Genomic DNA, 55,217 nt, shown 5'->3' on the forward strand with positions numbered 1-55,217 from the left:
CCCCTCGACATCGAACCCGCCAGGATACAGATCCGGCGGGTTTTTTCGTGCCCGCGGAGGAGGGAGCGTTGCGCAGGATCCGCGTCATCGGCATCGGCACCGGCAATCCGGAGCATCTCACCCTGCAGGCGGTGCGCGCCCTGGAGACGGTCGAGGCCGTCTTCGTCCTCGACAAGGGCGCCGAGAAGGCCGACCTCGTTCGGCTCCGTCGCGAGATCTGCGAGCGTTTCGTGCCGAAGCCCTACCGCTTCGTCGAGGCGCAGGATCCGGAGCGCGACCGCGCTCCGTCCGACTACGCCGCCGCGGTCGAGGCGTGGCACACCGCGCGCGCCGCGCTCTACGAGGCTCTGATCGAGCGTGAGCTGGAGGAGGGGGCCTGCGGCGCCTTCCTGGTCTGGGGCGACCCCTCCCTCTACGATTCGACCCTGCGCATCCTGGAGCGCGTCGCCGCCCGCGGGCGGCTCGCCTTCGCCTACGACGTGATCCCCGGGATCACGAGCGTGCAGGCGCTCGCGGCGGGGCACCGGATCGCCCTCAACCGGATCGGCGGGCCGGTCCACATCACGACCGGGCGAGCGCTCGCGCGGGGGTTGCCGCCAGGGACCGGCAGCACCGTGGTGATGCTCGACGGCGACCCGCGCTTCGACCACCTCGACCCCGATCTGACGATCTACTGGGGGGCGTATCTCGGCAGCCCGGAGGAGATCCTCCTCGCCGGAAGGCTCGGTGAGGTGGGGTCGGAGATCCGGCGCCTGCGCGCGGAGGCGAGGGCGCGCCACGGCTGGATCATGGACACCTACCTGCTGCGCGGGCCCGACGCCGCGTAGCGCCCGCGGCGCATCCGCCACGGACGCGGGCGCGCGCCCGCGCTATACGCCCGCCCATGCTGCAGCTTCGGGACTACCAGCGCGCGAGCCTTGACGCCCTCGACGCGCACTGGCGTGGGGGAGGGCGGGAGGGCCTCATCGTCCTGCCGACGGGTGCAGGCAAGGCCTTCGTCATCGCGGCCCTGGTGCGGGAGACACTGGCGGGCGCGCCCGCGACCCGGATCGCGATCGTCACGCACAGCCGCGAACTGATCGCCCAGAACCACCAGGAACTCCTCGCGCACTGGCCCGAGGCGCCGGCGGGCATCGACTCGGCCGGGCTCGGGCGGCGGGAATCCGGCGCCCCAGTGCTGTTCTGCGGCATCCAGTCCGTCTGGAACCGGGCCGAGGCGATCGGCCCGCGCGACCTCGTCGTGGTGGACGAGGCGCACCTCATCCCCCGCTCGGCCGAGACCCGCTACGGCCGTTTCCTCTCGCATCTGCGCGCCCTGCGGCCGGAACTCCGGGTGGTCGGCCTCACCGCCACGCCCTACCGGCTCGATTCCGGCCGCCTCGACGAGGGGGAGGAGCGGATCTTCGAGCGCATCGTCTACGAGGCGAATGTCGGCGACCTCATCCAGCGCGGCCATCTCAGCCCCCTCGTCTCGAAGGCGACGCTGACCGCCCTCGACGTCTCGGGGCTCCCGAAGCGCGGCGGCGACTACGTTCCGAGCGCCCTCGAGGCCGCGGTCAACCGGGACTGGATCACCCGGGCCGCGGTCGAGGAGATGGTGGGCTACGGGGAGCGGCGGCGCGCCTGGCTCGCCTTCTGCGTGAGCCTCGCCCACGCGGCGGCCGTGCGGGACGCGGTGCGTGACCACGGAATCACCTGCGAGACGGTCTCGGGCGAGACGGGAAAGCGGGAGCGCGACCGGATCGTGCGGGCGTTCCGCGAGGGGCGGATCCGCTGCCTGACCTCGGTCGGCGTGCTGGCGACGGGCTTCAACGTGCCGGCCGTCGACCTCGTGGCGCTGCTGCGCCCGACACAGAGCACCGGACTGTACGTGCAGCAGGTGGGCCGCGCGCTGCGGCGCGCGCCGGCCAAGGCCGACGCGCTGATCCTCGACTATGCCGGGCTCGTGCGCATGCACGGGCCGGTCGACATCGTCACCGCCCGCACAGCGGCGGCGGTACGGGGGCGGGAAGGGGAGGTGCGCGCCAAGCCCTGCCCCGGCTGCGGCGCCCTGATCGCGCTCAACGCCAGCACCTGCGAGGGTTGCTGGGTCGAGGCGGAGGCGGAGCCCGAGCCGGCCCACGAGGCGGCGGCCGACGACGAGCGTCCGATCCTGTCGCGGGCGGTCTCTGCCTGGATGCCGGTCGAGGGCTGGAGCCTCGACGCCCGGCCGGGTCCCGCCGGCACGGAGAGCCTCAGGCTGTGCCTGCGGCTTGCGGAGGGCGGCCGGCACGAGATCGGGCTCGGCCTGGAGGCGAGCGGCTACCGGCGCGAGAAGGCGGTGCGCTGGTGGCGCGGCCTCGGCGGCGGGCGCGACGCGCCGCTCAGCGTCGCGGAAGCCCTCCGACGGGCGGATGAGATCACCTGCCCCGCCGTGATCCGGATCCGCGCGACCGGGCGCCTCGCAGAGAGCGTCGAGCTGCGCTTCGCCGATGGGCGCAGCTTCGCGGATCTCCGCCGGATCGAGGATGTGGCGGCCTGAGCGGGGCAGGGGGCGCGTACCCCGTCAGGTCCCCTCACCCGGCCGGAAGAACAGGCCTGCCTTCAAGCTGTCGCCGATGCGGTGCGCCCGCTCGACGAGGGCGGCCGCGATCTCCGGCTCGAACATCTCGCCGGCCGTCACCTCGAACAGGCCGAGCCAGCGCGCGAAATGGGCGGGCTCGAGGCTGCCGAGGGCAAGGTGCTTGCCGAACGGATTTCCCTTGTAGCGGCCGGTCCGGAGCAGGACCGAGGACCAGAAATCCTGGATCCCCGCGAGATGGGCCGGCCAGCCCGCGTCGGGGATCGCCCGGGCGAAGACGGGTCCGATCAGATCGTCGCGCCGCACCTTCGCGTAGAAGGCCGCGAGGAAGGCCGCGAGGCTCGCCTCGGTGAGGCTGCCGGCAACTCCGTCGGTCGTCGGATCATGGCCCACGCTTCACCATCCTGCTCGTTGCCGCTCCGGGGAGGGGGCCTGCGCGCCCTCCCCGGCACCGGCACATTCCGCCCTGCGGCGTTTCGCCGGGCCGGCCGCGCCGGCTCGGGCCGCGGTCCCGTACTCCGCAGCGGGCCCTGCGGGGACAACGCCGGGCAAGCCCTTGAGACACCTGCGATCCCTCTGCCAGCCCGCCGCACCGGGCCGATGCGGCGATCTCTTGTCGAGAGGACTGAGCGTCGCAGGAGGCTATAAAATCAGCCTCATCAGCATCGGAACCCATTCAGACAGAATTTGTTATCGGATCAGCGACGTGACAGCGTCGTTCTGCAAAATGGAGATGCGTAATGGCGAACAATCATCAGCAGAACAACGACCGAAACACGCAGAACAACCCGAACAATGGCAGCAAGAATACAGGGACGCCGCATCAGGGAACCGTCCAACACTCGGATGACGGTCGTCTGAAGGAGAACCGCGACAAGGGCGTGCACCGCGGCGACAAGGAGTGACGCGGCGGCCCTGACGGGCTGCCGCCGGACCGGAAGGGCCGCCCGCGGGCGGTCCTTCTTCGGTCGCGTTCGGGCTCATCGACCTGCTCGGGCCGGGGCAGGGCGGTGACGTCCCCTCGCCCGATGGCGATCGGATCCGGGTGGCTGTCCGATCTGCGGATTGCCGGAACCGTGTCCTGGCGGAGCTGCTCAGGCCCGGCGAACCTGTCCTCGGTAGGGGCATCCGCAAGTTCAAGTTCCATAATATATCTTATGCGAATGCGTTTGGGCGGCCTGTGGGAGGGGTCTCCAGTCCATTCCTGATGGCCTGCCGACGCCCGGTCAGCGCACCGAGACCCTCACCTCGGATTCGAAACCGGTGCCGTCCGGGTTGATCAGGAAGATCCGGTAGGTGTCGAGGCCCTCGAACCCCTCCTCCGCCTCGTAGACCATCTTCAGGCCCGGCACGCGCTTGGCGTTGCAGGCGGCGAGCGGCGAGCCGGCCGCGTAGCGCGGGAAGGAATCGGTCTGCGCGAAGCTGACCTTGCCGTGCTTCGGCGGCGCGAGTACCCGCACCACGATCGGACCCTGCGAGCTGCAATCCGGGAAGAGCGCGGCGAAGAAGCCGATGCTGCGCGCTTCGCCGGTGGGCACCACCCGCATCAGCGGCAGGACCGGCGGGGCGGGCTGAGGGGCCTGCGGCGCGGGCGGAGGCATCTGCGGCGCAGCCTGAGGCGACGGCGGAGAGGCCGCTGCCGGCGGCGCGGCGCCGGGCTCGGGCTCAGCCCGGGCAGGGCGGTGAGAGGCCGATCCGATGAGGGCGGCGAGCAGGACGACGATCGCGAGGCGCATGGAACGGTTCCGGCGGAGGCGGGCTCGCCCCCTGTATCCGCTGTCGGGCAGCGGCTCGGCAAGCGGGCAGGCGCCGCCCCTCAACCCGTCGTCTCGCGGGACGGGCGGGAGGACGCGCGCCCGGACCCTCGGCCGTCCGCCGTCCCCTCGCCCGCCGGATCCGCCCCGAGCCACCTGCCCTCGTCCCGCAGGAACCGGCCGTAGCGGAGCGCCAGGGTCGGCAGGATCAGGAGGTTGAGGAGCGTCGAGGTGACGAGGCCACCGAGGATCACGATCGCCATCGGGCCCTCGATCTCGCGGCCCGGCTCGCCGGCCCCGAGCGCCAGCGGCAGCAGGCCGAGGCCCGTGACGAGGGAGGTCATCAGGATCGGGACGAGCCGGTCGGCCGCGCCCTCCACCGCCGTGCGCGCGTCCCAGGGATGCGACTCGACGCTCACCAGATGCTCGTAGTGCGAGATCATCATGATGGTGTTGCGCAGCGAGATGCCGAACAGGGTCACGAACCCGACGATGGAGCCGAGCGAGAGCACGCTTCCGGTGAGCGCCACCGCGAAGACCCCCCCGACGAAGGCGAAGGGCAGGTTCACGAGCACGAGGACGAGGTTGCGCAGCGAGCCCGTGATCACGGCGAGCAGCAGCACGATGCCGAGACCGGCGAGCCCCGAATAGGCGAGGAGGTCGCGCCGGGCCCGCGCCTGCGCCTCGGCCGAGCCCGCGAAGGAGATGTAGACGCCCTGGGGCAGGCGGACCTCGCGGGCGATCTTGCGTTGCGCGGCGGCGACGAAGGAGGCGATGTCGCGCCCGACCACGTTCGCCGTGACCGCCTGGACGCGCTGGGCGCCCTGGTGCTGCACCTGGTAGCGGCCGGAGGTCTCGTAGATGTCGGCGACCTGGGACAGGCGGATGTAGCTGCCGCCGGGCGTGCGCAGGGGCATGTCGCCGACCGCGGTGAGACGTGCCCGCACCCCGGCATCCAGGATGACGATGACGTTGAAGACGGCGTTGCCCTCGTAGGACTGGCCGACGATGTCGCCCTGGTAGGCGGTGCGCACCGCCTCCAGCACCTCGATCGCGTCGAGGCCCCAGTGGCGCAGGTCGTTCGGGCGCAGGGAGACGTTGATCTGGGGCAGGCCGGCGGGCGAGGCCTGCTGGATGTCGCTCGCGCCCCGCACCTCGGCGAGCTCCTTGGCCACCTCGCGGGCGGCGGCCTCGATCCGGTCGAGGTCGTTGCCGATCACGTTGACGACGACGGGCGCGGTGAACCCGGAGACCGTCTCCTCGATGCGCTCGGTCAGGAAGGTCTTGAGCGAGAAGGCGGCGCCGGGAAAGCCCGCCATCATGGACCGGATCCGCGCCTCGACCGCCTTCTGGGCGGCCCCGTCGAGACCCGCGTCGAGGTCGATGTGGATCTCGCTGTAGTGGGTGCCCGCCGTATCCTGCCCCGCCTCGGCGCGGCCGATCTGCGAGGCCACGGCCCGAACGCCGGAGATCGCGCGCAGCTCGCCCGTGATCTGGACGCCGAGGCGCTGCGATTCCTGCAGCGAGGTGCCGGGCGCGGCCGCCATGTGCAGGATGAGGTGACCTTCCTTGAGGTCGGGCAGGAAGGCGCCGCCGAAGAAGGGAGCGATCGCCGCGCCCACGAGCGTCAGCGCGAGGCCCGCCGCGATGATGAGGCGGGGGAAGCGGTTGATGCGGGTGAGGAGCCCCGAATAGGCCGCGCGCGACCAGCGCATCACCGGCGGGTCGCGGGCGTCGGCCTCGCGCCGGCCCGTCAGCAGCAGCATGGCGAGTGCCGGCGTCACCGTGAGGGCGACGCCGAGGGAGGCCAGCACGGCGAGGATGTAGGCGAGGCTGAGCGGACCGAACAGGCGGCCCGCCACGCCCGAGAGGGCGAGCACCGGCAGGAAGACGAGGAGCACCGCGAAGGTGGCGTAGGCCACCGCCGTGCGCACCTCCAGGATCGCGTCGAGGACCACCCTCCCCTCGGTCCGGGGGCCGCCGACGCGCCGGTTCTCGCGCAGGCGGCGCACCACGTTCTCGACGCCGATCACCGCGTCGTCGACCACCTCGCCGATGGCGATGGCGAGCCCTCCGAGCGTCATCGTGTTGAGGCTCTCGCCGAAGGCGCCGAGCGCCAGCACCGCCACCACCAGCGAGAGCGGGATGGCGAGCCCGCTGATCACGCAGGTGCGCCAGTCGTAGAGGAAGACGAACAGCACCACGATGACGAGAAGGCCGCCGAGGGCGAGGGCCTGCAGCACGTTGGCGTTGGCGACCGCGATGAAGTTCGCCGGCCGGAACAGGTCGGGCCTGAGCTGCACGCCCTCGCGCTCCAGGGCCGGGCGCAGGTCGTCGAGGGCCGCCTCGACGCGGGCCGTGACCTCGCGGGTGTTGGCCCCGTACTGCGCGCCGACCATCAGCAGAACGCCGGGCTTGCCGTCGATCAAGGCCGCGCTGATCGGCGGCTCGGGAGCGGCGACGACGTTCGCCACGTCGCCCAGCACCACGCTCGCGCCGCCCTCGTTGATGAGGACGGTGCGTGCCACCTCCTCCGGGGTCAGCGCCTGACCCTCGGTCTGGAGCACGATGCGCTGGTTGGCCGTGTCGACGAAGCCCGCGCCGCGCACGCCCGTCGCCTTGCGGGCCGCCGCCAGCACGTCGTTGATGCCGACGCGGAAGCGGATCAGGTCGGTCGGGCGCACTTGGACCTGGAGCGAGCGCACGCCGCCGCCGTAGACCGAGACCTGGGCGATGCCCGGCACCGCGAGGAGCCGCAGCCGCACGGTCCAGTCGGCGAGGGTGCGCAGGTCGAGGCTCGAGCGCCGCTCGGTGGTGAGGCCGACGAGGAGCACGGTGCTGGTCGAGGAGGTCAGCGCCGTCATGGCCGGTGGCATCACACCCTGCGGCAGGCGGCCGGTCAGCGCGGTCAGGCGCTCCGAGACGAGCTGGCGCGCGCGGTAGATGTCGCTGCCCCGCCCGAAGGTGACGGTGATGACGGAGAGCCCCTGGATCGATGAGGAACGCAGGGCCTCGATCCCCGGCAGGCCGTTGACCGAGACCTCGATCGGCTGGGTCACCAGCACCTCGACCTGCTCCGGGTTGAGGCCCGGCGCCTCGGTCTGGATCACCACGGAGGGCGGCGCGAATTCGGGGAATACGTCGTACCGGGCCTCGGTGAGGCTCAGCGCGCCGAAAGCCAGGACGGCGAGCGCCAGCGCCAGCACGACTCCGCGGAAGCGGACGGCGAAGGCGACCAGGGCCGCCTGGGGGCCGGACGGGAGCGGGCCCACCTCAGTCGTCGTCCACGCCGCCCGAGACCTGGAGCAGGCTCTTCATCTCCTCAGAGAGGAGGGCCTGGGCGCCCCGCAGGACGATCTCGGTCTCGCCCGTCAGGTCCTCGACCACGTAGGCATCGTCCGCCATCGGCGGGTCGGACTTGATGGGGTGGCGCACGAAGGCGTTCTCGTCGAGGCCCCGATAAACCCAGGTGCCGCCCTGCCAGTGAACCACCGCGTCCTCCGGCACCAGCACCCCGGTCACGGAGCGCTCGGCGGGCACGAAAGCGAGCGTGCTCATGCCGGGCAGGAGGCCGCTGTCGCCGGCCACGATGAAGTAGAAGCTCTGGCCCTGGACGCGCTGGTCGGTACGGGTGGCGGGTGAGACGAAGCGCAGAGCCACCCGGCTCGATTGCGGCGGTACCTCCGCGAAGGCGGCGCCGGGCAGGCCCTTCAGGGTCTCGCCCGGGGGCAGGGTGACCTGCATCAGGAACTCTTCCCGCTCGATCAGGCGCGTGACGAGGGGCGAGCGCTCCACGATGGCCTTGCCGATCACCGGGCCCCATTCCTGATGGGCGGTGGCGGCGAGCGTCCGAAGCTGCGACTCCGCCGCCATCAGGGCGGCCTCGTCGGTCTGGAGCGTGCCGCCGGTGGTCTCCACCTGCACCGGGGTCGCGTAGGGGCCGAGGTTCTTCGCCCGCCGGAAGGCGCTGCGCGAGACCTCAGCCCTGGCCTGCGCGGTCTGGAGCTGCGCCCTGGCCGTCGCGTAGGAATTCGTGAGCTCCGTCACCCGGGCGAGGTCGAGGACGCTGCCGTAGGCCTGCAGTTCCTGGCGGTGGGACTTGGCCGAGACCCGCGCGGTCTCGAGACCGAGGCGGCCGCGCTCCTCGTGCTTGATCCGCACCACCGTGCGCCCGTCCTCGATGGCGGTGCGGGCCGCGGGTAGGTGAGGGCGCTCGGACGGTGCCGGCGCCACGCGTGCGCGCCACAGGGCGAGGAGGGGCTCGGTCCGCTCGCGCAGCTGCGCCGCGCCGGGCGCGCCGGTCTCCGTGAAGGCGAGGGTGCCGAGGGCGAGGCCGAGGACGACCAATCCGATGAGCAGAGTCGGGCGCCGCCGTCGCTGGTCCAAAGCCGCCTCCCCTCCCCGCGCCTCGCAAGCCGCTTCTTCGCCGCTTCGGCCTTGCCGGTTCTGCCTGCAATTCGTTGCCGAATCTACCCGAAACTTGGCGTGAAGCCGGTTGTGCCAGTTCTCCGTCCCCAGCGGACCAAGGCGCGGTCGCGCCGGCCTCAGCCCGCCAGCGGCATGTCGATGGGGAAGCGGGCCCCCTTCCCGTCTTGCGGCACCGTGATCGAGCCGCCGAGTTGGCGGGCGAGATCCGCCACCACCCGCATGCCGAGGCTGCGTGCGTGCCGGCCGATGTCGAAATGCGCGGGCAAGCCGACGCCGTCGTCGACGACGTCGAGGACGAGGCGGTTCTCCAGGCGCTCGGCCCTGACCGGATCTCGCCGCCCGCGTCCGGGTAGGCGTACTTGATGGCGTGGGTGACGAGCTCGTTGACGAGGAGGCCGAACGGGATCGCCCGGTCGGCGGGCACGTGGACCGGGTCGGCCCGGTAGACCAGGGAGGGGCGCGGCGCCCCGCTCCGCAGGTTCGCGCAGAGCGTCTCGAGGAAGAGCGCGAGGTCCACCTCGCCGGGCTCGGAATGGCGCCAGAGCTGATCGTGCACGCCCGCGATCGCCTCGACGCGGGTGCGGGCGTCGATCAACGCGTTGCGCACGTCCTCGCTCTCCGAGCCCTTGGCCTGGAGGGCGAGCAGGCTCGCCACGATGGTGAGGCTGTTCTTGACCCGGTGGCTCACCTCCCGCGCCAGCAGGTCCTGCCGGGCGAGCTCCGCCTTGAGGAGCCCCTCCGTGCGCTGGCGCTCGATGGCGCCGCCGAGGAGGTTTGCGAAGCCCTGCATGAAGGCGATGTCCGCCTCCTCGAACATACCCTCGCGGCTGTCGTCCACCTCCAGCACGCCGAAGGCGCCGTCCCGGTTCTCGATGATCACGGTGATCGCCCGGCGGATGCCGTGCTCGGCCATGAGCTGGGGCGTGCGGAAGCGGGTCTCGTTCTCGAGATGGTTCGAGATGACGGGCCGGCCCGTCTTCAGGGCGAAGCCCGCGGGCGAGGCGCGGTCGGCGCCGATGCGCGCCTTGCCGATCACATCAGGCCCCCAGCCGACGCCCGCCCGCACGAGCAGCCTCCCCGCGCGGGGCCTCGACCCCGAACGCCGACAGGATGGCCTGCTGGTGCAGGCGGATCGCCGGGCCCGAGCGGCCGGCTTCGGCAGGATCCGGAGCGCTCTCGGTGGCGGGCGGCAAGGCGGGCCTCGGGAACGGTTCGTCTCGGGCGCACGGTCGGTGCGCGGCGGTGGCATGCGGGGCGGAGGCGACGGGCGAGACCCTTGCGCGACCCGCACGGCAGGATGAGGGCAGCGGGGCCGTCCGCCGCCTACGGGCGCGCCATTCCTTCACAGACCCGTGAACGGTCCGGCCGCGAGGTGGCCGCCCGGCTCGACCGAGCTACTTGAAACGGTTCCAGACAGGCAAGCCCTGCCGCGAGCCTGCGCCGGCAGATTCCCCGCATCCGATCCCGGTGACGGAGCCCCCATGAGCTTTCCCATCACGCTGACCGTGAACGGGTCGGCGCGCGAGATCCTCCTCGACGATCCCCGCGTCACCCTGCTCGATCTCCTGCGCGAGCGCCTCGACCTCACGGGCTCGAAGAAGGGCTGCGACCGCGGCCAGTGCGGCGCCTGCACGGTCCTCGTGGACGGGCGGCGCGTCAATTCCTGCCTCGCGCTCGCCGTCAGCCTCGACGGGGCGGAGGTCGTCACCATCGAAGGCCTGGCCTCCGGCGGCGAGCTCCACCCGGTCCAGGCCGCCTTCCTGGCCCATGACGGGTTCCAGTGCGGCTTCTGCACGCCGGGCCAGATCATGAGCGCCGTCGGGCTCCTGCGCGAGGGCCACGCGGGCGACGATCCCGAGCGGGTGCGCGAGGGCATGAGCGGCAATCTCTGCCGCTGCGGCGCCTATCAGGGCATCACCGAGGCCGTGCTCGCGGCCCAGGGCGCGACGGCACGGCGGGAGGACGCGGCGTGAACCGGTTCGAGTACGTCCGCGCCGGCAGCGTCGCCGAGGCGGTGGCCGCAGGCGCCGCGCCCGGCGCCGCCTACCTCGCCGCCGGCACCAACCTCCTCGACCTGATGAAGGGCGGCCTGGCCACGCCCGCGACCCTCGTGGACGTCACCCGCATCCCCGGCCTGTCGGCGATCGAGTCCCTGCCGGACGGAAGCACCCGGATCGGGGCGCTCGTGCGCAACAGCGACCTCGCCCACGATCCGGGCTTCGCCGCGCGCTACCCCGCGGTGGCGGAGGCGCTCCTCGCCGGCGCCTCGGCGCAACTGCGCAACGCGGCCACCACCGCCGGCAACCTGATGCAGCGCACCCGCTGCCCGTACTTCTACGACCCGGCGAGCGCCTGCAACAAGCGCGAGGCGGGAGCGGGCTGCGCGGCGATCGGCGGGGCGACGCGGCTCCACGCGGTGCTCGGCTTCAGCGCGTCCTGCATCGCCGTCCACCCGTCCGACCTCTGCGTGCCGCTCGCCGCCCTCGGTGCCGAGGTCGAGATCGAGGGGCCGGCGGGGTCCCGCACGGTGAGCCTCACCGCCTTCCACCGCCTGCCCGGCGACGCGCCGGAGCGCGACACCGTGCTCGAGCCCGGCGAGCTGATCGTCGCCGTGCGCCTGCCGCCGGAAGCCGCGGGTTTCGCCGCCCATGCCCGCTACCTCAAGGTCCGCGAGCGCACCTCCTACGCCTTCGCCCTGGTCTCCGCCGCCGCGATGCTGCGCCTCGACGGCGGGCGAATCGCGGAGGCGCGCCTCGCCCTCGGCGGGCTGGCGCTGAAGCCCTGGCGGGCGGAAGCGGCGGAGCGCCTGCTCGCCGGCCGCGCGCCCGACGCCGCCGCCTTCCGGGAGGCCGCCGAGGCCGCGCTCGAGGGCGCCCGTCCCTCCGGCGAGGCGACCGCCTTCAAGATAGAGCTCGCCCGTCGCATCGCGGTTCGGGCGCTGGAACGCGCGCTTGCCGGCACGCCCGAGCGGGTGCCGGCGCTGCCCGCGAGCCCGTTCTCGGCGCCGCTCGCCAATCCCCTGCCCTCCTCCGGAGCCATCGCCCATGCCTGAGCGCGTCCGCCACGGGGCGGCCATCGGCCGCGACATCACCCGGCTCGACGGGCCGGACAAGGTGACGGGCGCGGCCCGCTACGCCGCCGATTTCCGCCTCGACGGCCTCCTCCACGCCGTGATGGCCGTGAGCACCATCGCCCGCGGCCGTGTCACCGGCCTCGACGTCGCCGCGGCCGAGGCGCATCCGGGCGTCGTGCGGGTGATGACGCCCGAGAACGCTCCGAAGCTCGCCCAGTCGCCGGACGCCAAGGACGGACCCTTCGCCTTCCGGCTGGAACTGCTGCAGGACGCGAGCGTCCGCTACGTCAACCAGCCGGTCGCGGTGGTGATCGCCGAGACGCTGGAGGCCGCCACCGAGGGCGCGCGCCTGCTCGCCCCCCGCTATGCGGCGGAGGACGTGCGGGTCGGGCTCGACGGCGACCCCTTCGTGCCGGAGGCGGTGGGGCCCGGCGCCCCGGCCGCGGCCGGCTACGGCGACGTGGCCGAGGGCCTCGCCGCCGCCCACACCCGCCTCGAGGCGACCTATGAGACGTCGGCGCAGTACCACAACGCGCTCGAACCCCACGCCGCCGTCGCCTCCTGGGAGGGCGACCACCTCACGCTCTACACGCCGTCCCAGGCCCTCGCGATGGCCACGGGCCGGATCGCCGCCCTGTTCGGCATCCCGCCGGGCAACATCCACGTGATCTGCCACTATCTCGGCGGCGGCTTCGGCTCGAAGGCCCTCGTCACGCCGCCCCAGTTCCTCGGCATCATGGCCGCGCGCCTCGTCGGGCGGCCCGTGAAGCTCGTGACGCGGCGCGAGCAGATGTTCGGCCCGGTCGGCCACCGCGCCGCCACCCGCCAGACCCTGAAGCTCGGCGCGCAGGCGGACGGCACCCTCACCGCCTACGACCACCACACGCTCACCCAGACGAGCCGCTACGACGACTTCATCGAGCCCTCCGGAATCATCTCGCGCAATCTCTACGCCTCCCCTGCCCTGTCGACGACGCACGAGGCGGTGCGGGTCGACATCGCGACGCCGATCTTCATGCGGGCGCCGGGCGAGGCCTCGGGCAGCGTCGCGATCGAGAGCGCGCTCGACGAGCTCGCCATCGAGCTGAACCTAGACCCGCTGGAATTGCGGCTCCGGAACTACGCCGAGGTCGAGCCGGTCTCCAGAAAACCCTTCTCCTCGAAGGCCCTGCGGGATTGCTACGCGCGCGGGGCCGAGCGTTTCGGCTGGGCCTCGCGCCCGAAGGCGCCGCGCCAGATGCGCAACGACGAGGGCCTCCTCGTGGGCTGGGGCATGGGCACGGCGACCTATCCGGCCTCGATGTTCCAGGCCGAGGCCCGCGCCGTGATCCGCGCGGACGGCACCGCCCTGTTCGAGACGGCCCAGCACGACATGGGCCAGGGCGCCTGGACGAGCCTCGCCCAGATCGCCGCCGACGGGGTCGGCCTGCCGGTCGAGGCCGTCACCCTGCGCATCGGGCACAACCGCCTGCCGAACGGGGGCCTCGCGGGCGGCTCGACCGCCACCGCCACCGCCGGCATGGCGCTCCACAACGCGGGCGAGGCCGCGGTCGCGGCGCTGGCCGAGCTCGCGGTGAACGACCCCGCCTCCCCGCTCTACGGGGCCGGCAACGCGGGCGTCCGCGCCGAGGGCGGCCATCTCGCCCGCCGGGACGATCCCTCCCGCTCGGAGAGCTTCTCGGACATCCTCGCCCGCGCCGGCCGCGACGCCGTCGAGGCGATGGGCCAGGGTGCCACGGATCCGGCCGCCAGGAAGGCCTACGCCATGCACGCCCACGGCGCGGTCTTCGCCGAGGTGCTGGTCGATCCCGATCTCGGCCAGATCCGGGTCAGCCGCCTCGTCGGCGCCTTCGCGGCGGGCCGCATCGTCAATCCCCGCCTCGTGCGCAGCCAGTATTACGGCGGCATGATCTGGGGCGTGTCCTTCGCGCTCCACGAGCACGCGGCGATGGACGCGCGCACGGGCCGCTTCCTCAACAACAATCTCGCCGAGTACCACCTGCCCGTGAACGCCGACATCCCCGCGATGGAGGCGATCCTGGTGCCGGAGGAGGATCCGCACGTGAACCCCCTCGGCATCAAGGGCGTCGGCGAGATCGGCATCACGGGCACGGCCGGCGCCGTCGCCAACGCCGTCTGGCACGCGACCGGCGTGCGGGTGCGCGAGATCCCGATCACCCTCGACAAGCTCCTGGGGTGACTCCCGGGCTGAGCCGAGTCCCTGTCCGCTCGGCTCAGATCTCGATGCAGATCTTGCCGAAGTGCCGGTTGCTCTCCTGGTAGCGGAACGCGTCGACGAGCCGCTCCAGCGGGTAGCGGCTGTCGACGACCGGGCGCAGGCCGGTCGCGTCGATCGCGCGGATCATCTCGGTCTGCTGCCGGCGGCTGCCGACGAGGACGCCCTGCAGGCGGATCTGCCGCACGAGGGCGGGAACGAGCGGCAGCGGTCCGGCCACGCCGGAGAGGATTCCGATCACCGAGACGTGCCCGGCGACGCGCACGGCCTCCATCGACTGCTCCAGCGTCGCCGGTCCGCCGACATCGACCACGTGGTCGACGCCGCGCCCGCCGGTCAGCCGCCGGGCGCTCGTGCCCCAGGCCGGGTCCGACCGGTAGTTGATCACATGGTCGGCTCCGAGCGCCCGCAGGCGCTCGAGCTTGGGCTCGCTCGACGAGGTGGCGATCACCGTGGCGCCGGCCATCTTGGCGAATTGCAGCGCGAAGACCGACACGCCGCCGGTGCCCTGAATGAGCACCACGTCGCCGGCCTTCAGCCCGGCATCGGCGTGCAGCGCGCGCCACGCGGTCAGGCCCGCCGTGGTCAGGGTGGCGGCCTCGGCGTGGTCCCAGCCTCGCGGCGCGCGCGTGAAGGCGTCGGCCGGCGCCGTCACCCGGTCGCGGGCGTAGCCGTCCACGCCGTCGCCCGGCACGGTGGCGAAGCCCTCGACCTCCGGCACGCCGTCGAGCCAGGTCGGGAAGAAGGTGCTGACCACGGCATCGCCCACCGCGAAGGCGCCGACGCCGGGCCCCACCGCCTCGACCTCGCCCGCCCCGTCCGACAGGGGCACGCGCGGCTCGCTCGGCCCCCAGGCGCCGCTGACCACAGCGTAGTCGTGATAGTTGAGCGAGCTCGCCCGCAACCGGACCGTGATCTCGCCGGGCCCGGGCGCGGGCACCGGCCGCTCGCCGAGCGCGACCGCGTCGAAGCCGCCGCCCGTCCCGACGACGAGGGCCCGGGACATCGTGGTGCTCATGGCTGCCTCTCCCTCGATCTCTCTGTCGACGCGCCGCTCAGCGGCCCGGCGCGGCCTGCCGGCTCGGGTCGTCGGCCGGGTTGACGTAGGTCAGCCCGAACGGCCCCGTGCCCGAGACCTGAACCACCGCCGGCTCTGAAGAGGTCCAGAGCGCGTGCGGCATGTTCGCGGGCAGGTACACGAAGCCGCCGCGCTCCATCGTCGTCCCGCGCCCCTTGTCCAGGGTCTCGCCCATGTCGTGCTTGAGGCTGCCGGAGAGCAGCGTCACGCTCTCGTCGGTGGCGTGGGTGTGCGGCGCGATCACGGTGTCGGCCGGGATCCGCACCCGCAGCGTGAACGGACCCGGCTTGTCGGGATCGCCCATGATGATGCTGATCTCGCTGCTCTTCGGCAGGGAGGGCGGCGCGGGCATCCATCGCACCGCCGCCTCCCCGGATAGGAGGACCATGCCGCCATGCGTCGCCTCCCCGGCAGCCACGGCTCCCGCCCCGACCGCGACGAGTGCCAGCGCCGCGATGCCCGCCCGCGTCCGTAGCGCCATCCTCATCTCTCCCCGGTTCGCCGTCTCCGCTCCGCGTGCCGGCATCGCTGCCCGGCCGAGCGGCAGTGAGACCATCGCCTCGGCCTCCATCCGTCAATCTCCCACCCGGACACATCCGCTTGAGCGACCGTTCCGGCAGCGGTCCCGCGGCTCTGGGTGACCGATCATCCCGCTGATCGTCGATATTGCTTCGAACGCCGTGCCGTGTATCACGCGGCATGGAGACGATTTGGGATTAAATCATCTGGCATCTACTCGTATCGTCGCGCACAGCCGCGCACGAAAGACGGACCTATAGTTTCTTCCATCGGCACGGGGCGTCGTCCCGCCGTCGAACATCTCTCGAAACGGTTGCGGAGTCGATCAACCGGGACCCGACGGTCCCGGGCCGGGCAGACGCGCGTCCGCCCGCCGGCCCCGCACGTCACCGCAACACCGTCGCATGACGAGAGGATCGACGTGGACACCATCATCCAGGGCATCTCGAACTTCCGCGGGAGCGTCTTCCCCGGCCAGCAGGCCGTCTACGAGCGGCTCGTCCGAGACGGGCAGCAGCCGAAGGCCTTGATCATCGCCTGCGCGGATTCCCGCGTGGCGCCCGAGCACATCACTCAGGCCGGCCCGGGCGAACTGTTCGTCTGCCGCAACGCCGGCAACATCGTGCCGCCCTTCTCGCAGCAGAACGGCGGCGTCTCCTCGGCGATCGAGTACGCCGTGGTGGCGCTCGGCGTGCGCGACGTCGTGATCTGCGGCCATTCCGATTGCGGGGCCATGAAGGGGTTGATGAAGCCCGAAGCCCTGGAGAGCATGCCGAACGTCGCGGCCTGGCTCCGCCACAGCCACGCGGCGAGCCAGATCGTCTGCGAGGCCTATCCCGCCGGCCTCGACCCGAAGGATCACCACCGGGCCCTGGCTCTCGAGAACGTGGTGGTGCAGCTCAACCACCTGCGCACCCATCCGAGCGTCGCCGCCGGCCTCGCCAAGGGGGAGCTGCGCCTGCACGGCTGGTTCTTCGAGATCGAGACCGGCGCGGTGCTGGCCTATTGCGGGCAGAGGGGCCGCTTCGTGCCCGTCGCGGAGGCGGACGGGTCGAGCCTGCCGGTGGCGCAGGCGCCGAGCCCGCGCGTCGCCGCGCCCGAGATCGCCCTGCCGCAGGCGGCCGAGTGAGGGCCGGCCCGATGCAGCGCTTCCTCCCTCTCTCACGCGCGACCGTGCCCCTCTCGCGCGAGACCCTCGCGCGGGACCTGCCCGCCTCCTTCGTCGTCTTCCTCGTCGCCCTGCCCCTCTGCATGGGCATCGCCATCGCCTCGGGCGTCCCGCCCGAGCGCGGCCTCATCACCGGCATCATCGGCGGCATCGTGGTGGGCCTGCTCGCGGGCTCCCCGCTCCAGGTGAGCGGCCCGGCGGCGGGCCTCGCCGTCATCGTGTTCGAGTTCGTGCGCGCGCACGGGCTCGGCATGCTCGGCCCCGTCCTGGTCCTGGCCGGCCTCCTGCAGATCGCGGGCGGCCTGATGCGCGTCGGCGGCTGGTTCCGGGCGATCTCGCCCGCCGTGGTGCACGGCATGCTCGCCGGCATCGGCATCCTGATCGTGCTGGCGCAGGTGCACGTCCTCACCGACGCGCTGCCCAAGGCGGGCGGCCTCGACAACCTGATCGCGATCCCGCAGGCCTTCATCGACGTGATGGACCTCGACCAGTCCGGCAGCCTCGCGGCCGTGGCGGTCGGCCTCTGCACCATCGCGGCGATGGTGGGGTGGGAGCGGTTCCGGCCCGCACGCCTGAAGCTCCTTCCGGGCGCCCTCATGGGCGTCCTGGCGGGCACCGCGCTCGCCCTGCTCGCCGGCCTCGCGGTCAAGCGCGTCGAGGTGCCGGAGGCGATCCTGACCGGCCTGTCCCTGCCGGGCTCCGCGGACTGGGCGCGGCTGGCCGAGCCCACCATGATCGTGGCCGCGCTCACCCTGGCGGTGATCGCGAGCGCCGAGAGCCTGCTCTCGGCCGCGGCGGTCGACCGGATGCACGACGGGCCGCGCACGGCCTACAACCGCGAGCTCGGCGCGCAGGGAGCGGGCAACATCCTCTGCGGCCTCGTCGGCGGCCTGCCGATGACCGGGGTCATCGTGCGCTCCTCGGCGAACGTCCAGGCGGGCGCCGCGACCCGCGCCTCGACGGTCCTGCACGGCATCTGGATCCTCGCCTTCCTGATGGCGCTGCCGGGGCTCCTCAAGCTGGTGCCGACGGCGGCGCTCGCGGGCATCCTCGTGGTGACGGGCTGGCGGCTCGCGAGCCCGGCCCGGGCGCTCCACCTGCACGCCCGCTACGGGCTCGCGACGGTCGGCATCTGGCTCGCCACGATGGTGCTCGTCGTCGCGATGGACCTCCTCACGGGCGTCCTCGTCGGCCTCGCCCTGAGCCTGCTGCAGGTCGTCCCGGCGCTGCGCAAGGGCGTGCTGCGGGTCGAGAACGCGGCGGCCACCGAGCAGGCCGGCGTGCCGGAGGTGCGCCTCTCGGGTGCGGCGACCTTCCTCCAGCTCCCGCACCTCAACGCGGCCCTGGAGCGGACGCCGGAGGGCGGCGCGGTGCGGCTCGCCGCCAACGACCTGAGGGACATCGACCACACCTGCCTGGAGATGATCGAGGACTGGGCCTCCCGGAAGGCCGCCGCGGGCACCCGGGTGGAGGTGGTGGGCGGCTCCGGCGCCCCCCGCGACAAGCTCGCCGCGGCGGTCGCGGCGCCGCAGACGGACTGAGGGGCACCCCCCGCCGACGTCATCCCGGGCTCGCGGTAGCGGGACCCGGGATGACGGCCGATCAGGGTCCGCTCCGCAGGATCCCGGCGATGAACGCCGCCTTCGCGTCGCGGTAACGCTTCATCGATCCGCCCGCGTGGCGGAGCTTGAGCGCGTTGTAGGCCCTCACCTGGTTCGGATCGGCGCGGAGCCGGTCCCGGAAGCGTGTGAACACGTCGAGTTCCGAGCCGCGCACGACGAGTTGGATCCCGACCGGCGGATCCGAACCCGCGTCGGCGAAGGCGCAGAACGAGGCCGTGCTCACCGAGCCGGGATTCGGGGCGAAGCGTCCGGCGAGGAGCCTGCGGCAGGTCTCGAAATCCCGTTCCTCGACCCGGATCGCGAGATCGAGGTCGCCCTTGGTCAGGCAATGGGGAATCGCCGTCGCTCCCACATGCTCGATGCCGGCGCCCTCCGGCAGGACCGCGGCGAGATCCAGGGCGAGGCTCCGGAAGAGGGCCTCCGCCCGCGCGCACGTCTCCGCCAACGACGCGGGCGGGACGAGGTTCAGCCTCTCCGCCAATGGCCGGCGGGCCTCAGGCCCCCTCCCCCGCCGGCGCGGCCCGGTAGGGTGCGAGCCAGGGGAGGCCGGCCTCCGTTCCGGCGCGCGGGTTGTACTCGCAGCCGACGAACCCCGCGTAGCCGAGGCGGTCGAGCTCGCCGAACAGGAACGGATCGCTCACCTCGCCGGTGCCGGGCTCCGCCCGGTCCGGCACGCTCGCCACCTGCACGTGGCCGATCAGCGGCATCAGCCGGGCGAGCCGCGCCGTCAGGTCGCCGTGAAGGATCTGCGCGTGGAACAGGTCGAACTGGAGGCGCAGGTTGGCGTGGCCCTCGGCCCGCAGGGACGCGACGCGCTCGCCCGCCCAGTCGACGTCGTCGAGGAAGTAGCCCGGCATGCTGCGGCGGTTGATCGGCTCGATCGTCAGGTCGAGCCCGCGCTCCGCGAGGCGCTCGGCCGCGTGGCGCAGGGACCGGTCGTAGGCCGCCCGGGCCTCCGGGTCGGACCGCTCGGCGAGGCCCGCCATCAGGTGGAGGCGCGGCACCCCGGTGGCCTCGGCGTAGGGGAGCGCCGCCTCGACGCCCCGCGCCACCGCCTCGAAGCGGCCCGGCAGCGCCGCGAGCCCGCGCTCGCCCGCTCCCCAGTCGCCCGGGGGCATGTTGAAGAGGACGAGTTCCAGCCCGCTCGCCCGCAGAGCCCGGGCCACCGCTTCCGGCTGGTGCTCGTAGGGGAACAGGAATTCGACCGCGGGAAAGCCCGCGTCGCGGGCCGCCGCGAACCGGTCGAGGAAGGGGTGCTCCGTGAAGAGCAGGCTGATGTTGGCGGCGAAGCGCGGCACGGTGCCCTCGCCGGATCTCAGCCGGCGCGGGCGAGGCGCCGCGCGCCCTCGAAGCGGTTGAGGAAGCGCGGCTCCTTCTCGGGTGCGATGCGCACCGCGAGGTGGAGCTCGCCGCCCTCGACGGTGCGCCGGTCGAGCACCTCGGCGTTCTCGTAGAGCCAGTTGAGGGAGGCCCCGTCCTCGGGCGGCAGGATCACCGCGAAGGTCGAGCGGCTGCGGGCGATGCGGGCCTCGATCCGGCTCATCAATGCGGGAAGCCCCTCCCCCGTCAGCGCTGAGACGAGGACGGGCGCCGCGCTGTCGCGGTCGTTGCGGCCGGATTCGCGGGCCATGGCGCTGAGGTTGAGGAGCCGCGTGCGCTCCGCCTCGTCTAGGAGGTCGGCCTTGTTCCAGACCTCGATGATGCGGTCGGCGCGGTCGCCGATGCCGAGCTCGTCGAGCACCTCGGCCACGTCTTCGGCCTGGGCCTCGGTGTCGCCGTGCGAGACGTCGCGCACGTGCAGCAGGATGTCGGCCTCGATCACGTCCTCGAGCGTCGCCCGGAAGGCGGCGATGAGGGGCGTCGGCAGGTCGGAGATGAAGCCGACGGTGTCCGACAGGATCACGGTCTCGCCGTGGGGGAGCTTGGTGGCCCGCGCGGTCGGGTCGAGGGTCGCGAACAGCATGTCCTGCGCCCGCACCTCGGCCTTGGTCAGCGTGTTGAAGAGCGTCGACTTGCCGGCGTTGGTGTAGCCGACGAGCGCCACGATCGGGTACGGCACCCGCGCCCGGCTCTGCCGGTGCAGGCCGCGGGTGCGCGTGACGGCGTCGAGGTCGCGCTCGATGCGCGTCATGCGCTCCTGGATCAGGCGCCGGTCGGCCTCGATCTGGGTCTCGCCGGGGCCGCCGAGGAAGCCGAAGCCGCCGCGCTGGCGCTCGAGATGGGTCCAGGAGCGCACGAGACGGCTCTTCTGATAGGCGAGATGGGCGTGCTCCACCTGCAGCCGCCCCTCGCGGGTCGAGGCGCGCCGACCGAAGATCTCCAGGATCAGGCCGGTGCGGTCGATGACCTTGGCGCCCCACGCCTTCTCCAGGTTGCGCTGCTGCACCGGGGAGAGCGCGCAGTCCATCACGACGAGGCCGATCTCCTCCGCCTTGATCAGCCCGGCGAGCTCCTCCACCCGGCCCTTGCCGAGATAGGTCGAGGGCCGGATCTTCTGGAGGCTCAAGCCGGTCGCCTGCGCCACGTCGAGGTCGATCGCGGCGGCGAGGCCGACCGCCTCGTCGAGGCGCGCGGCCGTCGAGCGGGCGGCCTGCCGGTCTGGGGCGCCGGCGGCCTGCGCCGCGGCGCGGGTGAGATAGGGACCGACCACGAGGGTCCTGGTCGCCGCCGCGATCTCGCCCTCGGGGGCGGCCATCGCCTGAAGCCGGGCCTCGCCCGGGAGTAGCGTCTCGCTCATGTATCCTTCGTCGGGTCGTCGGGCCGCACCGTCCGCCGCATCACCCCTCCTGGGGACAATGGGGGCCCGCGCGCGCGCGACAAGGGGCCGGCGCGGGATAGTTGCGCGGGGAAACCACGAACCGCGACGATCCCGGCGGGCCGTGCCCGGCCCGCGGGGCTCAGGCCTTCTCGGCGGCCTCGTCGGGCTCGAAGAGCTGGACCGGGTGCCCGGGCATGATCGTGGAGATCGCGTGCTTGTAGACGAGCTGCGAGTGCCCGTCCCGGCGCAGAAGCACGCAGAAGTTGTCGAACCAGGTGACCACGCCCTGCAGCTTGACGCCGTTGACGAGGAAGATGGTCAACGGGATCTTGTTCTTGCGGACATGATTGAGAAAGGTGTCCTGCAGGTTCTGTGCGCGTTCGCCCGCCATTGTTCTTATCCTTGCGCTATTCCGGCGCCCGCCACCCGCGGCGGGTTCTGATTATCGGTCGGTTCCTCGGCCGCCTCGCCCCGGGCGTCACGGCCGCGTCCATTACGTGTTCAAATCCCGCTTCGATGCAAGTGTGGTATGCAAAGCGCCGGCTCCGGGAATCCGGATGCGAGGAGGGCGCCGCCGCGGGGGCGGCCTCCTGCTTCCCGCCCCGGCTCAGGGGCCGATCCCGAGGGATTTCAGCTTCCTGTGGAGGGCCGAGCGCTCCATGCCGATGAACTCGGCGGTGCGGGAGATGTTGCCGGAGAAGCGGGCGATCTGCGCGATCAGGTACTCGCGCTCGAAGATCTCGCGAGCCTCGCGGAGCGCCAGGCTCATCAGCTTCTCGCCGCCCGCCCCGTTGGGGGTGGTGGGCACCAGCGTCCCGATCTCGGAGGGCAGCATCTCGGAGGTGACCTCCTGCTCCGGGTCGGTGTGGGTGAGGATCATCAGCCGCTCGACGTTGTTGCGCAGCTGGCGGACGTTGCCCGGCCAGTCGTGCGACTGCAGCACCGCCATCGCGTCCTCGGCGATGCGGCGGCGCGGCAGGCCGGTGGCGGCCGAGATCTGGTCCATGAAGAACGAGATCAACTCCGGCACGTCCTCGCGCCGTTCCGAGAGCGAGGGCACCCGGATCGGCACCACCGAGAGCCGGTGGAACAGGTCCTCCCGGAAGCGGCCGCCCGCGATCTCCTCGGCGAGGTCGCGCGAGGAGGAGGAGATGATGCGCACGTCCACGTGCACGCGGGTGGTGCCGCCGACCCGCTGGAAGTTCTGATCGACCAGGACCCGCAGGATGCGGTTCTGGGTCTCCCGGGGCATGTCGGCGACCTCGTCGATGTAGAGGGAGCCGCCGTGGGCCTCCTCCAGCGCGCCGACGCGGCGCATGCGGCCCTCGCCGCCCTCCACGCCGAAGAGCTCGGCCTCCATGTTCTCGGGCGTGATCGTCGCCGCGTTGATGACGACGAACGGCCCGTTGGCGCGGCCCGAGGCCCCGTGGAGCGTGCGCGCGGAGAGTTCCTTGCCGGAGCCCGGCGCACCGGAGATCAGGACGCGGGCGTTGGTCGGCGCCACGCGCTCCACGGTCTGGCGGAGCTGGTTGATGGCGACGGAGCCGCCGACGAGCCGGCTCGCCTGCCCGGAGCGGGCCTTGAGGTCCTTCACCTCGCGCTTGAGGCGGGAGGCTTCGAGCGCCCGCTCGGCCACCAGGATCAGCCGGTCGGCCTTGAAGGGCTTCTCGATGAAGTCGTAGGCGCCCGACTTGATGGCCGAGACCGCGGTCTCGATGTTGCCGTGGCCCGAGATCATCACCACCGGCAGGTCCGGGTGGCCCGCCTTGATCAGGTCGAGCACCTGCAGGCCGTCGAGGCGCGAGCCCTGCAGCCAGATGTCGAGGAAGACGAGGTGGGGGCGGCGCGCCTCGATGGCGGCGAGCGCCTCGTCGGAGCCCCCCGCCGTGCGGGTTCGGTGCCCCTCGTCGTCCAGGATCCCCGCGACGAGGTCGCGGATGTCGGCCTCGTCGTCGACGATCAGGATATCGGCGCTCATGGCTGCATCTCCGGCATCTTCTCCGCGGATTGGGGGGCCGTGCTCTCGGGGGGGGGGCTCTTGGGGGGTGTGCTCTGGGGGGCCGCGACCTGGGGAGCGGCGACCTGGGGAGCGGCGCCCGCCTCGGGTGAGAGGGCGCGCGGCACCCGCAGGCGCACGCGGCCGCCCCGGCCGGCGGGGTTGTCGTTCAGCTCGATCCCACCTCCGTGCTCCTCGAGCACCTTGCTGACGATGGCGAGGCCGAGCCCCGTCCCGCCCTCGCGGGTCGTCATGTAGGGCTCGAGCAGGCGCTGGCGCCCCTCGGCGGGGAAGCCCTTGCCGTTGTCGGTGACCTCGATCACCGCGAACTCGTCCTCGAGGCCGAGAGCGAGCTCGACGCGGCCCTTGCCGAGCTCGGCCTCGGGCACGGCGGCCACCGCCTCGACGGCGTTCTTCAGGATGTTGGTCAGCGCCTGCGACAGGAGCCGGATGTCGAAGGCCGCGGTGACCCGCTCCGCCCCATCGAGCCCGCGGGCCGAAAAGGTGAAGTCGAGGTCCGGGTGGGCCACCCGCATCATGAACAGGTTCTGCTTGGCGATCTCGGTGAGGTCCTGCTCGGCGATCGCGGGCTTGGGCATGCGGGCGAACGAGGAGAACTCGTCGACCATGCGCTTGATCTCGTCGACCTGGCGCACGATCGTGGCCGTGCACTGGTCGAAGACCTCGCGGTCGCTGACGATCACCTTGCCGTACTTGCGCCGGATGCGCTCGGCCGAGAGCTGGATCGGGGTCAGCGGGTTCTTGATCTCGTGGGCGATGCGGCGGGCCACGTCCGCCCAGGCCGAGGTGCGCTGGGCCGAGACGAGGTCGGTGATGTCGTCGAGCGTCACCACGAATCCGCGCGCGCCGCCCTGCGCCTGCTCGGTGGTGATCCGCACCGTCACCGTGCGCTCGCGGCCGTCGCGGGTGAGCTGGATCTGCTGCTGGAGGGCGCGCTGGCGCCCCTCCCCCTCCGGCAGGAGCGGCCCGAGCTCGGGCACCGCCTCGGTCACGGGCACGCCGACGAGGGCGTCGCTGGCGAGTCCCAGCATCCGCTCGGCCGCCGGGTTGGCGATGGTGACGATGCCCGCGGAATCGACGCCGATCACGCCCGGCGAGACGCCCGAGAGCACGGCCTCGGTGAAGCGGCGGCGGCGGTCGATCAGGTCGCTCGCCGCGGTCAGCCCCGCGTGCTGGCGGCGCAGCTCCTGGGTCATCTTGTTGAAGCTCTCGCCGAGATGGGCGAGGTCGCCGTCGGATTTGCGGGCCGGCACCTGCGCGTAGAAATTGCCGGAGGCGACCTGGTCCGCCGCGTTGATGAGGCGCCGGATCGGAGCGACGAAGCGGTTGGCGAAGTTGAGCCCGAACCAGATCGCCGAGAGCAGAGCGATGAGCGCGATCAGCACGAAGACCGAGGCGAAGGTCACCTGGATCGAGCGCTTCAGCGCGTCGTAGGTCAGGTACTCGGCCGCCGCCGCCCGCGACACGCCGGGGAAGTCGATGGCGAGCTGGCTCACCTCGCGCTGCACGAGGAGCACGGCGTCGTCGTAGGCGGGCATGCGCAGCAGCGCGGCGAAGACGCGGCCCTCGGTGGGCAGGAGGCAGATCGGATCGTTCGACTTGCCCGCCTCCTCGAAGGCCGCGGCCGAGGGCAGGCGCGTCTCCTTGAGGATGTCGATCTTGGCGCGCGCCACCACCTCGCTCGGCCCCCGCATGATCTGCGCGACGGGGAGCCCCAGATTGGTGGCGCGGGTGGTCAGGAAGCCCTGGAACCAGTCGCGGTTCACGTCGAAGTTCGGCCGGGCCCGGGTGAGGTCGTCGGCGAGGATGCGGATCTCGCGGGCGAGGCTCTGGCACTGGTTCTCCTGGTAGGCGTCGGCCACCTCCACGGATTTCAGCACCACGTCGCGGACCCGGTCGGTGAAGCCGAGCGAGAGGCCGCGATCGATCGTCACCGAGGCGACGACGGCGAGCAGGATCGTTGGCAGGATCGCGATGAGGCTGAACAGGCCGACGATGCGGGTGTGCAGCCGCGCCACGGCCGCGTTCGCCCGGCGCGCCTGCAGGAAGACCCGCGCCTCCCAGGCGATGATGACGACGAGCCCGAGGACGAGCACGACGTTGATGGCGAGCAGCGTCACCCCGATCGTCGGCGTCGGTGTGACGCGGATGACGCCCGCCAGGATCAGGAAGGTGGCGATGGCCGAGACCAGGGCCAGGCCCACGATGGCGGCGCCGATCCAGCCCGGCCCGCGGGGTCCCGGCCGCATGGCGTCCGCCACGCCGCCTGCACCCTCGGCCGGGATCGCTCCCGCGGGCGGAGGGCCGGCCGTCTCGGCGCCCTCGCGGGGGGCGCCCGATGTGTTGGAGCGACGCAGGAACGGCATGCCTGATGCAGGGCCACAACAGTGTGGCGAAATTAATACGAATCGGGGCGGAGCGGCGGCATTTACGACCGGGGATTGCAGGATTCCGAGGTCCGAGAGAGGAGGATTTCCAGCGACGGACCGGCTTCGCCCGGTCGGCATCCGCGGTCTCAGGAGAGGCGGAGGATGCGCCGCGTCGGGCCGCGTCCCGCTCGGTCGGGTTGCGTACGCACCCGGCTCCTCACAGGTCCACCGTCGCGGTGAGCCCGTCGTAGGCCGGGACCACGCCCGGCGGCAGCTTGCGGGCGAGGCTCGCGTAGTCGAGGTCGGTGTGGAGATTCGTGAGGACGGCGCGCCGCGGCGCCACCTCCTCGATCAGCGCGAGCGCCTCCGAGACCGAGTAGTGGGTCGGGTGCGGCGTCTCGCGGAGCGCGTCGATGATCAGGAGGTCGAGGCCGCGCAAAGCCGCCTTGCTCGCCTCCGGCATCAGGCTGACGTCCGGCGCGTAGGCTGCCGGGCCGAAGCGGAAGCCGAGGGCCGCCTCGTTGCCGTGCTCCATGCCGAAGGGCAGCGCGGAGACCGGCCCGCCGTGACCGTCGAGCATCACGGTCTCGCCCTCGGTCAGGTCGTGAAGGTCGAGGATCGGCGGATAGGCGCTGCCGGGGGGCGTCTCGAAGCAGTAGCCGAAGCGGATCTCGAGGAGGCGCCGCGTCATCGCGTCGGCGTAGACGGGGATGCGCCGCCGCATGTGGATCACGAGCGGGCGGACGTCGTCGATGCCGTGGGTGTGGTCGGCGTGGGCGTGGGTGAACAGGATCGCGTCGAGGCGCCCCACCCCCGCGTCGAGGAGCTGCTCGCGCAGGTCCGGCGCGGTGTCGACGAGGACGGTCGTCGCGCCCGTCCCGTCCCGGCGCTCGGCCAGCAGCGAGCAGCGGCGGCGGCGGTTCCTCGGCTCGGCGGGATCGCAGGCGCCCCATCCGTAGCCGATCCGGGGCACGCCCCCCGACGAGCCGCAGCCGAGGATGCGCAGGGTCAGCGTCGCCATCCGGACCTCCCGCCCGGTTGGTAGCCGACCGTCCCCGCCCCTGTCATGCCCTCTCGGCCTTCGTGAACAGGCGGTGGAAGTTGTCGGTGGTCGCCCGCGCGAAATCCTCGGCCGGCATCTCGAGGGTCGCGGCCAGCGAGCGGGCGGTGTCGGCCGTGTAGGCGGGCTCGTTGGTGCGGCCCCGGTGCGGCTCGGGCGCCAGGAACGGGGCGTCGGTCTCGACCAGGATACGATCCCGCGGCACGCGGCGGGCGATCTCGCGCAGCTCGTGCGAGCGCCGGAAAGTGACGATGCCGGAGAACGAGACGTAGAGGCCGAGCTCGATCCCGGCCTCGGCGAGGCGCCGGCCGGAGGAGAAGCAGTGCAGCACGCCCGTGAAGGGGCCCGCGCGCATCTCGTCCATCAGCACCGCCTCCATGTGGGCGTCGGCGTCCCGGGAATGGATCACGAGGGGCAGCCCCGTGGCGCGGGACGCCGCGATGTGGGCCCGCAGCACCCGCTCCTGCACGGCCTCGGGCGCGGCGTCCTCGTAGTGGTAGTCGAGGCCCGCCTCGCCGATGCCGATGCAGCGGGGATGGCCGGTCAGCGCCGCGATGGCCTCGGCCGGCACGTCCGGCTCCTCGGCGGCCCCGTGCGGGTGGGTGCCCGCGGTGCACCAGACGGCGGCGTGCGCCTCCGCGATGGCCCGGTATGTGTCGGCCTTGGCGAGGCGGGTCGAGATCGTGAGCATCCGCGTCACGCCGGCGGCCTCGGCGCGCGCGACGACGCCCCCGATGTCGGCGGCGAAGTCGGGAAAGTCCAGGTGGCAGTGGCTGTCGATCAGCATGGGGGTTCGGGTCTGTGTGGCGCCTCGCCTCCCCGCGTCGGGAGGGGGACCGGCCGCCTCAGGCGGCCGGTGCTTCCGGCTCGACGAAGCGGGGGAAGATCGGGGCCGGGACCGGCAGGCTCGCGCCCGGCGCGAGGCGGTGGCCCGCGCCGACATGCTCCAGCAGCCGCGCCTCGGGCGGGACGGCGAGAAGGTCGAGGAGGGCGGCACCCGCCGTCGGGACGAAGGGCTGGACCAGGATGCCCACAGCCCGCAGGGTCTCGACCGTGACGTAGAGCACCGTGCCCATCCGCTCGGGATCGGTCTTGCGGAGCTTCCACGGCTCCTCGGCGGCGAAGTAGCGGTTGGCGTCGCCCACCACCGCCCAGATGTCGGCGAGGATCGTGTGCAGCGCGAGGTCGCCCATCGCGGCCCGCGCCCGCTCCGGCAGCGCGTCGGCGGCGGCCAGGAGGGCCCGGTCCGCCTCGGTGAGGGACCCCGGCTGCGGCACCCGCCCCTCGCAGTTCTTGGCGAGCATCGAGAGCGAGCGCTGGGCGAGGTTGCCGAGGTCGTTGGCGAGGTCGGCGTTGATGCGCCCGATGATCGCGTCGTGGCTGTAATTGCCGTCGCCGCCGAAGGGCACCTCGCGCAGCACGAAGTAGCGCACCGGGTCGACGCCGTAGGTGGCGATCAGGTCCATCGGGTCGACCACGTTGCCGAGCGACTTCGACATCTTCTCGCCCTTCGAGAGCAGATGCCCGTGGCCGAAGATGCGTTTCGGCAGCGGCAGCCCCGCCGACATCAGGAAGGCCGGCCAGTAGACCGCGTGGAAGCGCACGATGTCCTTGCCGATGACGTGGAGATCGACCGGCCAGAACCCCCAGCGCGGATCCGCCTCGTCGGGGAAGCCGCAGACCGTGAGGTAGTTCGTCAGGGCGTCGACCCAGACGTACATGACGTGGCCGGGCGCGTCCGGCACGGGCACGCCCCAGTCGAAGGTGGTGCGGCTCACGGAGAGGTCCCGCAGCCCCTGGCGGACGAAGCTCGCGACCTCGTTACGGCGCGTCTCCGGGCCGATGAAGTCGGGCCGGCTCTCGTACAGCGCGAGGAGCCTGTCGGCGTAGGCCGAGAGGCGGAACAGGTAGTTCTCCTCCTCCGTCCACTCGACCGGCGTCTGCGTGGCCCTGGCGCGCCGCACCCCGTCGGGGCCGATCTCGGTCTCGTCCTCGCCGTACCACGCCTCGTCGCGCACCGAGTACCAGCCGATGTACTTCGACAGGTAGATGTCGCCGCTGGCTTTCATCCGGGCCCAGATCGCCTGCGCGGCGGCGTAGTGCTCGGCCTCGGTGGTGCGGATGAAGCGGTCGTGGCTGCAGTTCAGCGCCTCGGCCATGTGCCGGAACTTCTCCGACATGCGATCGACGAGCGCCCGCGGCGTGGTGCCCTCGCGGGCCGCCGTCTGCTGGATCTTCAGACCGTGCTCGTCCGTCCCCGTGGAGAACAGCACCTCGTAGCCGTCGAGCCGGTGGAAGCGGGCGATGGCGTCTGTGGCGATCACCTCGTAGGCGTGGCCGATATGCGGCGCGCCGTTCGGGTAGGAGATCGCGGTGGTGAGGCTGAAGCGGCCTCGGGCGGAGGGGCTGGAAGGGGCCTGGGCGGAGGCTTGGGCCGTTTGCTGGGCCGTCACGTCGGAGGTTCCCCGGATAGGCGGTTCACGGTCTCCCCCGATCCCGGGATCACAGGATCGGGGCATGCGCCCGGGAGCTCAGGCCGCCCGCACCGCGCCCGCGAGGTCCCCGAACAGGGAGAGGACGAGGGGCCGGCGGTCGAGATTGTAGGTCGCGGCCTCCCGGGCGGCGCGGGCGGTCTTGTCACACACCTCGACCAGGGCCGCAAGGCGGGCCGGCGGCTCCGCCCGGCGCCGGTCGAGCTCGGACGAGACGAAGCGGTACACGGTGTCGAGGCTCGCCTCGAACAGGGGCTCCGCGTCCCGCCCCGCGAGCTTCTCGGCGAGCGCCAGGATGCGGCGCCAGTCCGGCCGCTCGATCCCGGCGAGCAGCGCCTCGACCTCCGTCACGAGCCCGGCCGTCGCGGGATCGAGCATCGCCACCGCCCGCGCCACGGAGCCCTCCGAGAGCGCGGCGGCGCGGGCGAGGGAGGCCGCCTCCGGCGCTCGGAAGGGGGCCGGCAGCCCGGACAGCACCTGCGTCACCTCCGCCTCCGCGAGGGGGCGCAGGGCGAGCGCCCGGCAGCGGGAGCGGATCGTCGGCAGGAGGCGACCCGGCGCGTGGCTGACGATGAGGAAGAGGGAGTGCGGGGGTGGCTCCTCCACCATCTTCAGGAGGGCGTTGGCGCTGTTCGGGTTCAGGTCCTCGGCGCTGTCGACGATGCAGATGCGGTAGCCGGCGTTGCCGGCGGTCGCGCCGAACAGGTCGAGGGCCCTGCGGGCCGCGTCGACGCCGATCTTCGTCGGCAGCGCCTTGGCGCCCGGCAGCCGGTGGCGGCGCAGGGCGACGAGGTTCGGGTGCGAGAGCGCGGCGACCTTGCGGGCGACGGGGTGCGCCGGGTCGACGGCGAGGCTCCGCGGCGGCGCCGGGTCCGGGTCGGGGTTGGCGAGGAGGTAGCGGGCCACCCGGTAGGCGAGCGTCGCCTTGCCGATCCCCTGCGGTCCGCCGATCAGCCAGGCATGGTGCAGGCGCCCCGAGGCGATCGCCCCGGCGAAGGCGGCCTCGGCCGCCGCGTGGCCGACGAGGGTCGCGCTCTCGCGCGGGCGCGGGACGTCCGCGAGGTCGCCCGCCTCGGCGTCGTCGGCCGTGCGCTCAGGCGGCATCGTCGCGGCTCGCGGTCTCGGGTGCGGGCTCGGCCGGCAGCAGGCCCGGCAGGCGCGCGGCCACGACCGCGCGGATCGCGGCCTCGACCGCGTCGGGTCCGGCACCCGCGTCGATCACGGCGCAGCGCGCCGGCTCGGCCTCTGCGATCGACAGGAAGCCCGCGCGCAGGCGGGCGTGGAAGGCGAGCGCCTCGGCCTCGAAGCGGTCCGGCGCGTCGGCACCGGCTCCCGCCTCGGCGGCCCGCGCCCGGGCCCGGGCGAGGCCGCTCTCGGGGGGCAGATCGAGGATCAGCGTCAGGTCGGGCCGCGTGCCGCCCACCGCCGCCCGCTCCAGCGCGCGCAGCGTCCCCGGGTCGACGCCCCCGGCCGCGCCCTGGTAGGCGCGCGTCGAGTCCGCGAAGCGGTCGCAGAGCACGATCTCGCCCACCCGCAGCGCCGGCCGGATCAGGCGGTCGACATGGTCGATCCGCGCCGCCGCGAAGAGCAGCGCCTCGGCGAAGGGCCCGTAGGGCTTGGCGATGCCGGAGAGGAGCGCCGCGCGGATCTCCTCGGCCCGCTCGGTGCCGCCGGGCTCGCGGGTCGTCACCACCGTGCGGCCCGCCTCACGCAGCGTGCGGGCGAGGCGGGCGAGCTGGGTCGACTTGCCGGCCCCCTCCCCGCCCTCGAAGGTGATGAACAGGCCGGGCGGAGGAGCCTGCGGAGGCGCCGGCCGGGCGGTCACGACGGGTTGCCGGCCTTGCTGAAGGCCCGCCGGAACAGGCCGGTGCCGACCTCGAGGGCCGCGTCGAGGGCCCGCTGCGGGATGGTGCCGGAGGCCACCGACTCGCCCGCGTAGAGGGGCTGGTCGAGGGCGAGCGTGTCGCCGCGCATGACGCGCAGGCGCCCGACCTCGCGCCCCTGCTCCACCGGCGCGGTGAGCGGGCCCTGGTAGACCACCCTGGCGGTGACGCGCTCGCCCGAGCCTCGCGGCAGCAGCAGCCGCACGGGCTTCTTGGCCATCAGCGGCACGCCGCCCCTCTCGCCGCCGTAGACGGTCGCCTCCGCCACGGTCTCGCCGGCCGCGAAGATCTGGCGCGGCTCGAAGGCGCGGAAGCCCCACTCCATCAGCTTGCGGGACTCGGAGGCCCGGTCGCGGGCGGTCTTGAGGCCGCTCACCACCATGATCAGGCGCTGCCCGTTCTGCACCGCGGAGCCCGTCAGGCCGTAGCCGGATTCCTCGAGGTAGCCGGTCTTGAGCCCGTCCGCGCCCATGTCGAGGGCGAGCAGCGGGTTGCGGTTCTGCTGCTTGATCTTGTTCCAGGTGAACTCGCGCTCGGCGAAGATCTTGTACAGATCCGGGTAGGTTTCGATGATGTGCAGCGACAGCTTCGCGAGGTCGCGGGCGCTGACCTTCTGGTCGGGCGCCGAGTAGCCGGTCGCGTTGCGGAAGGTCGAGCGCGTGAGCCCGATCTCCTTGGCGCGGGCGTTCATCATGCCGGCGAAGGCCGCTTCCGTGCCCGCCATGTTCTCGGCGATGGTGATGGCGGCGTCGTTGCCGGACTGCACGATGAGGCCGCGCAGGAGGTCGGCCAGCTTGATGCGGCTGTTGACCTGCGCAAACATCGAGGAGCCGCCCCCGCCTGCCCCACCCCGCCGCCAGGCGTCCTCCGTCACCGTGAACTCGGTGTCCATGGTCAGGCGGCCCTCCTTCAGGGCGCCGAACACGATCTCGGTGGTCATCAGCTTGGCCATGCTGGCCGGGGCGAACAGGTCGTCCGCCGCCTTCTCGAAGAGCGTCGAGCCCGAATCCGCGTCGATGAGGATCGCGTGGGGGGCGCTCGTCTGGAAATTCTGGGCGGCCGCGAGCCGCGGGGCTCCGGTGGCCAGCAGCAGGCAGGCCGCCGCGAGACACATCCGGACCGACGTCGTACGCATCCAACAACCCTCGCCTATCCGCCCGGCCTCCTGCCCTGCCGGAAGCGCGACCTTACAGCGGTTCGATGCGCGAATCGAACGTCCAATCGCCGCGCGGGCTGCCTGATTCTTGTGCAATCCCCGCGCCTTGCCTCGCGTCTTGCCCCGCGCCCTGCCCGAATCGGCTCACCCGATCAGTTCACTTCGGCGAGGCGGGAGCGGCGCTGAGGGGGCACCTTGGACGGCGCGGAGGCCGGGCTCGCCTTGCCCGGCGCACTCGCGGGCGGAGCCCCCGCGAGCTTCGCCATCGCGAGCCGGGAGGCCGTGGGCATGGGGGCCGGCGCCGCGGCGAGGCGGCTCGGGCCGGCGTTGCCGATCGGGCCGGGCTTTGTCTGGGCAAGCTTGGCGGGCTCCGGTTTCGGGAAGCCCGATTTGGCCGCAAGCGGCGGAGGAAGGGCCTTGGCGACCTGGACGGGGCCGGGCTTGGCGGCGGGGTGCGGGGCCGGCGCGCTGCCGGAGCGTCCCTTCGCGGCGGAGGCGGTCTGGACCGGGGCCGCCGGGGCCGCGGCGAGCACGGGCCGGAAGGGGGCGCCGCGCGTCGCGGTCGGCTGGAGGGCGGCCGGCACCGGCGCGGCGGCGCGGGCGACGAGGACGGGGGCGGGGCGCGGCGCGGGACGGGCGGCCGGCGCCTCCTCGGTCTCCCGCTCGATCTGGCGCTCCTCCGGCGGCTTGAAGGCGAGCGGCGCGCGCGCCCGGGGCGCGGGGTCGGACGCCTCGCCGGCATCGGAGCCGAGATCGGCGAGCATCACCGGGCTGCGCCCGCCGATCGCCGCCGGACGGCCGTCGGTGCGCAGCGTCGCCATCAGCTTGCGGTCGTCGCTGCCGGCGACCGAAGCCTTGCTGACATACTCGACGCGCACCCGCGTCGTGCCGCGCCGGTGGAACTCCAGCGCCTCGGCCACCGCCTCCGACACGTCCATGACCCGGTCGGCGTGATAGGGGCCGCGATCGTTGACGCGCACGATCATCGAGCGACCGTTCGCGGTATTCGTGACGCGGGCGTAGCTCGGCAGCGGCAGGGTCGGGTGGGCGGCGGCGATCGAATGCCGGTCGAACACCTCGCCGTTGGCGGTCTGGCGGCCGTGGAAGGCGCTGCCGTACCAGGAGGCCATGCCCTCCCGCACGTACCCCCGGGCGTCCTCGCGGGGCACGTAGGTGCGCCCGGCCACCACGTAGGGCTTGCCCGAGAAGCGGCGCCCGCCGCCTTTCGGGATCACGTCGCCCTCGTTGTAGAGGCGCGGGCTCGCCCGGACCCCGTATTTCGGGTCGATGCCGTTCCCGGGCGCGGTCGCGGCGAGCTTCTGGGGGTTGTTGCTGCAGTTCGCGGTGGCCAGCGCGATCACGGAGACCGCGAGGATCCGGCGGAGCGGGAGCGCGGCGATCCTCGCCGTCCCGGCCTTCGTCGAACGCACCATACCGACCACTCGGGTCTCACCGCGGACGCCACACGCCCCGACCGGCGCGGTGAGCGGCACGGACGGGTCTTGCCCCGCCCGGAGGCCGGTGGGGCGGTGCAGAGAATTGTCGAGGCGACGTAAAGGAAGGCTGAACGAGGCGGCCCGGCGCGGGCGACGATGGCGGCAGATCAGTTGAGAGGCCGCGTGAAAAAAGTCACTCAACCTGCTCGAAGATCTCAGGAAAAATTTTGCGCTGCGGGAGCCTTCCACATTGCGCGGATCATCGGGGTGCCGTCATGGAGGATCGGCCGGAAAGATCTCACGCAACGTCTCAGGAAACGGCCGTAAGCGGAGGATTTGTCAGCCGTTCTCGCGTTTCAGTCCCGACCGCGGCGTCGCCGCGGCCGGGGTGCGCGGGTGGCGTCCTCGGCCGATCCTCAGCGCGGCGGCGTCTCGTTCAATTGGTCGATCGAGCGGGCGCCCCGCTGCTTGAACAGCATGTCCAGGGCCTCCAGCATCAGGGCGTGCATCTTGGTGCGCTCTGCGTAGGCGAGGTCGCGCAGCTGATCGTAGACCGGCGGCTCCAGGTACACCGACATCTGGCGCGCCCGCTCCTTGAGGGTGGCGCTCGGGCGGCAGGACGGGGGCGGCGCGACGTCGAGCTGCACGATCTCGGCCGTCTGCGGCGCCGGCGCGAGGCCGTGGACCGGGGCGGTCTTGACGGGCGCGAGCTTGGGCGGGGGGGCCGCCGCGGCGACGATCGATGCGAGGTTCAGCTTAGGCGGCTTTGACATGCTTGGCCCCCTGCATCCGCCGCTCGATCCAGGACCACAGCCGGCGCACCTCGGTGGCGGCCTGTCCCTTCGGATTGAACTCGGTCACGCCCTGGCCGACGCCGATCGCGTCCTGGTGGTCGGTGCGGGCGACGATGTTCACGTCGGGCAGCACGCCGAGCACGGCGAGGCCGTCCGCGGCGTCGCGGATCCGGTAGGAGCGCGGCGGCGTCTGGTTGAGCACGAAGGCGAACTTCTTCTCCAGCCGGTAGACGGCCGCGAGCGTCGGCTTGAAGGCGCGCAGGTCCGCGGGGGTCGGGCGGCAGGGAATGATGCAGAGGTCGGCCGCGCGGATCGCCGAGAGGGTGCCGGTCGAGTCCACGCCCGGCGTGTCGATGAAGACGTAGTCGTAGGCCGACTCGCGCAGCTGCGCCATCACCGCCTCGATCTGCGTCGCGTCGATCTGGGCGACCTCGGGCCCCTCGGCGGTGCGATGGTCGAGCCAGTCGCTGATCGTGGCCTGCCGGTCCATCTCTAGGATGCAGACGGAATGGCCCGCCTCCTGGGCGGCGACGGCGAGCGAGATGCAGAGGGTGCTCTTGCCGCTGCCTCCCTTCTGCGTGACGAACGTGATGGCTTTCATCCTGACGTCCTCTGCAACCGGCTTCCGGGTCTGCGAAAGGTTCAGCAACTTTAGGTTACAAAACGGGCGGAGGCGGTCCGGCTGTCCCGGGACCGCCGCGGACCGTCGGGACCGGCCGGCGATCCCCGGCGGGCTGGAGGCAGCGACCCGTCCTGTGACCCAAGGATGCGATGATCCCGGTCTGACCGAACATGGTTAACGGGCCGTTAAGGCTCCGCATGGCCGGCCGCGTCGCCGGGTCGGGAGAGCGCGGCGCCGATCCTGCGCAGCGTCGCTTCGGCCGATGGAGCGGGAGTCCCGGGGCGACGGCGGTTCTGCGAAATATAATCTCAGGTTGTCACAAATCGGTGCCGCCGAAATATTGCCCTTTCCACTGCGCCGGCAGTATCCTAGATCTCGATCGGACGGCCCTTCGGCAGATGGGTCATTAACCTCAAGTTATTCTAGCGCGGCGGGAACGGCCGGCGCCGAGCCGGACCGGCTCAAGGACAGGCATGGGTGAAGCCCTGACGCTACCGGGGACCGGCGATCTGCAGGCGGCGCTCGACGCTTCCGGGGTCGTCGGTGCGTGGGAGCACGATCTCTGGAGCGGCCGGCTCGCCGTCTCCGCCCCCTTCGCGCGGCTGCTCGGGCTCGATCCGGAGGCGGCGGCCAAGGGCGTGCCGCTCGCCGCCTTCCTGGCCTGCACCCACCCGGAGGACCGGGTCCGGGTCGAGAACCATCTGCACGCCTCGAGCGAGGCGGCCGGCCCGTTCGAGGCGGAGTTCCGCACCCTCGACGCCCGCAGCGGCGTGCGCAGCCTCCTGATGCGCGGGCGGATCGACCAGGACGCGTCGGGCCGGGCGGCGCGGGGCCGCGGCATCGCCATCGACCTCACCGAGAACCGCGCGGCGAACCTGCAGCACACCGAGCGCTTGGTGAACCGCATGGCCGAGCACGTCATCGCCCTGCGCGGTCTCGCGGGCGTGCTGCAGCGCCCAACGCTCGCCAAGCTGGTGGACGGGCTGATGATCGAGATCGGCTTCGAGCTCGCCCGCTACCTGCGCGACCCCACGGACGGCAACCGGCATTGAGGCCGCCTTCCGCCCGCGACGCCCTCAGCGGGCGGTGCGGAACACCTGGAGGTCGAGGTCCCGGACCTTCTTGCGCAGGGTGTTGCGGTTGACCCCGAGCAGCTCCGCCGCGCGGATCTGGTTGCCGCGGGTCGCCGCCAGCGCCGCCCCGATCAGAGGCCCCTCGATCTCGCGCAGGATGCGGTGATAGAGGCCCGGCGGCGGCAGGGTGTCCCGGTAGCCGGAGAAGTACTCCGACAGGTGCCGCTCCACGGCGCCGGACAGGGTCTCGCTCTCCCCCGTTCCCTTGCGGCCGGCGCCCCCCGCCGGTGCCGCCGCGGGCTGGGCCAACGGCAGGGTGTCGAGCTCGGCCTCGATCACGGGCCCGGTGATCGTCTCCTGCGGGTAGAGGGCGGCGAGCCGCCGCACGAGGTTCTCGAGCTCGCGCACGTTGCCCGGCCAGCGGTAGCGCTTGAGCCGCTCCATGGCGTCGGCGTCGAGCGTCTTGCGGGTGAGCCCCTCGCGCTCCACGAGGACGAAGAAGTGGCGCACGAGGTCCGGCACGTCCTCGGAGCGCTCGCGCAGGGCCGGCAGGCGCAGCGGCACCACGTTGAGGCGGAAGAACAGGTCCTCGCGGAAGATCCCCTGCTGGATCGAGACGCGCAGGTCCTTGTTGGTCGCCGCGATGATGCGGACGTTGGTCTTGATCGGCACGCGCCCGCCGACCGTGGTGTACTCGCCCTGCTGAAGGACGCGCAGCAGGCGGGTCTGCGCCTCCATCGGCATGTCGCCGATCTCGTCGAGGAAAAGGGTGCCGCCCTCCGCCTGCTCGAAGCGGCCGGCCGAGCGCGAGAGCGCGCCCGTGAAGGCCCCCTTCTCGTGGCCGAACAGCTCGGACTCGATGAGGTCGCGCGGGATCGCCGCCATGTTGACGGGCACGAACGGGCCGGTGCGGCGGCGCCCGTAATCGTGGAGCGCCCGGGCAACGAGCTCCTTGCCGGTGCCGGACTCGCCCGTGATCATCACGGTGAGGTCGGTCGGCATCAGGCGCGCCAGAGCCCGGTAGATCTCCTGCATGGCGGGCGAGCGGCCCACCAGCGGGATGTCCTCGTTCTCGGGCCCCGCGCCCGCCGGCGCGGCGCCGCGGGGGCGGGAGAGGGCGCGCCCGACGATGGCGATCAGCTCCTTCAGATCGAAGGGCTTCGGCAGGTACTCGTAGGCGCCCCGCTCCGAGGCGCGGATCGCCGTCATGAAGGTGTTCTGCGCGCTCATCACGATGATCGGCAGCTCGGGCCGCACCCGCTTGATGCGGGGCAGGAGGTCGAACACGTTCTCGTCGGGCATCACCACGTCGGTGATGACGAGGTCGCCCTCACCCTGCGCCACCCAGCGCCAGAGGGTCGCGCAATTGCCCGTGGAGCGGACCTCGTAGCCGGCCCGGGACAGGGCTTGGTTGAGGACGGTTCGGATGGCGGCGTCGTCGTCCGCGACGATGATGTGGCCGTTCGGCATGACTCTTACTCGGCCTCCGCGACCGATTCGCGCCCATCCCGGGCGCTCGACATGGGGAGGAGAAGGCGGAACGTGGTGCGCCGGGGCACGGGATCGCACTCGACGATGCCCCCGTGATCGCCGACGATCTTGGCCACCAATGCAAGACCGAGGCCGGAACCTTGGGCTTTGGTGGTGACGAAGGGGTCGAACAGGTCCGGCAGCAGCTCCGCGGTCACCCCCGGCCCGTTGTCGCGCACCGCCACCTCGATCGGCAGGCTGACGCGCTCGCGCGAGCCGGGGATCTGCAGGCGCAGGCCCGTGCGGAAGGCGGTCGAGAGGGTGATCTCGCCGTCGACCGCGTCGGCGCCGATCGCCTCGGCCGCGTTCTTCACGAGGTTCAGGATCACCTGGATGAGCTGGTCGCGGTTGCCGAGGACGGGCGGCAGCGAAGGATCGTAGTTCTCGACGAAGCGGATGTGACGGGCGAAGCCCGACTGGGCGGAGCGCTTCACCTGATCGAGCACGCCGTGCACGTTGACCGAGCCGCGCTCCACCGGCCGCTCGTCGCCGAACAGCTCCATGCGCTCGACGATGCGCACGATCCGGTCGGACTCGTCGCAGATCAGCCGGGTCAGCAGCCGATCCTCCTCGGCGCCGGACTGCTCCAGGAGCTGGGCGGCGCCGCGGATGCCGGCGAGGGGGTTCTTGATCTCGTGGGCGAGCATCGCGCCGAGCGCGATCATCGAGCGGGCCGCGCCCCTGTGGGTGAGCTGGCGGTTCATCTTGTCGGCGATGGTGCGCTCCTGGAGCATCAACACCACCGCCTCCCCGTCGTCGCCGAGCGGCGTGGCGAAGACGTCGACGCTGCGCTCCTGGCCGGAGCGGGGCTGGGTCAGCTCGACCCGGTACTCGCTGACGCTGGCCCGCCTGCGGCGCACCTCCGCCACCAGGGCGATGATCGGCGAGGAGAAAGGGATGATGTCGCGAAGCCGCCGCCGCTGCATCAGCCGCGCCGAATGGTCGAAGAAGCTCTCGGCGGCGTGGTTGCAGTGGAGGATGCGCTCGTCCGCGCCCACCGTGAGCACCGGCAGCGGCAGCGCGTTGATCACGGCCTCCGAGGTCGGCGAGCCGCGTCCCCGGCCGCCCTCGCGGTCCCAGGCCCCCTCCTCGCTCATGCGGCCTCCCCGATCGGCTCCGCCCCGCCCGCCGCGGCGGTCAGGAAGGCGTGCCGCAGCAGCTCCAGGGCCGTGTCCGGGTCTTGCGTCGTGAGGAGGCGCGTGCGCGCGGCGGGCGCGAGCGCGCCGCTCTCCGCCCCCGGCCCCCGCGCCGCGTCGACGTAGGCGGCGAGGTGCTTGCGGGCGTGGCGCACGCCCATGGCGGCGCCGTAGAGCGCGATCAGCCCCGTGTAGTGCTCGGCGGCGATGTCGGCCTTCTCGGCGGGCGTCGGCTCGCGCACGGGGCGTCCCGCGAGGGCGTCCGCGATCTGGCCGACGAGCCAGGGCCGCCCCACCGCCGCGCGCCCCACCATGACGCCCGCCGCCCCCGAGGCAGCGAGGCAGGCCCGCGCCTGCGCCGCATCCGCGATGTCGCCGTTGGCGATGACGGGGATCGAGACCGCCGCGACCACCGCGCGGATCGCCGTCCAGTCGGCGCTGCCCTTGTAGAATTGCTGGCGCGTGCGGCCGTGCACGGTCACCGCCGCGAGCCCGAGCGCCTCAGCGCGGGCGGCGAGTTCGGGGGCGTTGAGGCTCGCATGGTCCCAGCCGAGGCGCATCTTGACGGTCACCGGCACCCGCACCGCGTCGCGCACGGCGGCGAGGATGCGGGTGGCGTGGTCGAGGTCGCGCATCAGCGCCGAGCCGGCCTCTCCGCCCGTCACGGTCTTGGCCGGGCAGCCCATGTTGATGTCGATCACGTCGGCGCCGGCGTCCTCGCATAGGCGCGCCGCCTCGGCCATCGGCCCGGGCGCGCAGCCCGCGAGCTGCACTACGTGCGGGCTCACCCCCGCTCCCTCGGCCCGCAGGCGCGCCTCGCTGGCGCCGCGCGCGAACTCGGTCGCCGCCACCATCTCCGATACCACCGCGCTCGCGCCGAGGCGGCGCGCGATGCGCCGCATGTGCAGGTCGGTGACACCCGAGAGCGGTGCGAGCAGCACCGGCGGGGACGCGCCTTCCGCGTCGTCCGCAACGGCCCCCGAGCGCACAACGCTCAAATAATGATCATTCGCCATTCTGCACAAGGAATAGACAAAAGCCGGCCGGACGCAAGTCGCCCCGGCGATTTGATTTCGGGTCGTGCCCCGCTTAAACGACGCTCGGTCCGGCCGGGTCGTCGCGGCGTGCCGCGGCGATTCGGCCGGTCCTCGCCCGGTGTCGCATCACGGCCCGGCGTCATTGCGGCACCCGCCCGGACACTCGCCCGGACCGTGGTATCGGGAGGCGCGGGCCCGAAGAGTAACAGAATCCCCATGTCCAGCACCGCGTTGAGCGTTGCCGCGGTGGTCGTCGCGGCGGGTCGCGGCATCCGCATCGGCGGCGGCATGCCCAAGCAGTATCGCCGCGTCGGCGGACAGGCCGTTCTCGCCCGCACGCTCTCGGCGCTGGGCTGCCATGCGGGCATCGCGCGCATCCAGCCCGTGATCGCCCCGGACGCCGCCGCCTTCTACGAGGAATGCCTCGGCGACCTCGACCCGATGGTCCGGGCCAAGCTCGCCCCGCCCGTGCCGGGCGGCGAGACCCGCCAGCAATCGGTCCGGGCGGGGCTTGAGGCCCTGTCCGGCGCGGGCGTGCCCGATCTCGTCCTCGTCCACGACGCGGCGCGCCCCTACGTCGATTTCGGCCTGATCGACCGGGCGATCGCGGCGGGCCGCGACCACCGCGCGGCGGTGCCGGGCATCCCCGTCAGCGACACGATCAAGATCGTCGAGGAGGAGACCTCCGGCATCGGCCGTGTCCGCGAGACGCCCCCGCGCGAGGCCCTGCGCGCCGTGCAGACGCCGCAGGCCTTCGCCTTCCATGCCCTTCTCGAGGGGCACCGGGCCGCGGCGGAGGCCGGACTCCACGGCTTCACCGACGACGGGGCGCTCGCCGAGTGGGCGGGCCTGCCGGTCGTCACCTTCGCGGGCGACCCGCGCAACCGCAAGATCACACAGCCCGCCGACCTGATCGAGGCCGACCGCGCCTTCGGGACGGCGGGCGCGTCCGCCCCGGGAGCCTCCGCCATGACCCAGTACGTCACCCGCCTCGGCACCGGCTTCGACGTGCACGCCTTCACGGAGGGCGACCATGTCTGGCTCGGCGGCGTCCGCATCCCGGCCGACCGGGGCGTCCTCGCACACTCGGACGGCGACGTGGCGCTGCACGCGCTGACCGACGCTCTCCTCGGCGCCATCGCCGACGGCGACATCGGCACCCACTTCCCACCGAGCGACGAGCGTTGGCGGGGCGCCGCCTCCGACCAGTTCCTGGCCCACGCCGTCTCGCTGGTGCGGGCCCGCGGCGGCCGGATCGACCATCTCGACATCACCGTGCTGGCCGAGGCGCCCCGCATCGGCAAGCACCGGGAGGCGATCCGGGCGCGCATCGCCGAGATCGCGGGCGTGCCGCTCTCCGCCGTCTCGATCAAGGCGACGACGACGGAGAAGCTCGGCTTCGTGGGCCGCGCCGAGGGGCTCGCCGCCCAGGCCGCGGCCACCGTGCGGCTGCCCGAGGAGGATAGCGGCACGATCCTCGACGCCCAGGCCGAGACGGCCATGCGCCAGGGCTGAGGCGCGTGATCGCCGACGCCGCCCTCCTCGCCCGGGCCGAGGCTCTGGTCGCAGGGCTCGCGGCGGCCGGCCTCACGGTCGCCACCGCCGAATCCTGCACGGGCGGCCTCGTGGCAGGCCTGATTACGGCGGTGCCGGGCTCCTCCGCGGTGCTGGAGCGGGGGTTCGTCACCTACTCGAACGCGGCGAAGAGCGAGGCGATCGGCGTGCCGGCCGACCTCGTGGCGGCCCACGGCGCGGTGAGTGAGGCGGTCGCCCGCGCCATGGCCGCGGGCGCGCTCGCCGCCTCGCGGGCCGATCTCGCGGTCGCGATCACGGGCATCGCCGGACCCGGCGGCGGCAGCGCGGCCAAGCCGGTCGGGCTCGTCCATCTCGCCCTCGCGGCACGAGACGGCAGCGTCCGCCACCTGGAACGCCGCTACGGCGATCTCGGCAGGCCTGCGATCCGCACCAGCGCGGTGGCGGACGCGCTGGCCCTGCTCGAGGATGCCCTGCCGGCCGGGCTCAGCCCGGCGCGATCAGTTCCTTGATCCGGGCGGCCAGCGCCTCCAGGGCAAAGGGCTTCGTCATCACGTGCATCCCGGGTTCGAGGTGGCCGTTGCCGATCACGGCGTTCTCGGCGTAGCCCGTGATGAACAGGACCTTGAGGTCGGGACGGACGCTGCGGGCCGCGTCGACCATCTGCCGGCCGTTGATGCCCCCCGGCAGTCCCACATCCGTGATGAGGAGGTCGATCCGGGCGTCCGACTGCAGGACCTTCAGCCCGGCCGGCCCGTCCGCCGCCTCGATCGCGGCGTAGCCGAGCTCCTCCAGGATCTCGGTCACGAGCATCCGCACGCTCGGCTCGTCGTCGACGATGAGCACCGTCTCGCCAGCCGCCGAGCGCAGGGCCTCGCCCGGCTGCGCGGGCTCCTCCAGCACGGGGACGGCTCCGGTGTGGCGGGGCAGGTAGATGCAGACCATCGTGCCCTGACCGAGCTCGGAGTAGATCCGCACCTGGCCGCCGGATTGGCGCGCGAAGCCGTAGATCATGGACAGGCCGAGCCCGGTGCCCTGGCCGAGCGGCTTCGTCGTGAAGAACGGGTCGAACGCCTTCGAGACCACCTCCGGCGTCATGCCGATGCCGGTGTCGGAGACGCAGATCGAGATGAACTGCCCGATCGGCAGGTCCCGCTCCCTGGCACTGCGCCAGTCGAGCCAGCGGTTTCCGGTCTCGATGGTGATCCGGCCGCCCTCGGGCATCGCGTCGCGGGCGTTGATGCAGAGGTTCAGGAGGGCGTTCTCGAGCTGGTTCGGATCGACGAGCGTCGGCCAGAGGCCCCCGGCCGCCACGACCTCCAGGGTGATGGCGGGGCCGATGGTGCGGCGGATCAGCTCCTCCATCTCTACCACGAGGCGGTTGGCGTCCGTCGCCTTCGGGTCGAGGGTCTGGCGGCGCGAGAAGGCGAGCAGCCGGTGCGTCAGCGCGGCGGCGCGCTTGGCCGCCCCTTGGGCGGCCGCGACGTAGCGCTCGACGTCCCGCAGGCGCCCCTGCGCGATCCGGGTGCTGAGGAGTTCGAGGCTGCCGGTGATGCCGGTGAGCAGGTTGTTGAAGTCGTGCGCGATGCCGCCGGTGAGCTGGCCCACCGCCTCCATCTTCTGGGACTGGCGCAGCTGCTCCTCGGCCCGCATCAGCTCCGCCGTCCGCTCGCGGACCCGCTGCTCCAGGGTCTCGTTGAGCGCCGCGAGCGCCTCGGCACTGACGCGGAGCTCGGCCGCCGAGCCCACCCGCTCCACATGCGCCCAGGACCGCTGCGTCACCTCCCGGATCAGCGCGAGCTCGTCCTCGGTCCAGGCATGAGGTGCCCTGTGATGCACCGCCATCAGCGCGGTCAGCCGGCCCTCCTTCACGAGCGGCATGCAGATGGTCGCGGAGATGCCGATGCCCTGGAAGGTCGCGGCCTCCTCGGGGGCGAGCTCCCGCAGGTTATCATTGATGATCAGGGGCTCGCCCGCGTGCAGGTTGCGCACGGCGAGGCGCCCGAAGGCCGCGAGGCTGTAATGGCCGACGATGCTGGGCGAGCCCGGCGCGGCCCAGTCGCCCCGGATCGTGAAGCCGTCCTGGTCCTCGTCCATGTCGGCGTAGGCGCAGTTCGAGACGCCCATGTGCTCTCCGACCATCCGGGTGGTCGTCGCGAGGAGCTCGTCGGCGCTCGCGCTCGGCGCCGTCTCCCGGGTGAGCGCGTCGAGGAAGCGCAGGCGCGCCTCGTTCGCCTGAAGCGCCTCCAGGGCGCGGACGCGCTCCGTGATGTCCTGGAAGAGGACGGCGACCTGCCGGCGCGAGGGCGGCTCGATCCGGAAGGCGGCGAGTTCGAGGTGCCGCCCGGTGGCGATCAGCTCGCGCTGGAAGCGGATCGGCGCGCCGGTCCTCAGGACCTCGCCGTAGAGCGCCACCCAGCCCTCGGCCTCGCCCGGCACCATCGCCCGGACCGTCTGCCCGACCACGTTCTCGGTGCCCGCGTGCTGCGCGTAGGCGCGGTTCGCCTCGACGTGAATGTAGTCGCTGAGCGGGCCGTGCGGGCCGTCGAAAAACTCGATGACGCAGTAGCCCTCGTCCATCTGCTCGAACAGGGTGCGGTAGCGCTGCTCGCGCTCGGCGAGGGCCTCGCGCTGCGCCTGCTCGTCCGTGCGCAGCCGGACGATCTCGGCGTCCAGTTCCGCGACGCGGCGGCTGAGACTCTCGGTCTCGCTCACATTCCGGCCCCCCACCCTGTCCGCCTGCTGCCTCGTCGGACCGACCGAAACCGACGCTGTAGCGGAAAAGCACCCGACGTGAACGCTCCAGCGCCGGTTCGGCTGCCGCCAAGCCGCCGACGACCGTCCGGGTGGAGTGCGCAGGCGGGATTCTCGGGCGGGGTGCCCAGGATCGCCCGCCGGGGTGTAGGATGTCCGCTCGGCCGGGAGGTTACGTCATGGAACGGCTCTCCACCCAGGTTTGCATCGTCGGCGGCGGCCCGGCGGGGATGATGGCGGGTCTGCTGATGGCGCGGGCGGGTCTGCGGGTCGTCGTGCTGGAGAAGCACGCCGACTTCCTGCGGGATTTCCGCGGCGACACCATCCACCCCTCGACCCTCGACGTGATGGAAGAGCTCGGCCTGCGCCGGGCCTTCCTCGCCCTGCCCCACCGCAAGGTCGCGACGCTGACGGCCTATGTCGGTGCCGACAGCTTCGGCATCGCCGATTTCCGGCACCTGCCGACCAAGAACCGCTTCATCGCCATGATGCCGCAATGGGACTTCCTCGATTTTCTGGCGGGCGTGGGGCGCCGCTACGCGGGGTTCCGCCTGCTCATGGAGACCGAGGGCGAGGACCTCATCGAGGCGGACGGCCGGGTCGCCGGCCTGCGCGCGCGGGCTCCCGGCGGTCCGATCGAGATCCGGGCCGACCTCGTGATCGCGGCGGACGGGCGGCACTCGCGGATCCGCGAGCAGGGCGGGTTCGAGCGGGAGACCTTCGGCGCGCCGATGGACGTGCTCTGGTTCCGCCTCGGCCGGCGCTCCGGCGACACCGACGCCACGGGCGGCCGCTTCGGGAGGGGCAGCATCCTCGTCACCCTCGACCGGGGCGATTACTGGCAGTGCGCCTACGTGGTGCCGAAGGGCGGCGACGCCGCGCTGCGGGCCCGGGGCCTCGACGCGTTCCGCGCGGCGGTGGCGAACCTCGCGCCCTTCCTCGCCGACCGGGTCGGCGAGCTGCAGGACTGGGATGCGGTCAAGCTCCTCACGGTGCGCGTCGACCGCCTGACGCGCTGGCACCGGCCGGGCCTCCTCTGCATCGGGGACGCCGCGCACGCCATGTCGCCGATCGGGGGCGTCGGCGTGAACCTCGCGGTGCAGGACGCGGTGGCCGCGGCCAACCTCCTCAGCGGGCCCCTCCTCGCCGGGCGCCTGACGGAGGACGACCTCTCCAAGGTTCAGGCCCGGCGGATGCCGCCGACCCGGGCGACACAGCGCCTGCAGCGCCTCGTGCAGGACCGGATCATCGCCCGCGTCCTCGACGGGTCCGGCGCACCGCTCGCGCCGCCGCTCGCCCTGCGCCTGCTCGGCCGCGTGCCCTGGCTGCAGCGCCTGCCGGCCCGCCTCGTCGGCCTCGGCTTCCGGCCCGAGCACGTGGAGGTGCCGGCCGCCTGAGGGGCGGAGGGGGCCGTCGGCCGCTCAGGCCGCCGCGCCGTAGACCCGGTCGGCCCGGCTCTCGAAGGCGTCCGTGAACTTGCGGAAGGCCTTGTCGAACATCTTCCCCATCAGGAGGCCGAGGGCGAAGCTCTTGAACTCGTAGGTGATGAAGAAGTCGATGCTGCAGCCCCCGTTCGGCCCCGGCTTGAAGGCCCAGCGGTTCTCGAGGTGCCGGAACGGGCCGTCGATGTACTCGGCGGTGATCCTGAGTGCCGGCCGGTCCAGGGTTACGCGGGTGGTGAAGCGCTCGCGGATCGCCTTGTAGCCGACCGCCATCTCGGCGACGAGGATCTCGAGTTCGTCGCCCGCGCCCGGCTGCCGGCGCAGGATGCGCAGGGATTCGCACAGCGGCAGGAACTCGGGGTAGCGCTCCACGTCGGCGACGAGGTCGTACATCTGCTCGGGGCTGTGGCGCACCGCGCGGGTGATCCGGAAGGACGGCATCGGGAAGGTTCGTCTCAGGCCTGTGCGGGGGCGAGCCGCGCGAGGCGGGCCGCCTTCAGCCGGGCGAAATCCTCGCCGGCATGGTGGGAGGAGCGGGTGAGCGGGGTCGCCGAGACCAGCAGGAAGCCCTTCGCGTAGGCGGTGGTCTCGTAGCCCTTGAACTCGTCCGGCGGGATGAACCGCACCACCTCGTGGTGCTTCTTCGTCGGCTGCAGATACTGGCCGATGGTGAGGAAGTCGACGTCGGCCGAGCGCAGGTCGTCCATGAGCTGCACCACCGCGTTCCGCTCCTCGCCGAGGCCGACCATGATGCCGGACTTCGTGAAGATGGTCGGTTCGAGCTCCTTGACCCGCTGCAGCAGCCGCACCGAGTGGAAGTAGCGGGCGCCGGGGCGGACCGTGAGGTAGTTGCCGGGCACCGTCTCGAGATTGTGGTTGAACACGTCGGGCTTGGCCGCCACCACGGTCTCCAGCGCCCCGTCCTTGCGCAGGAAGTCGGGGGTGAGGATCTCCACCGTGGTCTGCGGGCTCCGGCGCCGGATCGCCGCGATGGTGCGGGCGAAGTGCTCCGCCCCCCCGTCGGCGAGGTCGTCGCGGTCGACGCTCGTGATCACGACGTGGTGCAGGCCGAGCTTGGCCACCGAATCGGCGATCTTCTCCGGCTCGTCCGCGTCGAGCGCGCCGGGCAGGCCCGTGCGCACGTTGCAGAAGGCGCAGGCCCGCGTGCAGGTGTCGCCCATGATCATGAAGGTGGCGTGCCGCTTCTCCCAGCACTCGCCGATGTTCGGGCAGCCCGCCTCCTCGCAGACGGTCACGAGCCCGTGCTCGCGCACGATGGCGCGGGTCTCGGCGTAGGCCGGCGAGCCCGGCGCCTTCACGCGGATCCAGTCGGGCTTGCGCGCCTGCACGGGCTGGTCGGGCCGGTGCGCCTTCTCGGGGTGGCGCAGGCGGACGGGGGCTGCCGGCCGGGGATCGTTCTTCAGGAGATCGAGGACGACGGCCATGCCACACCGCGCGAGGACAGGCCCGCGATGGTCGCGGGACGTCGGATGATCCTGGGATCGGGACCCTTGACTTAGGGCCTCGGGCCCGCGCCCGCAAACCGGCGCGGCGGCGCGCCGCGACAGGCGGCCCCGTCAGTAACGCATGCTGTGCCCGCGGATCGCCCGGTAGATCGTGATGATGATGATCGCGCCGATCGTCGCCGAGAGGAGGTTCCGCCAGAAGCCGAACACCGCGATGTCGAGCTTGGCGGCGAGGAAGTTGCCGAGGAGGCCGCCCAGGATCCCCATGATGATGTTCGAGAACAGGCCCATGTCCGAGGAGGTGAACTTCTCCGCGAGCCAGCCCGCGATCGCCCCGATGACGATCGCCATCAGGAAGCCGACGCCGGGCTGCCCGAGCGCGCCGTAGACCTGTCCGTCCATGAAGCCGATCTCCCACTCGCCCCGCGGCGGGACGTCCGCGGCGGCGGGAGCATGGTCCGAAGCCGCACCGGGAGTCCAGCCCGCGCCGGGCGCCCGATCCGGCCGGCGGAGGGCGGAACCCTGTTCCGAGGGCTGCCGTTACAGGCGCACGCGGCCGCCGGGCTCCGGCGCCGAAACCCGTCATCGAAGGACAGGCCCGTGACCATCAGACACCTCCTCGCCGCGGCGCTCGTCGCCGGGCTCCCGAGCCTTGCCCTGGCCCAGGATGCGCCGAAGCCCGAGGCGGGCAAACCCGAGGCGGTTCCCTCCGCCACCGCCTCGCCGACGCCGAACTCCTCTTCCGCCGCCACCGTCGCCGAGGGCGGCATGAGGATGGCCGACAGCGCCACCGCGAAAGTGCAGTTCATCACGACGCAGCCTGCCGACACGCTCACCTCGAAGCTCGTCGGGCTCAGCGTCTACAACAACAGCAACGAGTCGGTCGGCGAGATCGAGGATTTCGTGATCCTCGACGGCAAGACCATCCACGCCGTGATCGTCGGCGTCGGCGGCTTCCTCGGCATCGGCGAGCGCTACGTCGCCGTGAGCCCGGCGAGCATCACGCTCTCGAAGAAGGACGACCGCCTTCGGGCCATGCTCAACACCTCGAAGGACGAGCTCAAGAACGCACCGGCCTTCGAGTACAAGAAGAAGTCCTGAGACGGACCGGCCCCCGCGCGCGCCGCGCACGGGGGCCTCGCACCCGGCGCATGGGCGGTGCCTGGTAGGGCGCCGCTCGGACCCGTCAAGAATTTCCTAACCGCTACCCTCCCGCTACGCTTGTCCACAGTGATTTGCTGAAGGGAGCGGTGATGGTCTCGGCGTTGCGCAGGGCGGTACGGTGGCGGCAGGCGATGCGGGAGCGCGACCTGCGCCTCGGCACGAGCGGCTGCGCGCGGGCGCCCGTCCAGGAGTGCCGAGAAGCGACCTCGCCGCCCGAGCGCGGGCTGACGGCGCGCGAGCTGATCCGCATGGCGCAGGCCGCCCGGCGCGGCCCGCATCCGGCCAGCCCGCCGGAGGCGTGAGCCCGCCGCCTCAAGGCCGCGGGCGGCTCCTCCGCTGGTCCCTCAGGCCGTGACCTGCCTCAGGCCGTCACTTGGCAGATGTTGCGGGCGGGCTCGTTGAGGATCGTCTGCGCCGCCGTGATCTCCGGCCCCGGGCGGGACTGCGCAGCGAGCGTCGCCGTCGCCCCGCCGGCCGCAGTGGGGCCGGGCTGAGGCGCCGGCTCGGGCGCGCCGCGCCCGCGCTTCTCGTAGAAGGCGTTGCCGCCCGCGAGCGCCACGTAGTGCATGTTGCCGTAGGGATAGCGGCGCCCGGCCGTGTGGAAGAACATGGCGCGGCCGACGCTGGCGTGGCGCTCGCCCGCGAGCACGGCGTCGGCCACCTGCTCGATGCGCGGCCGGTCCTGCGCCCGCATCGGCTTCGTGAGGACGCCGGGAGCGAATTGCCGCGGCTGGCCGACCACGTCGCAGATGCGCTCCGGGAAGGCCCCCGCCTCGACCCGGTTCATCACCACGGTGCCGACCGCGAGCAGGCCCTCCTCGTCGGAGCGGTTCGACTCGAAGTACATTGCGCGGGCGAGGCACTCGCGCTCCGCGGGCGTCGCCGCGACGGGCCGAGCGCGGCCAATCGATCCCGTGGTCAGGTCAGTATTCGAGTTTAGCTGGCAAGCACCAAGCCCGGGGAGTGCGAGGATGAGTCCAAATTGGACAAGCGATCTCGTGCCTCGGATAGCCCGCATGCAGCCCCTCTCGACCCTTGGTTTCGAATCGTTGCTGCCTGTGATGCCTGAAGCCAAGCTTGATGGCAAATCGGCTATAGCCTGAGGTCGTTCGCACAAGACTTGCAGCAGTCTCTGCGGGTGTGCGGCCGCAGCTTCGTGATCGGGTCCGGATGACCGGCGTAAGCCTCTCGCGCAGCAACCTTTCCGCTGCCGGCCCGGAGCCGGCGGCGGCGCGTGGGCCTCCCGGTGTTGCCGTCCTGTTCTTGTGGGGTCCGGCGGGATGGTGTTGTACGGCGGACCCTGGCCCGCCCCGCGGGCTCGAGCGCGAATCGGGAGCCTCGCTTGCCTCATACGAAGTCCGACGGATCGCGGCGCGCGGCGGGGTTCGGTGCTCCGGCGGGGTTCGGTGCTCCGGTGAGGCTCGGCGCTTCGGCGGGGCGCCGGCTCTGCCGGGCGCTTCTCGCCGCGGTGCTCTTCGGGCTCGCTCCCGCCGGGGCGCGGGCCGAGATGTTCGCCTGCGTCACCAAGGGCGCGACCACCGTCCTGAAGGACGGCAGCCCCGAGGCGGTCGAGGCGGTCGAGGGCAAAGGCGTCTCAATCAATCTCGACGCGAAGGGGACAAGCCTGATCCTCATCAACGACTCGAACAACGCGGTCGCCCGCTTCACCTGCCAGCGGGAGCGCGGCCGGCCGAGTGTCGTCGCCTGCACCCGCCCGGACGAGACCCTGCGCCTCAACCGCCGCACCGGCGTCATGCTGCGCACCGTGACGACGCGGGACGTGGACTTCGTGCTCTCCCTCGTCCTGATCTGCACCCGGCCGAAGCCGGCGGCGCTGGCGAGCGGCTGAGCGGCGGCCCCATCCGCGCGGATCAGGGAGAGGCGGTCTGCTGGCGCAGCATCTCCAGCGCCGCGCCGAGGAAGGCGCTCGTCGGCACGGCGTAGGAGGGGCCCGGCGGCCCGCCGGCGCGGGGACCGGCCACCAGCACGCCGATCACCGTCGGCTGCCCGTCCTCGACCTGGAGCAGCGCGGAGCCGGACTCGCCGGGTATGGCGCGGCAATCATGGACGAGGAGCGGAGCCGACCCCTCCGTGAGGCGGGCGGCGCACTTGTTCTGGGCGCTCATGAGCTGTGAGGTGCTGCGGCGGTAGCCCGCCCGCTGGATGTCGACCCGGGTCCGGCGGCCGTCCTCGGGCGTGGCGAGGTGCTCCAGCGACAGGGGTCTGAGAGGGATCGGGCTGGCGAGCTCGATGAGGGCCCAGTCGTTCGGCATGTTCGGCCGGCTGGTCCCGTAGGCGTAGACGTAGTCCGGCGGCTTGCGCACGCTGCTGGCGAGGGCGTGGGCGACGTAGTGCCCCTGGTCGTAGCCGGCCACGAAGTGGATCGAGCCGGGCTCGACCCAGCGCTGGCGCGGCCGATCCCAGAGGCAGTGGGCCGCGGTCAGGACGAGGCGGGGTCCGATCAGCGTCGCGGTGCAGAATTGCCGGCTGCCCGGCCCCGTCACCACGTTGAGCTTGCCGATCGCCGTGAAGGGCCAGCGCGCCGGATCGAAGGCCATCTCTTCGGACCGGGCCCCGGCCTGGACGAGGAGGCCGGCCGCGACGGCCACGCAGACCCGAACCAGCCCTCGCACGCAAACCCCTCCGGCGAACTGCCGGCCTGCCCCGGCGGCGGCAGGCAGATAGCCCGAGGGGGCCGGGCGTCAAGCGCGTCGGACCCGCAGGTGCGGGTCAGGCCGCCATCCCGGCGGTGCCGCACGGGCTCGGGCTGGTGGCCGGCCGGTCCTCGTCGAGCCACTGGGCAGAGAGGTGGATCGCCGCGGCGTGCACGATGTGCCCGTTGGTGTCGCGTACCGTCACGCGGAGGCCGTGGTGGAGGTGCCGCTGCGGCCAGTCTCCCGCGATCTCGCACAGCACGCGCAGGGCCTCGTCCGAGACGGCGGCGCGGTCGGCGCACTCCGCCCCGTACTCATCGAGGGTGGTCACCTGGCTATCGTGAACATCGAAGAAGTAGCGGGCCATGTGGCGCATCCAGGAGGTCGTCGAGATCGGTGATGTCGACGTCGCCGGCTCGGCGCCGGCACTGTCGGACAACCGCCCCGAGCTAGAAACTTGGCCTGACCGAGGCATTAACATACTTTAAGTGCATAAACGTACTCGTACAAGTACGCTGCGTAAAAACGTCATTCTGGGCCGATGCAACCAATGATTGGTGTTGCCGGGGCAATTGTATTTATCAGTACCACGCCGCATTGCACTTGCGGCCTTGTACTAAAGTATAAGACGATTTGCTGCATCGAGCGGACGGCTTGCCTCGCGGATGCTCGCGTCCGGCCTCAGCGCTGGGCGAAGCCCGCGGCCAGGTTGATGCCGAGCGCCAGGATGCTGGTGTTGAAGAAGAAGGCGTAGATCGTCTGCAGGGTGACGACGCGGCGCATCATCTTGGAGGTGACATCCGTGTCCGAGGTCTGGGACGTCGCCCCGATCGTCACGGAGAAGTACAGGAAGTCCCAGAAGTCCGGCTCCGCATCGCCGTTGAAGTCGAGGCCGCCGCGGGCGCCCCTTTCACCTGCCTCGCCGTAGTAGAGGTGGGCGTAGTGGATCGCGAAGACGACCTGCACGAAGCCCCAGGCGCTGACGAGGGTCGCTGCTGCCAGTGCGAGATGGGCAGCGCGCATCGGGTCGTCTCCGCGCTCGCCGAGGACCAGCATGGCGACCGCACCGATGCTCGCCGCCGCCGCGAGCAGGGCGAAGACCGAGATCGCCATCGCGCTGTCGTCGAGCCGCGAGGCCTCCTCGCGCAGCTCGTCCGGCCGCCGGGCGGCCTGCCAGCAGACCAGGACGACGTAGACGACCACGCCGAGGCACCAGCCGAGGAGGAGGCGCGTCGGGAGCTTCTCGAAAGGCAGCGCCACCGCGAGGGCCGCGACGAGGATCAGGGAGCCGAGGAGGCGCGGCCGCAACCAGAAGGCGCGCAGAGGATTGATCATGCCGACTCGTCTCCCCGCGCCGCGCTCTCAGAACTCCAGCCCGAATTTCACCCGGACGGCGTGGCGCTCGAAATGGGTGAGATCGAAGGCGCGCCGCGCGTAGCTCGGATCCCGGTCGTGCCCGGCGACCTGCATCGCGTAGGCGAGCGTCACGAACGCCTTCTCGCCGAAGCGGTGGTAGAGAGCCGGGCCGAGGAAGACGGCATGTCCCTCGAAGCGGTTGAGGAAGGCCCCGTCATACGCGCGCAGGTAGCGCAGCTCCGGGCCGAGGAAGGTGTTCTCGGCCACCCGTCCGACGACCGCGTGCGACCACAGGAAGGTCGAGGAGCGATCGACCTCGCGGGTGCCGCGCAGGCGCCCCACGGTCGGCTCGACGCTGATGTTGCTGCCGTACCAGACCTTGTCGGGCACGAGCTTGACGTCGAGCTGCAGGACGCTCTCCATGTCGAAGATGTCGGCCCCCTGCCCCTCCACCGGCAGGACGCGTGCGTAGCGAGGCCGCAGCTCGACCGCGAGCCCGAGCGGATTGTCGTCCGAAGGCTTGAGGAAGCGGTACTTGAACTCGACCGAGGCCCCGTCGAACGTCCCGTAGGACTTGTCGGACAGGTCGGCGATGTTGCGGACGCTGCGAGCGTCGGCGAAGAGGCCGAGTTCGATGCTGAGATTGTCGACTGGGTCGAACTGATAGCTGAATTTCGTGTTCGAGACCCGGTAGCGGGAGGGTCCCGCATCGGCGCGGCGCTTGCCGAACCGCCCGACGCTGTCGAGCAGGAGTTCCTGCTCGCCGCGCTTGCCGGTGTTGGATCCCTCCGTGAATCCGAACAGGTTCTCGGTGTCGACCTCATCGTCGGAATCGGACGTCTTCTGATTGCCCGTCTTCCGGCCTTCGCCCTGGTTGTCCCGGCCCTGGCCACCTGCCTCACGCTTGGCGGGGGCGCCCGCCTCCGCGGCGAAGGCCGGGAACGGGCCGGCCGCGAGCGGCCCGGCAAGCCACAGCCCGGCGAGGATGAGAAGGCTGGCGGATGGGCAGGGTCTCATGGAGACGACGGGATGCGAGCCACGGTGCGACGGGATTCTGACGGCTCCCCCATCAGGGATTGGCACGCCGGCACGCGTCCTGACTGCGCTCGAAGCGACACATTCGCGGAAAAACTCGCGCTTTGGTTGAAATTTTGGGATGGGCACGCTGCCCCGCGCGTGCGGCGGCCGCCCGGATCGGCCCGTCCCCGCCTACCGCCAGCGGATCATGAAGGCGATGGCCGCGAGCACGATGGCGGCGAACACCCAGGCCGGGCCGCCCTCGGACGCGTATCCGACCATGCCGATGAAGCCGAGGACGCCGGCCCAGACCAGGGTGAAGGCGATCGGGTTCACGGCCGCACCGGCCCGACGGCCACCCGTACGCTCATACGCAAAAAATCCCCGCGCTCGCCCGCCCGCGCCCCTTCAACCGTGCGAGAACGGCAACATCGCGGCCGAGGGCTCGGATGTGCGTCATCCGGCACGGGTCCGGCCGCGGATCGTTTCAGCCGATACGCGGCCGCACAAGATGATCTTCCGGGCCCACCGCAACTCTTCGGGCTTGGCGGCAACTCTTCGGGCTAGGCATCAACCAATTCGTCATCTCCTCTCGACAAAATCTGCGCTTGCCTTATCTGCTGAGTGATCGCTTCGATCGCGATGCCTTCCACGAGTCGAGATACAAGCACATCATGTCGCGCAGTCGCGTGCGGCGGCCTTTTACCGTCGAAGTCAAATCGAATGGCCGTCAGAGCCACGGCCTTGCCATTCCCTCCCGCGTCCCCGATCCGCCCCGCCCGACAGCCCGCCTCCTCGACGAGGCGAGCCTGTGGCTCCGGGCCGAGCGCCTGCCCGAGCACGTGTCTCCGGCCCCTGAGGCCGAGCCGCGGCGGATCCTGCCGAGCCTGCTCGTCGCGGAGGCACCCGAGCCCGCGCCCGAGCCGCCGGTCGCGAAGGAGCCGCCGCTGCCGCGCGTCCGCCGCGTGAAGGCGCGCCCGGCCCGTGCGCCGGCCGCCGACCGGCCCGAGCCCGTCGTGCAGGCCGCTCTCGACCAGCCGATCGTCGTGCCGGTCCCGGCCGGCCCCGCGCCGGAGCCGGCCCAGACGCCGCGGCGCCGGAATGGGCCGAAGCTTCTCCCCGACCTCGCCCGAGGCGAGCGCTGGAAGCGGCGGCTGCCCCGCGCCTGCTGGTAGGGGGCGGACGTACCGCGTGTCGCGCTCGGCGCAGCGTTTGGTCGTGTTCCGCGTTGCCCTCCGCCGACGGCGCCGAACCGCCGCGGTGCGTGACCCGAAGCAGGAGGAGCATCCATGGCATCGACCCCCTCGCAGCAGTGGGATGAGGGCAAGGCGGCCAAGCGCGCCGGCAAGCCCGACACGGCGAACCCGTACGAGGCGGGGTCCCAGGAGAGCGCGGACTGGCTCGACGGCTTCACCAGCGACGAGCCGGAGCAGAACGTGGATCGGCCGGAGCGCGGCGAGGGCTGAGACCGGCCGGGCGCGACGCCGCCCGAGGTGAGTTCGACGAGGCCGGCCTAATCGGCCTCGTCGAAGTTGAGGGACAGGCGGGCCCGGAACAGGACAGTTCCGCCCGCATCCCGCACAGCCGCCACGCAGTGTTGATGATCGATATCCGCCTGAAAACCTTGAGCGATGGCTGACATGATGCCGACGACGCGCTCGCGCACGGCCGTGATATCTGCAGCCTCAAATCCATCCCGGTCCTGAATGTGCTGCGAGCCGTCGTGAAGATCGATGTGATAGCGCGGCATGGAATAATCCGGTCGGGACGCCCAGACGGGCCTGCGGATGCCCTAGCCCGAAAACGTTTCCGGTCCGTGTCTCCGCCCCGCCGCCGCGGACCTGCACGCTCGGGCACTTTGCCTCACGTATCGGCCGGCTCGTGAATGTTCAATCCTCATGCTCGGCGGGCGCCCCGTTCCGTTCGTGGAGCGCGGCGGCGAGCCGGCCCCGCTCCTCCAGAGCCCGGATCGCGTGGTGGCGGCTCAGGCTCTCGAAGAGATCCGCCGCCGAGGTCCGGCCGTCCCTCGC

54 protein-coding genes and 1 pseudogene (1 of these 55 running past the window's edge) are annotated in these 55,217 nt (G+C 72.2%); 17 read left to right on the top strand and 38 right to left on the bottom strand.

The window, feature by feature from the left end; all coding sequences use genetic code 11:
- Window positions 1-68 precede the first annotated feature (68 nt).
- Both cobF and MOX02_RS15425 read left to right on the top strand, forming a co-directional pair.
- Complete coding sequence (cobF, locus tag MOX02_RS15420) at window positions 69-827, top strand: precorrin-6A synthase (deacetylating) (protein WP_147026682.1); 759 nt, start codon at window positions 69-71, stop codon at window positions 825-827.
- A gap of 56 nt (window positions 828-883) precedes the next feature.
- Window positions 884-2,521 (top strand): DEAD/DEAH box helicase, encoded by a 1,638-nt coding sequence (locus tag MOX02_RS15425; RefSeq protein ID WP_147026683.1) that lies wholly within the window; start codon window positions 884-886, stop codon window positions 2,519-2,521.
- Between the two features lie 24 nt (window positions 2,522-2,545).
- On the opposite strand, the gene MOX02_RS15430 is transcribed toward MOX02_RS15425, so the two are convergent.
- Entirely contained in the window at window positions 2,546-2,953 is a 408-nt protein-coding gene (locus MOX02_RS15430) for a group III truncated hemoglobin (protein ID WP_147026684.1), read from the bottom strand.
- 347 nt (window positions 2,954-3,300) lie between these two features.
- Here MOX02_RS15430 and MOX02_RS31270 point away from each other — a divergent pair, with 347 nt between their 5' ends.
- Window positions 3,301-3,465, top strand: coding sequence for a hypothetical protein (locus MOX02_RS31270; protein ID WP_170267882.1), 165 nt, complete (start codon window positions 3,301-3,303; stop codon window positions 3,463-3,465).
- Between the two features lie 321 nt (window positions 3,466-3,786).
- Here MOX02_RS31270 and MOX02_RS15435 read toward each other — a convergent pair whose 3' ends face one another.
- The 5 genes and pseudogenes from MOX02_RS15435 to MOX02_RS32950 form a co-directional block, all read right to left on the bottom strand.
- Window positions 3,787-4,296, bottom strand: coding sequence for a hypothetical protein (locus MOX02_RS15435; RefSeq protein WP_147026685.1), 510 nt, complete (start codon window positions 4,294-4,296; stop codon window positions 3,787-3,789).
- Between the two features lie 80 nt (window positions 4,297-4,376).
- A complete protein-coding gene (locus MOX02_RS15440) occupies window positions 4,377-7,586 on the bottom strand; it encodes an efflux RND transporter permease subunit (RefSeq protein WP_147026686.1) in 3,210 nt (1,069 codons plus the stop codon).
- 1 nt (window position 7,587) lies between these two features.
- Complete coding sequence (locus MOX02_RS15445; RefSeq protein ID WP_147026687.1) at window positions 7,588-8,700, bottom strand: efflux RND transporter periplasmic adaptor subunit; 1,113 nt, start codon at window positions 8,698-8,700, stop codon at window positions 7,588-7,590.
- 158 nt (window positions 8,701-8,858) lie between these two features.
- Entirely contained in the window at window positions 8,859-9,008 is a 150-nt protein-coding gene (locus MOX02_RS32945) for a hypothetical protein (protein ID WP_373866749.1), read from the bottom strand.
- A 263-nt stretch (window positions 9,009-9,271) separates the two neighbouring features.
- Window positions 9,272-9,991, bottom strand: a pseudogene (locus tag MOX02_RS32950) (histidine kinase dimerization/phosphoacceptor domain -containing protein); the annotation flags it as partial.
- Window positions 9,992-10,223: 232 nt separating this feature from the next.
- Between MOX02_RS32950 and MOX02_RS15455 the strand changes: the two are divergent.
- The 3 genes from MOX02_RS15455 to MOX02_RS15465 are packed head-to-tail and all read left to right on the top strand — an operon-like array spanning window position 10,224 to window position 14,015.
- Entirely contained in the window at window positions 10,224-10,715 is a 492-nt protein-coding gene (locus MOX02_RS15455) for a (2Fe-2S)-binding protein (protein WP_147026688.1), read from the top strand.
- On the top strand, window positions 10,712-11,794 hold the full coding sequence (locus MOX02_RS15460) for an FAD binding domain-containing protein (protein WP_147026689.1): 1,083 nt from the start codon (window positions 10,712-10,714) through the stop codon (window positions 11,792-11,794). Before MOX02_RS15455 ends, MOX02_RS15460 begins: the two co-directional genes overlap by 4 nt.
- Window positions 11,787-14,015, top strand: coding sequence for a xanthine dehydrogenase family protein molybdopterin-binding subunit (locus MOX02_RS15465; RefSeq protein WP_147026690.1), 2,229 nt, complete (start codon window positions 11,787-11,789; stop codon window positions 14,013-14,015). Before MOX02_RS15460 ends, MOX02_RS15465 begins: the two co-directional genes overlap by 8 nt.
- Before the next feature lie 34 nt (window positions 14,016-14,049).
- On the opposite strand, the gene MOX02_RS15470 is transcribed toward MOX02_RS15465, so the two are convergent.
- Both MOX02_RS15470 and MOX02_RS15475 read right to left on the bottom strand, forming a co-directional pair.
- The gene (locus tag MOX02_RS15470) at window positions 14,050-15,069 is read right to left on the bottom strand and encodes a zinc-dependent alcohol dehydrogenase family protein (protein ID WP_210250388.1); all 1,020 of its coding nucleotides are present in this window, start codon (window positions 15,067-15,069) and stop codon (window positions 14,050-14,052) included.
- 37 nt (window positions 15,070-15,106) lie between these two features.
- Window positions 15,107-15,610, bottom strand: a complete 504-nt coding sequence (locus tag MOX02_RS15475) for a cupin domain-containing protein (RefSeq protein WP_238179135.1) — start codon at window positions 15,608-15,610, stop codon at window positions 15,107-15,109.
- 459 nt (window positions 15,611-16,069) lie between these two features.
- Between MOX02_RS15475 and MOX02_RS15480 the strand changes: the two genes are divergently transcribed.
- Together MOX02_RS15480 and MOX02_RS15485 are read left to right on the top strand one after the other, a co-directional pair.
- Entirely contained in the window at window positions 16,070-16,777 is a 708-nt protein-coding gene (locus tag MOX02_RS15480) for a carbonic anhydrase (protein WP_147026691.1), read from the top strand.
- Between the two features lie 11 nt (window positions 16,778-16,788).
- A complete protein-coding gene (locus MOX02_RS15485; protein WP_147026692.1) occupies window positions 16,789-18,357 on the top strand; it encodes a SulP family inorganic anion transporter in 1,569 nt (522 codons plus the stop codon).
- A 61-nt stretch (window positions 18,358-18,418) separates the two neighbouring features.
- Here the strand turns inward: MOX02_RS15485 and MOX02_RS15490 are convergent, their stop codons facing one another.
- The 15 genes from MOX02_RS15490 to MOX02_RS15560 form a co-directional block, all read right to left on the bottom strand.
- Window positions 18,419-18,919, bottom strand: a complete 501-nt coding sequence (locus MOX02_RS15490; protein ID WP_147026693.1) for a GrpB family protein — start codon at window positions 18,917-18,919, stop codon at window positions 18,419-18,421.
- Between the two features lie 13 nt (window positions 18,920-18,932).
- Window positions 18,933-19,736, bottom strand: coding sequence for a 2-oxo-tetronate isomerase (gene otnI, locus MOX02_RS15495; RefSeq protein ID WP_147026694.1), 804 nt, complete (start codon window positions 19,734-19,736; stop codon window positions 18,933-18,935).
- A gap of 17 nt (window positions 19,737-19,753) precedes the next feature.
- Window positions 19,754-21,175, bottom strand: a complete 1,422-nt coding sequence (hflX, locus tag MOX02_RS15500) for a GTPase HflX (RefSeq protein ID WP_147026695.1) — start codon at window positions 21,173-21,175, stop codon at window positions 19,754-19,756.
- Between the two features lie 160 nt (window positions 21,176-21,335).
- Window positions 21,336-21,587, bottom strand: a complete 252-nt coding sequence (gene hfq, locus MOX02_RS15505; RefSeq protein ID WP_132255243.1) for an RNA chaperone Hfq — start codon at window positions 21,585-21,587, stop codon at window positions 21,336-21,338.
- Window positions 21,588-21,803: 216 nt separating this feature from the next.
- Entirely contained in the window at window positions 21,804-23,174 is a 1,371-nt protein-coding gene (gene ntrX / locus MOX02_RS15510) for a nitrogen assimilation response regulator NtrX (RefSeq protein WP_147026696.1), read from the bottom strand.
- The gene (locus MOX02_RS15515; RefSeq protein WP_238179146.1) at window positions 23,171-25,462 is read right to left on the bottom strand and encodes a sensor histidine kinase NtrY-like; all 2,292 of its coding nucleotides are present in this window, start codon (window positions 25,460-25,462) and stop codon (window positions 23,171-23,173) included. Before MOX02_RS15515 ends, ntrX begins: the two co-directional genes overlap by 4 nt.
- A gap of 337 nt (window positions 25,463-25,799) precedes the next feature.
- A complete protein-coding gene (locus MOX02_RS15520) occupies window positions 25,800-26,603 on the bottom strand; it encodes an MBL fold metallo-hydrolase (RefSeq protein WP_147026698.1) in 804 nt (267 codons plus the stop codon).
- A gap of 43 nt (window positions 26,604-26,646) precedes the next feature.
- Window positions 26,647-27,429, bottom strand: a complete 783-nt coding sequence (locus MOX02_RS15525) for a TatD family hydrolase (protein ID WP_147026699.1) — start codon at window positions 27,427-27,429, stop codon at window positions 26,647-26,649.
- A 58-nt stretch (window positions 27,430-27,487) separates the two neighbouring features.
- Window positions 27,488-29,095 carry a methionine--tRNA ligase gene (metG, locus tag MOX02_RS15530; protein WP_373866750.1) on the bottom strand — a complete coding sequence of 536 codons (1,608 nt, stop codon included), beginning with the start codon at window positions 29,093-29,095 and terminating at the stop codon, window positions 27,488-27,490.
- 78 nt (window positions 29,096-29,173) lie between these two features.
- Window positions 29,174-30,238: a DNA polymerase III subunit delta' gene (locus MOX02_RS15535; protein WP_147026701.1), complete on the bottom strand. Its 1,065-nt coding sequence runs from the start codon at window positions 30,236-30,238 to the stop codon at window positions 29,174-29,176.
- Window positions 30,228-30,959 carry a dTMP kinase gene (gene tmk, locus MOX02_RS15540; RefSeq protein ID WP_147026702.1) on the bottom strand — a complete coding sequence of 244 codons (732 nt, stop codon included), beginning with the start codon at window positions 30,957-30,959 and terminating at the stop codon, window positions 30,228-30,230. Before tmk ends, MOX02_RS15535 begins: the two co-directional genes overlap by 11 nt.
- Window positions 30,956-32,152 carry a D-alanyl-D-alanine carboxypeptidase family protein gene (locus tag MOX02_RS15545; protein ID WP_147026703.1) on the bottom strand — a complete coding sequence of 399 codons (1,197 nt, stop codon included), beginning with the start codon at window positions 32,150-32,152 and terminating at the stop codon, window positions 30,956-30,958. Before MOX02_RS15545 ends, tmk begins: the two co-directional genes overlap by 4 nt.
- Window positions 32,153-32,325: 173 nt before the next feature.
- A complete protein-coding gene (locus MOX02_RS15550; protein WP_147026704.1) occupies window positions 32,326-33,606 on the bottom strand; it encodes a septal ring lytic transglycosylase RlpA family protein in 1,281 nt (426 codons plus the stop codon).
- A 419-nt stretch (window positions 33,607-34,025) separates the two neighbouring features.
- On the bottom strand, window positions 34,026-34,382 hold the full coding sequence (locus MOX02_RS15555; RefSeq protein WP_147026705.1) for a ribbon-helix-helix domain-containing protein: 357 nt from the start codon (window positions 34,380-34,382) through the stop codon (window positions 34,026-34,028).
- The gene (locus MOX02_RS15560; protein WP_147026706.1) at window positions 34,366-35,004 is read right to left on the bottom strand and encodes a division plane positioning ATPase MipZ; all 639 of its coding nucleotides are present in this window, start codon (window positions 35,002-35,004) and stop codon (window positions 34,366-34,368) included. The genes MOX02_RS15555 and MOX02_RS15560 overlap by 17 nt, the downstream gene beginning before the upstream one ends.
- Window positions 35,005-35,498: 494 nt before the next feature.
- Here MOX02_RS15560 and MOX02_RS15565 point away from each other — a divergent pair, with 494 nt between their 5' ends.
- Entirely contained in the window at window positions 35,499-36,077 is a 579-nt protein-coding gene (locus tag MOX02_RS15565; protein ID WP_147026707.1) for a PAS domain-containing protein, read from the top strand.
- Window positions 36,078-36,101: 24 nt separating this feature from the next.
- Here MOX02_RS15565 and ntrC read toward each other — a convergent pair whose 3' ends face one another.
- The 3 genes from ntrC to dusB are packed head-to-tail and all read right to left on the bottom strand — an operon-like array spanning window position 36,102 to window position 39,780.
- Window positions 36,102-37,568, bottom strand: a complete 1,467-nt coding sequence (gene ntrC, locus MOX02_RS15570; RefSeq protein WP_147026708.1) for a nitrogen regulation protein NR(I) — start codon at window positions 37,566-37,568, stop codon at window positions 36,102-36,104.
- Window positions 37,569-37,573: 5 nt separating this feature from the next.
- On the bottom strand, window positions 37,574-38,725 hold the full coding sequence (locus tag MOX02_RS15575; protein ID WP_147026709.1) for a two-component system sensor histidine kinase NtrB: 1,152 nt from the start codon (window positions 38,723-38,725) through the stop codon (window positions 37,574-37,576).
- Window positions 38,722-39,780 carry a tRNA dihydrouridine synthase DusB gene (gene dusB / locus MOX02_RS15580; RefSeq protein WP_147026710.1) on the bottom strand — a complete coding sequence of 353 codons (1,059 nt, stop codon included), beginning with the start codon at window positions 39,778-39,780 and terminating at the stop codon, window positions 38,722-38,724. Before dusB ends, MOX02_RS15575 begins: the two co-directional genes overlap by 4 nt.
- Before the next feature lie 237 nt (window positions 39,781-40,017).
- Here dusB and MOX02_RS15585 point away from each other — a divergent pair, with 237 nt between their 5' ends.
- Window positions 40,018-41,316, top strand: coding sequence for a bifunctional 2-C-methyl-D-erythritol 4-phosphate cytidylyltransferase/2-C-methyl-D-erythritol 2,4-cyclodiphosphate synthase (locus MOX02_RS15585; protein WP_147026711.1), 1,299 nt, complete (start codon window positions 40,018-40,020; stop codon window positions 41,314-41,316).
- 5 nt (window positions 41,317-41,321) lie between these two features.
- Complete coding sequence (locus tag MOX02_RS15590; RefSeq protein WP_147026712.1) at window positions 41,322-41,846, top strand: CinA family protein; 525 nt, start codon at window positions 41,322-41,324, stop codon at window positions 41,844-41,846.
- Here MOX02_RS15590 and MOX02_RS15595 read toward each other — a convergent pair.
- Complete coding sequence (locus MOX02_RS15595; RefSeq protein WP_238179137.1) at window positions 41,821-44,049, bottom strand: ATP-binding protein; 2,229 nt, start codon at window positions 44,047-44,049, stop codon at window positions 41,821-41,823. The two genes, MOX02_RS15590 and MOX02_RS15595, sit on opposite strands and share 26 nt — an antisense overlap.
- Before the next feature lie 218 nt (window positions 44,050-44,267).
- Between MOX02_RS15595 and MOX02_RS15600 the strand changes: the two genes are divergently transcribed.
- On the top strand, window positions 44,268-45,485 hold the full coding sequence (locus MOX02_RS15600) for an FAD-dependent oxidoreductase (protein ID WP_147026713.1): 1,218 nt from the start codon (window positions 44,268-44,270) through the stop codon (window positions 45,483-45,485).
- A gap of 24 nt (window positions 45,486-45,509) precedes the next feature.
- Here the strand turns inward: MOX02_RS15600 and MOX02_RS15605 are convergent, their stop codons facing one another.
- From MOX02_RS15605 to MOX02_RS15615, 3 genes are all read right to left on the bottom strand, one after another.
- Window positions 45,510-45,971, bottom strand: a complete 462-nt coding sequence (locus MOX02_RS15605) for a type II toxin-antitoxin system RatA family toxin (RefSeq protein ID WP_147026714.1) — start codon at window positions 45,969-45,971, stop codon at window positions 45,510-45,512.
- A 14-nt stretch (window positions 45,972-45,985) separates the two neighbouring features.
- A complete protein-coding gene (lipA, locus tag MOX02_RS15610; RefSeq protein ID WP_147026715.1) occupies window positions 45,986-46,975 on the bottom strand; it encodes a lipoyl synthase in 990 nt (329 codons plus the stop codon).
- Between the two features lie 132 nt (window positions 46,976-47,107).
- Window positions 47,108-47,398 carry a GlsB/YeaQ/YmgE family stress response membrane protein gene (locus tag MOX02_RS15615; RefSeq protein ID WP_147026716.1) on the bottom strand — a complete coding sequence of 97 codons (291 nt, stop codon included), beginning with the start codon at window positions 47,396-47,398 and terminating at the stop codon, window positions 47,108-47,110.
- Between the two features lie 198 nt (window positions 47,399-47,596).
- On the opposite strand from MOX02_RS15615, the gene MOX02_RS15620 reads away from it, so the two are divergent.
- Both MOX02_RS15620 and MOX02_RS15625 read left to right on the top strand, forming a co-directional pair.
- Window positions 47,597-48,097 carry a PRC-barrel domain-containing protein gene (locus MOX02_RS15620; protein WP_238179139.1) on the top strand — a complete coding sequence of 167 codons (501 nt, stop codon included), beginning with the start codon at window positions 47,597-47,599 and terminating at the stop codon, window positions 48,095-48,097.
- Window positions 48,098-48,249: 152 nt separating this feature from the next.
- Window positions 48,250-48,462, top strand: coding sequence for a hypothetical protein (locus MOX02_RS15625; protein ID WP_147026718.1), 213 nt, complete (start codon window positions 48,250-48,252; stop codon window positions 48,460-48,462).
- Window positions 48,463-48,521: 59 nt separating this feature from the next.
- On the opposite strand, the gene MOX02_RS15630 is transcribed toward MOX02_RS15625, so the two are convergent.
- On the bottom strand, window positions 48,522-49,007 hold the full coding sequence (locus tag MOX02_RS15630; RefSeq protein WP_373866751.1) for a cell wall hydrolase: 486 nt from the start codon (window positions 49,005-49,007) through the stop codon (window positions 48,522-48,524).
- Between the two features lie 567 nt (window positions 49,008-49,574).
- Here MOX02_RS15630 and MOX02_RS15635 point away from each other — a divergent pair.
- Window positions 49,575-50,009 carry a hypothetical protein gene (locus tag MOX02_RS15635; RefSeq protein WP_147026720.1) on the top strand — a complete coding sequence of 145 codons (435 nt, stop codon included), beginning with the start codon at window positions 49,575-49,577 and terminating at the stop codon, window positions 50,007-50,009.
- Between the two features lie 22 nt (window positions 50,010-50,031).
- Here the strand turns inward: MOX02_RS15635 and MOX02_RS15640 are convergent, their stop codons facing one another.
- From MOX02_RS15640 to MOX02_RS31275, 5 genes are all read right to left on the bottom strand, one after another.
- A complete protein-coding gene (locus MOX02_RS15640; protein WP_147026721.1) occupies window positions 50,032-50,793 on the bottom strand; it encodes a trypsin-like serine peptidase in 762 nt (253 codons plus the stop codon).
- Between the two features lie 97 nt (window positions 50,794-50,890).
- A complete protein-coding gene (locus tag MOX02_RS15645; protein ID WP_147026722.1) occupies window positions 50,891-51,181 on the bottom strand; it encodes a DUF6894 family protein in 291 nt (96 codons plus the stop codon).
- A 314-nt stretch (window positions 51,182-51,495) separates the two neighbouring features.
- The gene (locus tag MOX02_RS15650; protein WP_147026723.1) at window positions 51,496-52,149 is read right to left on the bottom strand and encodes a DUF1345 domain-containing protein; all 654 of its coding nucleotides are present in this window, start codon (window positions 52,147-52,149) and stop codon (window positions 51,496-51,498) included.
- Between the two features lie 27 nt (window positions 52,150-52,176).
- Window positions 52,177-53,187 carry a DUF6662 family protein gene (locus tag MOX02_RS15655; protein WP_147026724.1) on the bottom strand — a complete coding sequence of 337 codons (1,011 nt, stop codon included), beginning with the start codon at window positions 53,185-53,187 and terminating at the stop codon, window positions 52,177-52,179.
- Between the two features lie 192 nt (window positions 53,188-53,379).
- The gene (locus MOX02_RS31275; protein WP_170267883.1) at window positions 53,380-53,523 is read right to left on the bottom strand and encodes a hypothetical protein; all 144 of its coding nucleotides are present in this window, start codon (window positions 53,521-53,523) and stop codon (window positions 53,380-53,382) included.
- Between the two features lie 338 nt (window positions 53,524-53,861).
- Between MOX02_RS31275 and MOX02_RS15660 the strand changes: the two genes are divergently transcribed.
- Together MOX02_RS15660 and MOX02_RS31280 are read left to right on the top strand one after the other, a co-directional pair.
- Window positions 53,862-54,362 carry a DNA-binding protein gene (locus MOX02_RS15660; protein ID WP_147026725.1) on the top strand — a complete coding sequence of 167 codons (501 nt, stop codon included), beginning with the start codon at window positions 53,862-53,864 and terminating at the stop codon, window positions 54,360-54,362.
- A gap of 114 nt (window positions 54,363-54,476) precedes the next feature.
- Window positions 54,477-54,653, top strand: a complete 177-nt coding sequence (locus MOX02_RS31280) for a hypothetical protein (RefSeq protein WP_170267884.1) — start codon at window positions 54,477-54,479, stop codon at window positions 54,651-54,653.
- 47 nt (window positions 54,654-54,700) lie between these two features.
- Here MOX02_RS31280 and MOX02_RS15665 read toward each other — a convergent pair whose 3' ends face one another.
- Window positions 54,701-54,937 carry a DUF6894 family protein gene (locus MOX02_RS15665; protein ID WP_147026726.1) on the bottom strand — a complete coding sequence of 79 codons (237 nt, stop codon included), beginning with the start codon at window positions 54,935-54,937 and terminating at the stop codon, window positions 54,701-54,703.
- 139 nt (window positions 54,938-55,076) lie between these two features.
- Window positions 55,077-55,217 carry the 3' portion of a hypothetical protein gene (locus MOX02_RS15670; RefSeq protein ID WP_147026727.1) on the bottom strand. 117 nt of this gene lie beyond the right edge of the window, so 141 of the gene's 258 nt are visible here — the last part of the coding sequence; its start codon lies off the right edge, out of view; the stop codon is at window positions 55,077-55,079.

The sequence above is a fragment of the Methylobacterium oxalidis genome, from assembly GCF_007992195.1.
GTDB classification, from domain to species: domain Bacteria; phylum Pseudomonadota; class Alphaproteobacteria; order Rhizobiales; family Beijerinckiaceae; genus Methylobacterium; species Methylobacterium oxalidis.

Excerpts from the sequence above, each read along its gene's own strand:
- MOX02_RS31270 (WP_170267882.1), top strand. The coding sequence starts at position 3,301 with ATGGCGAACAATCATCAGCAGAACAACGACCGAAACACGCAGAACAAC.
- MOX02_RS15560 (WP_147026706.1), bottom strand. The coding sequence starts at position 35,004 with ATGAAAGCCATCACGTTCGTCACGCAGAAGGGAGGCAGCGGCAAGAGC.
- ntrX (WP_147026696.1), bottom strand. The coding sequence starts at position 23,174 with ATGAGCGCCGATATCCTGATCGTCGACGACGAGGCCGACATCCGCGAC.
- MOX02_RS15515 (WP_238179146.1), bottom strand. The coding sequence starts at position 25,462 with ATGCGGCCGGGACCCCGCGGGCCGGGCTGGATCGGCGCCGCCATCGTG.
- MOX02_RS15600 (WP_147026713.1), top strand. The coding sequence starts at position 44,268 with ATGGAACGGCTCTCCACCCAGGTTTGCATCGTCGGCGGCGGCCCGGCG.
- MOX02_RS15550 (WP_147026704.1), bottom strand. The coding sequence starts at position 33,606 with ATGGTGCGTTCGACGAAGGCCGGGACGGCGAGGATCGCCGCGCTCCCG.
- MOX02_RS15575 (WP_147026709.1), bottom strand. The coding sequence starts at position 38,725 with ATGAGCGAGGAGGGGGCCTGGGACCGCGAGGGCGGCCGGGGACGCGGC.
- MOX02_RS15535 (WP_147026701.1), bottom strand. The coding sequence starts at position 30,238 with ATGCCGCCTGAGCGCACGGCCGACGACGCCGAGGCGGGCGACCTCGCG.
- MOX02_RS15665 (WP_147026726.1), bottom strand. The coding sequence starts at position 54,937 with ATGCCGCGCTATCACATCGATCTTCACGACGGCTCGCAGCACATTCAG.
- MOX02_RS15470 (WP_210250388.1), bottom strand. The coding sequence starts at position 15,069 with ATGAGCACCACGATGTCCCGGGCCCTCGTCGTCGGGACGGGCGGCGGC.
- MOX02_RS15615 (WP_147026716.1), bottom strand. The coding sequence starts at position 47,398 with ATGGACGGACAGGTCTACGGCGCGCTCGGGCAGCCCGGCGTCGGCTTC.
- MOX02_RS15555 (WP_147026705.1), bottom strand. The coding sequence starts at position 34,382 with ATGTCAAAGCCGCCTAAGCTGAACCTCGCATCGATCGTCGCCGCGGCG.
- MOX02_RS15525 (WP_147026699.1), bottom strand. The coding sequence starts at position 27,429 with ATGCTGATCGACAGCCACTGCCACCTGGACTTTCCCGACTTCGCCGCC.
- hflX (WP_147026695.1), bottom strand. The coding sequence starts at position 21,175 with ATGAGCGAGACGCTACTCCCGGGCGAGGCCCGGCTTCAGGCGATGGCC.
- MOX02_RS15565 (WP_147026707.1), top strand. The coding sequence starts at position 35,499 with ATGGGTGAAGCCCTGACGCTACCGGGGACCGGCGATCTGCAGGCGGCG.
- MOX02_RS31280 (WP_170267884.1), top strand. The coding sequence starts at position 54,477 with ATGGCATCGACCCCCTCGCAGCAGTGGGATGAGGGCAAGGCGGCCAAG.
- MOX02_RS15455 (WP_147026688.1), top strand. The coding sequence starts at position 10,224 with ATGAGCTTTCCCATCACGCTGACCGTGAACGGGTCGGCGCGCGAGATC.
- lipA (WP_147026715.1), bottom strand. The coding sequence starts at position 46,975 with ATGGCCGTCGTCCTCGATCTCCTGAAGAACGATCCCCGGCCGGCAGCC.
- MOX02_RS15425 (WP_147026683.1), top strand. The coding sequence starts at position 884 with ATGCTGCAGCTTCGGGACTACCAGCGCGCGAGCCTTGACGCCCTCGAC.
- MOX02_RS15475 (WP_238179135.1), bottom strand. The coding sequence starts at position 15,610 with ATGGCGCTACGGACGCGGGCGGGCATCGCGGCGCTGGCACTCGTCGCG.
- ntrC (WP_147026708.1), bottom strand. The coding sequence starts at position 37,568 with ATGCCGAACGGCCACATCATCGTCGCGGACGACGACGCCGCCATCCGA.
- MOX02_RS15465 (WP_147026690.1), top strand. The coding sequence starts at position 11,787 with ATGCCTGAGCGCGTCCGCCACGGGGCGGCCATCGGCCGCGACATCACC.
- MOX02_RS15630 (WP_373866751.1), bottom strand. The coding sequence starts at position 49,007 with ATGTACTTCGAGTCGAACCGCTCCGACGAGGAGGGCCTGCTCGCGGTC.
- MOX02_RS15625 (WP_147026718.1), top strand. The coding sequence starts at position 48,250 with ATGGTCTCGGCGTTGCGCAGGGCGGTACGGTGGCGGCAGGCGATGCGG.
- MOX02_RS15435 (WP_147026685.1), bottom strand. The coding sequence starts at position 4,296 with ATGCGCCTCGCGATCGTCGTCCTGCTCGCCGCCCTCATCGGATCGGCC.
- MOX02_RS15655 (WP_147026724.1), bottom strand. The coding sequence starts at position 53,187 with ATGAGACCCTGCCCATCCGCCAGCCTTCTCATCCTCGCCGGGCTGTGG.
- dusB (WP_147026710.1), bottom strand. The coding sequence starts at position 39,780 with ATGGCGAATGATCATTATTTGAGCGTTGTGCGCTCGGGGGCCGTTGCG.
- hfq (WP_132255243.1), bottom strand. The coding sequence starts at position 21,587 with ATGGCGGGCGAACGCGCACAGAACCTGCAGGACACCTTTCTCAATCAT.
- MOX02_RS15520 (WP_147026698.1), bottom strand. The coding sequence starts at position 26,603 with ATGGCGACGCTGACCCTGCGCATCCTCGGCTGCGGCTCGTCGGGGGGC.
- MOX02_RS15605 (WP_147026714.1), bottom strand. The coding sequence starts at position 45,971 with ATGCCGTCCTTCCGGATCACCCGCGCGGTGCGCCACAGCCCCGAGCAG.
- MOX02_RS15650 (WP_147026723.1), bottom strand. The coding sequence starts at position 52,149 with ATGATCAATCCTCTGCGCGCCTTCTGGTTGCGGCCGCGCCTCCTCGGC.
- MOX02_RS15660 (WP_147026725.1), top strand. The coding sequence starts at position 53,862 with ATGTCGCGCAGTCGCGTGCGGCGGCCTTTTACCGTCGAAGTCAAATCG.
- MOX02_RS15545 (WP_147026703.1), bottom strand. The coding sequence starts at position 32,152 with ATGCGTACGACGTCGGTCCGGATGTGTCTCGCGGCGGCCTGCCTGCTG.
- MOX02_RS15585 (WP_147026711.1), top strand. The coding sequence starts at position 40,018 with ATGTCCAGCACCGCGTTGAGCGTTGCCGCGGTGGTCGTCGCGGCGGGT.
- MOX02_RS15485 (WP_147026692.1), top strand. The coding sequence starts at position 16,789 with ATGCAGCGCTTCCTCCCTCTCTCACGCGCGACCGTGCCCCTCTCGCGC.
- MOX02_RS15645 (WP_147026722.1), bottom strand. The coding sequence starts at position 51,181 with ATGGCCCGCTACTTCTTCGATGTTCACGATAGCCAGGTGACCACCCTC.